The 57,169-nt window shown below is 70.8% G+C and carries 53 protein-coding genes (1 of these 53 cut by a window edge); 33 read left to right on the forward strand and 20 right to left on the reverse strand.

The annotated features are described in order from the left end of the window. Positions 1-140 precede the first annotated feature (140 nt). Positions 141-311, reverse strand: coding sequence for a hypothetical protein (locus tag AB0I04_RS27840; protein WP_360890430.1), 171 nt, complete (start codon positions 309-311; stop codon positions 141-143). A gap of 156 nt (positions 312-467) precedes the next feature. On the opposite strand from AB0I04_RS27840, the gene AB0I04_RS27845 reads away from it, so the two are divergent. Together AB0I04_RS27845 and AB0I04_RS27850 are read left to right on the forward strand one after the other, a co-directional pair. Next, positions 468-1,121 carry a response regulator transcription factor gene (locus AB0I04_RS27845; protein WP_360890433.1) on the forward strand — a complete coding sequence of 218 codons (654 nt, stop codon included), beginning with the start codon at positions 468-470 and terminating at the stop codon, positions 1,119-1,121. A gap of 29 nt (positions 1,122-1,150) precedes the next feature. Next, positions 1,151-2,251, forward strand: a complete 1,101-nt coding sequence (locus AB0I04_RS27850; RefSeq protein WP_360890825.1) for an ATP-binding protein — start codon at positions 1,151-1,153, stop codon at positions 2,249-2,251. Positions 2,252-2,377: 126 nt separating this feature from the next. On the opposite strand, the gene AB0I04_RS27855 is transcribed toward AB0I04_RS27850, so the two are convergent. Together AB0I04_RS27855 and AB0I04_RS27860 are read right to left on the reverse strand one after the other, a co-directional pair. Beyond that, positions 2,378-5,179: an ABC transporter substrate-binding protein gene (locus tag AB0I04_RS27855; protein ID WP_360890436.1), complete on the reverse strand. Its 2,802-nt coding sequence runs from the start codon at positions 5,177-5,179 to the stop codon at positions 2,378-2,380. A gap of 31 nt (positions 5,180-5,210) precedes the next feature. Continuing rightward, the gene (locus AB0I04_RS27860) at positions 5,211-6,797 is read right to left on the reverse strand and encodes a serine/threonine-protein kinase (protein WP_360890439.1); all 1,587 of its coding nucleotides are present in this window, start codon (positions 6,795-6,797) and stop codon (positions 5,211-5,213) included. Between the two features lie 332 nt (positions 6,798-7,129). On the opposite strand from AB0I04_RS27860, the gene AB0I04_RS27865 reads away from it, so the two are divergent. Continuing rightward, positions 7,130-7,426 carry a DUF4193 domain-containing protein gene (locus AB0I04_RS27865; protein WP_360890442.1) on the forward strand — a complete coding sequence of 99 codons (297 nt, stop codon included), beginning with the start codon at positions 7,130-7,132 and terminating at the stop codon, positions 7,424-7,426. Between the two features lie 73 nt (positions 7,427-7,499). Continuing rightward, positions 7,500-8,258, forward strand: a complete 759-nt coding sequence (locus AB0I04_RS27870) for a hypothetical protein (RefSeq protein ID WP_360890828.1) — start codon at positions 7,500-7,502, stop codon at positions 8,256-8,258. 237 nt (positions 8,259-8,495) lie between these two features. Here AB0I04_RS27870 and AB0I04_RS27875 read toward each other — a convergent pair whose 3' ends face one another. Continuing rightward, complete coding sequence (locus AB0I04_RS27875) at positions 8,496-8,807, reverse strand: DUF4235 domain-containing protein (protein ID WP_360890445.1); 312 nt, start codon at positions 8,805-8,807, stop codon at positions 8,496-8,498. Positions 8,808-8,926: 119 nt separating this feature from the next. On the opposite strand from AB0I04_RS27875, the gene valS reads away from it, so the two are divergent. Continuing rightward, positions 8,927-11,452, forward strand: a complete 2,526-nt coding sequence (gene valS / locus AB0I04_RS27880) for a valine--tRNA ligase (protein ID WP_360890448.1) — start codon at positions 8,927-8,929, stop codon at positions 11,450-11,452. Here the strand turns inward: valS and AB0I04_RS27885 are convergent. The 6 genes from AB0I04_RS27885 to AB0I04_RS27910 are packed head-to-tail and all read right to left on the reverse strand — an operon-like array spanning position 11,449 to position 14,521. Then, complete coding sequence (locus AB0I04_RS27885; RefSeq protein WP_360890451.1) at positions 11,449-12,003, reverse strand: hypothetical protein; 555 nt, start codon at positions 12,001-12,003, stop codon at positions 11,449-11,451. The two genes, valS and AB0I04_RS27885, sit on opposite strands and share 4 nt — an antisense overlap. Positions 12,004-12,021: 18 nt before the next feature. After that, positions 12,022-12,201: a hypothetical protein gene (locus AB0I04_RS27890; protein ID WP_360890454.1), complete on the reverse strand. Its 180-nt coding sequence runs from the start codon at positions 12,199-12,201 to the stop codon at positions 12,022-12,024. Further along, positions 12,185-12,739, reverse strand: coding sequence for a hypothetical protein (locus tag AB0I04_RS27895; protein ID WP_360890457.1), 555 nt, complete (start codon positions 12,737-12,739; stop codon positions 12,185-12,187). The genes AB0I04_RS27890 and AB0I04_RS27895 overlap by 17 nt, the downstream gene beginning before the upstream one ends. Before the next feature lie 17 nt (positions 12,740-12,756). Next, positions 12,757-13,302, reverse strand: a complete 546-nt coding sequence (locus tag AB0I04_RS27900; protein WP_360890460.1) for a hypothetical protein — start codon at positions 13,300-13,302, stop codon at positions 12,757-12,759. Next, the gene (locus AB0I04_RS27905) at positions 13,299-13,925 is read right to left on the reverse strand and encodes a MauE/DoxX family redox-associated membrane protein (RefSeq protein WP_360890463.1); all 627 of its coding nucleotides are present in this window, start codon (positions 13,923-13,925) and stop codon (positions 13,299-13,301) included. Before AB0I04_RS27905 ends, AB0I04_RS27900 begins: the two co-directional genes overlap by 4 nt. Next, on the reverse strand, positions 13,925-14,521 hold the full coding sequence (locus tag AB0I04_RS27910) for a hypothetical protein (RefSeq protein WP_360890466.1): 597 nt from the start codon (positions 14,519-14,521) through the stop codon (positions 13,925-13,927). The genes AB0I04_RS27905 and AB0I04_RS27910 overlap by 1 nt, the downstream gene beginning before the upstream one ends. 315 nt (positions 14,522-14,836) lie before the next feature. Here AB0I04_RS27910 and AB0I04_RS27915 point away from each other — a divergent pair, with 315 nt between their 5' ends. The 17 genes from AB0I04_RS27915 (at position 14,837) to AB0I04_RS27995 (ending at position 34,268) form a co-directional block, all read left to right on the forward strand. Next, the gene (locus tag AB0I04_RS27915; RefSeq protein ID WP_360890469.1) at positions 14,837-16,174 is read left to right on the forward strand and encodes an AI-2E family transporter; all 1,338 of its coding nucleotides are present in this window, start codon (positions 14,837-14,839) and stop codon (positions 16,172-16,174) included. Between the two features lie 143 nt (positions 16,175-16,317). Then, entirely contained in the window at positions 16,318-16,806 is a 489-nt protein-coding gene (gene dut, locus AB0I04_RS27920) for a dUTP diphosphatase (RefSeq protein WP_360890831.1), read from the forward strand. 3 nt (positions 16,807-16,809) lie between these two features. Further along, positions 16,810-17,634: a DUF3710 domain-containing protein gene (locus tag AB0I04_RS27925; protein ID WP_360890472.1), complete on the forward strand. Its 825-nt coding sequence runs from the start codon at positions 16,810-16,812 to the stop codon at positions 17,632-17,634. A 370-nt stretch (positions 17,635-18,004) separates the two neighbouring features. Continuing rightward, positions 18,005-18,355, forward strand: coding sequence for a Uma2 family endonuclease (locus tag AB0I04_RS27930; RefSeq protein ID WP_360890475.1), 351 nt, complete (start codon positions 18,005-18,007; stop codon positions 18,353-18,355). A 45-nt stretch (positions 18,356-18,400) separates the two neighbouring features. Then, a complete protein-coding gene (locus tag AB0I04_RS27935; protein ID WP_360890478.1) occupies positions 18,401-18,856 on the forward strand; it encodes a VOC family protein in 456 nt (151 codons plus the stop codon). Positions 18,857-19,168: 312 nt separating this feature from the next. Further along, positions 19,169-20,665 (forward strand): hypothetical protein, encoded by a 1,497-nt coding sequence (locus AB0I04_RS27940; protein WP_360890481.1) that lies wholly within the window; start codon positions 19,169-19,171, stop codon positions 20,663-20,665. Then, entirely contained in the window at positions 20,575-22,236 is a 1,662-nt protein-coding gene (locus AB0I04_RS27945) for a dihydroxy-acid dehydratase (protein ID WP_360890834.1), read from the forward strand. The genes AB0I04_RS27940 and AB0I04_RS27945 overlap by 91 nt, the downstream gene beginning before the upstream one ends. 344 nt (positions 22,237-22,580) lie before the next feature. Then, positions 22,581-22,985 (forward strand): hypothetical protein, encoded by a 405-nt coding sequence (locus AB0I04_RS27950; protein ID WP_360890484.1) that lies wholly within the window; start codon positions 22,581-22,583, stop codon positions 22,983-22,985. 153 nt (positions 22,986-23,138) lie between these two features. Continuing rightward, positions 23,139-23,228 carry a potassium-transporting ATPase subunit F gene (locus tag AB0I04_RS27955; protein ID WP_360890487.1) on the forward strand — a complete coding sequence of 30 codons (90 nt, stop codon included), beginning with the start codon at positions 23,139-23,141 and terminating at the stop codon, positions 23,226-23,228. Next, the gene (gene kdpA / locus AB0I04_RS27960; protein ID WP_360890490.1) at positions 23,228-24,889 is read left to right on the forward strand and encodes a potassium-transporting ATPase subunit KdpA; all 1,662 of its coding nucleotides are present in this window, start codon (positions 23,228-23,230) and stop codon (positions 24,887-24,889) included. The genes AB0I04_RS27955 and kdpA overlap by 1 nt, the downstream gene beginning before the upstream one ends. 26 nt (positions 24,890-24,915) lie before the next feature. Next, positions 24,916-27,105, forward strand: coding sequence for a potassium-transporting ATPase subunit KdpB (gene kdpB, locus AB0I04_RS27965; protein ID WP_360890837.1), 2,190 nt, complete (start codon positions 24,916-24,918; stop codon positions 27,103-27,105). Between the two features lies 1 nt (position 27,106). Next, entirely contained in the window at positions 27,107-28,030 is a 924-nt protein-coding gene (locus tag AB0I04_RS27970; protein WP_360890493.1) for a potassium-transporting ATPase subunit C, read from the forward strand. 74 nt (positions 28,031-28,104) lie between these two features. After that, a complete protein-coding gene (locus AB0I04_RS27975) occupies positions 28,105-30,711 on the forward strand; it encodes an ATP-binding protein (RefSeq protein WP_360890496.1) in 2,607 nt (868 codons plus the stop codon). Beyond that, positions 30,708-31,373, forward strand: a complete 666-nt coding sequence (locus tag AB0I04_RS27980) for a response regulator (RefSeq protein WP_360890499.1) — start codon at positions 30,708-30,710, stop codon at positions 31,371-31,373. The genes AB0I04_RS27975 and AB0I04_RS27980 overlap by 4 nt, the downstream gene beginning before the upstream one ends. A gap of 10 nt (positions 31,374-31,383) precedes the next feature. Beyond that, positions 31,384-33,219, forward strand: a complete 1,836-nt coding sequence (locus AB0I04_RS27985; RefSeq protein ID WP_360890502.1) for an APC family permease — start codon at positions 31,384-31,386, stop codon at positions 33,217-33,219. A 48-nt stretch (positions 33,220-33,267) separates the two neighbouring features. After that, on the forward strand, positions 33,268-33,609 hold the full coding sequence (locus AB0I04_RS27990) for a hypothetical protein (protein ID WP_360890509.1): 342 nt from the start codon (positions 33,268-33,270) through the stop codon (positions 33,607-33,609). After that, positions 33,552-34,268 (forward strand): hypothetical protein, encoded by a 717-nt coding sequence (locus AB0I04_RS27995; RefSeq protein WP_360890512.1) that lies wholly within the window; start codon positions 33,552-33,554, stop codon positions 34,266-34,268. The genes AB0I04_RS27990 and AB0I04_RS27995 overlap by 58 nt, the downstream gene beginning before the upstream one ends. Here the strand turns inward: AB0I04_RS27995 and AB0I04_RS28000 are convergent. Both AB0I04_RS28000 and AB0I04_RS28005 read right to left on the reverse strand, forming a co-directional pair. Further along, entirely contained in the window at positions 34,252-35,058 is an 807-nt protein-coding gene (locus AB0I04_RS28000) for a MerR family transcriptional regulator (protein ID WP_360890515.1), read from the reverse strand. The genes AB0I04_RS27995 and AB0I04_RS28000 overlap by 17 nt on opposite strands. Before the next feature lie 23 nt (positions 35,059-35,081). Further along, positions 35,082-35,918 (reverse strand): alpha/beta hydrolase, encoded by an 837-nt coding sequence (locus AB0I04_RS28005; RefSeq protein WP_360890518.1) that lies wholly within the window; start codon positions 35,916-35,918, stop codon positions 35,082-35,084. 176 nt (positions 35,919-36,094) lie between these two features. Between AB0I04_RS28005 and AB0I04_RS28010 the strand changes: the two genes are divergently transcribed. The 5 genes from AB0I04_RS28010 to AB0I04_RS28030 all read left to right on the forward strand — a co-directional run bounded on the left by AB0I04_RS28010 (position 36,095) and on the right by AB0I04_RS28030 (position 39,341). Then, entirely contained in the window at positions 36,095-36,418 is a 324-nt protein-coding gene (locus AB0I04_RS28010; protein WP_360890521.1) for an SAV_915 family protein, read from the forward strand. Then, complete coding sequence (locus AB0I04_RS28015) at positions 36,415-36,675, forward strand: Lrp/AsnC ligand binding domain-containing protein (RefSeq protein WP_360890524.1); 261 nt, start codon at positions 36,415-36,417, stop codon at positions 36,673-36,675. Before AB0I04_RS28010 ends, AB0I04_RS28015 begins: the two co-directional genes overlap by 4 nt. A gap of 12 nt (positions 36,676-36,687) precedes the next feature. Then, on the forward strand, positions 36,688-38,013 hold the full coding sequence (gene lysA, locus AB0I04_RS28020; protein WP_360890527.1) for a diaminopimelate decarboxylase: 1,326 nt from the start codon (positions 36,688-36,690) through the stop codon (positions 38,011-38,013). Positions 38,014-38,257: 244 nt separating this feature from the next. After that, positions 38,258-38,710, forward strand: coding sequence for a YbaB/EbfC family nucleoid-associated protein (locus AB0I04_RS28025; protein ID WP_360890530.1), 453 nt, complete (start codon positions 38,258-38,260; stop codon positions 38,708-38,710). A gap of 34 nt (positions 38,711-38,744) precedes the next feature. Beyond that, entirely contained in the window at positions 38,745-39,341 is a 597-nt protein-coding gene (locus AB0I04_RS28030) for a hypothetical protein (protein WP_360890533.1), read from the forward strand. Between the two features lie 23 nt (positions 39,342-39,364). Here the strand turns inward: AB0I04_RS28030 and AB0I04_RS28035 are convergent, their stop codons facing one another. The 4 genes from AB0I04_RS28035 to AB0I04_RS28050 all read right to left on the reverse strand — a co-directional run bounded on the left by AB0I04_RS28035 (position 39,365) and on the right by AB0I04_RS28050 (position 43,506). After that, positions 39,365-40,243 carry a hypothetical protein gene (locus tag AB0I04_RS28035; protein ID WP_360890536.1) on the reverse strand — a complete coding sequence of 293 codons (879 nt, stop codon included), beginning with the start codon at positions 40,241-40,243 and terminating at the stop codon, positions 39,365-39,367. 22 nt (positions 40,244-40,265) lie between these two features. Next, positions 40,266-40,556: a hypothetical protein gene (locus AB0I04_RS28040; protein ID WP_360890539.1), complete on the reverse strand. Its 291-nt coding sequence runs from the start codon at positions 40,554-40,556 to the stop codon at positions 40,266-40,268. Between the two features lie 141 nt (positions 40,557-40,697). After that, positions 40,698-42,185 carry a hypothetical protein gene (locus tag AB0I04_RS28045; protein WP_360890542.1) on the reverse strand — a complete coding sequence of 496 codons (1,488 nt, stop codon included), beginning with the start codon at positions 42,183-42,185 and terminating at the stop codon, positions 40,698-40,700. Positions 42,186-42,348: 163 nt separating this feature from the next. Then, on the reverse strand, positions 42,349-43,506 hold the full coding sequence (locus AB0I04_RS28050) for a putative sulfate exporter family transporter (protein ID WP_360890544.1): 1,158 nt from the start codon (positions 43,504-43,506) through the stop codon (positions 42,349-42,351). Between the two features lie 71 nt (positions 43,507-43,577). On the opposite strand from AB0I04_RS28050, the gene AB0I04_RS28055 reads away from it, so the two are divergent. The 4 genes from AB0I04_RS28055 (at position 43,578) to AB0I04_RS28070 (ending at position 48,473) form a co-directional block, all read left to right on the forward strand. After that, on the forward strand, positions 43,578-44,468 hold the full coding sequence (locus tag AB0I04_RS28055) for a LysR substrate-binding domain-containing protein (RefSeq protein ID WP_360890547.1): 891 nt from the start codon (positions 43,578-43,580) through the stop codon (positions 44,466-44,468). Between the two features lie 161 nt (positions 44,469-44,629). After that, positions 44,630-47,161: a sensor histidine kinase KdpD gene (locus AB0I04_RS28060; RefSeq protein ID WP_360890550.1), complete on the forward strand. Its 2,532-nt coding sequence runs from the start codon at positions 44,630-44,632 to the stop codon at positions 47,159-47,161. Beyond that, positions 47,158-47,832: a response regulator gene (locus AB0I04_RS28065; RefSeq protein ID WP_360890553.1), complete on the forward strand. Its 675-nt coding sequence runs from the start codon at positions 47,158-47,160 to the stop codon at positions 47,830-47,832. Before AB0I04_RS28060 ends, AB0I04_RS28065 begins: the two co-directional genes overlap by 4 nt. A 71-nt stretch (positions 47,833-47,903) precedes the next feature. Beyond that, positions 47,904-48,473, forward strand: a complete 570-nt coding sequence (locus AB0I04_RS28070) for a hypothetical protein (RefSeq protein ID WP_360890556.1) — start codon at positions 47,904-47,906, stop codon at positions 48,471-48,473. Here AB0I04_RS28070 and AB0I04_RS28075 read toward each other — a convergent pair. Then, positions 48,410-50,359, reverse strand: a complete 1,950-nt coding sequence (locus AB0I04_RS28075; RefSeq protein ID WP_360890559.1) for a tetratricopeptide repeat protein — start codon at positions 50,357-50,359, stop codon at positions 48,410-48,412. The two genes, AB0I04_RS28070 and AB0I04_RS28075, sit on opposite strands and share 64 nt — an antisense overlap. A gap of 146 nt (positions 50,360-50,505) precedes the next feature. Further along, a complete protein-coding gene (gene fxsA / locus AB0I04_RS28080; protein ID WP_360890562.1) occupies positions 50,506-50,691 on the reverse strand; it encodes an FxSxx-COOH cyclophane-containing RiPP peptide in 186 nt (61 codons plus the stop codon). Between the two features lie 358 nt (positions 50,692-51,049). Here fxsA and fxsT point away from each other — a divergent pair, with 358 nt between their 5' ends. Continuing rightward, the gene (fxsT, locus tag AB0I04_RS28085; RefSeq protein ID WP_360890565.1) at positions 51,050-53,581 is read left to right on the forward strand and encodes an FxSxx-COOH system tetratricopeptide repeat protein; all 2,532 of its coding nucleotides are present in this window, start codon (positions 51,050-51,052) and stop codon (positions 53,579-53,581) included. A gap of 28 nt (positions 53,582-53,609) precedes the next feature. Here the strand turns inward: fxsT and AB0I04_RS28090 are convergent, their stop codons facing one another. Beyond that, positions 53,610-54,929 (reverse strand): HEXXH motif domain-containing protein, encoded by a 1,320-nt coding sequence (locus AB0I04_RS28090; protein ID WP_360890568.1) that lies wholly within the window; start codon positions 54,927-54,929, stop codon positions 53,610-53,612. Between the two features lie 4 nt (positions 54,930-54,933). After that, positions 54,934-56,172, reverse strand: a complete 1,239-nt coding sequence (locus AB0I04_RS28095) for an FxsB family cyclophane-forming radical SAM/SPASM peptide maturase (protein WP_360890571.1) — start codon at positions 56,170-56,172, stop codon at positions 54,934-54,936. A 347-nt stretch (positions 56,173-56,519) separates the two neighbouring features. Between AB0I04_RS28095 and AB0I04_RS28100 the strand changes: the two genes are divergently transcribed. Beyond that, a protein-coding gene (locus AB0I04_RS28100; protein ID WP_360890574.1) for an APC family permease crosses the window boundary here: on the forward strand, positions 56,520-57,169 show its 5' portion. It continues 1,339 nt past the right edge of the window; only the first 650 of its 1,989 coding nucleotides appear in the window; it begins with the start codon at positions 56,520-56,522; the stop codon falls past the right edge of the window.

Consider the following 57,169-nt stretch of genomic DNA (forward strand, 5'->3'; position numbering starts at 1 on the left):
AGGGAAGACGGCGCGTGGGGCGCCGCGAACCGCGCTCGCGGAGCGAGCGCCATCGGGCAGAGCGCGCGGGGGCCTCGCACCTGACAGGTGCGAGGCCCCCGGACGTCTCTGGGCGGGCTCGGGGCCCACCGACCGTGTTGTCAGCCGCAGCGCGGCAGGTCGATCCCGTGATCGGCGGCCGTACGGCGCAGGTCGTCGATCTCTGCCTCCTGCACATCGATCAGGAGATCGTCGCCTGCGTCGCGGGCGGTCCGAAGCGAATCGTACGCATCGGACATGCGCTGCTGGATCGTGGCCTTCAACTCGCCCACGCGGTCTCCTTTCGATAGGTGGTCTGCCACCCCTACCCAGGTCTCCGCTCCTGGTAAACCTGCGAATATCCTGGACACCCTTATCAGGGACTTACGCGCGGCGTGGCATAACTGAATCGCCGGTCCAGCGCGTGGCCTTCCAGGGGGTTGAAGCGGGTGAGAGTCCTGGTCGTCGAGGATGAGCGCGTGCTCGCCGACACCATCGCCACGGGATTGCGGCGCGAGGCGATGGCGGTCGACGTCGCGTACGACGGCGCCAGCGCGCTGGAGCGGACCAGCGTCAACGACTACGACGTGGTCGTGCTGGACCGCGATCTACCGCGGGTCCACGGCGACGAGGTTTGCCGGAGCCTCGTCGCCGAAGGGGCCACGGTGCGTGTCCTGATGCTGACCGCGGCGGGCGAGCTGGACGACAAGGTCGAGGGACTGTCGATCGGGGCCGACGACTATCTCGCGAAGCCGTTCGCCTTCGCCGAGTTGATCGCCCGGATCCGGGCGCTGGGCCGACGTTCCGCGCCGCCGCTGCCGCCCGTGCTCGAGCGCGCCGGCGTGCGGCTCGACCCGGCCCGCCGTGAGGTCACCCGGGACGATCGGCCGGTCGACCTGACGCCCAAGGAGTTCGCGGTGCTCGAGGTGCTCATGCGAGGGCAGGGCACCGTCGTCAGCGCCGAGCAGCTCCTCGAGAAGGCCTGGGACGAGAACATCGATCCGTTCACCAACGTGGTGCGGGTGACCATGATGACGCTTCGCAAGAAACTCGGTGAGCCGCAGGTCATCGAGACCGTTCCCGGCGCGGGGTACCGCCTTTGATCCCCTCGCCGGGCTCCCTGCCGCGCCGCATGACGGTGCGGCTGCGGCTCACCCTGCTGTACGGCGGGCTGTTCTTCGCGGCGGGGTTGCTGCTGCTGACGGTGGCCTACGTCCTGGTCACCAACATTCTGGAGAGCCTGCCGTTCACCGTGGCGCCGACCGAGCCGGGTACCGGGCTGACGCAGCAGCAGGCCGAGGCCTTCGCCCGGGCCTTCATCAAGGGGGTCCAGCACCGGCTCATCACCCAGTCGGCGTTCGCGCTGCTGGGCGTGGGGCTCATCGCCCTGGCGCTCGGCTGGTTCGTCGCCGACCGGGCGCTCGCGCCGCTGCAGAAGGTCACGGCGACCGCTCGCAAGCTGTCGGAGAGCACCCTGCACCAGCGCATCGCCTTGCAGGGCCCGGACGATGAGATCAAGGAGCTGGCCGACACGTTCGACGCCATGCTCGACCGTCTCAGCCAGGCGTTCGACACGCAGCGGCGGTTCGTCAGCAACGCGTCGCACGAGCTGCGCACGCCGCTCGCCATCAACCGGACCCTGCTCGAGGTCGCGGTCACCGACCCCGAGGCGTCGGAGGACATGAAGACGGTCGGCAAGACCCTCCTGGCCAACAACGCCCGGCACGAGCGGCTGATCGAGGGACTGCTCCTGCTGGCGCGCAGCGAGCGGGAGCTGACCACCCGCACGCCGGTCGACCTGGGCGAGGTCGCCTCGACCGTGCTGAAGACGTCGGTCCGGGGCGACCGGCCCGACATCGAGGTGAAGTCGGAGCTGACCGACGCGCCCACCATCGGCGATCCGGTCCTGCTCGAGCACCTGGTGTCGAACCTCGTGGACAACGCGATCCGCCACAACGTCGACGACGGCATGGTGGTCGTCCGCACGGGGGTCCTGGAGGGGTGGCCCACCTGCCAGGTGGAGAACACCGGTCCGGTGGTGCCGGCGTACGACGTGCAGAGCCTGTTCGAGCCGTTCCGCCGGCTCAACACCGACCGGATCGAGTCGTCCAAGGGCGCGGGGCTGGGCCTGTCCATCGTGCGCTCGGTGGTCTCCGCGCACGGCGGGACGGTCATCGCCACGCCGCGCGAGGACGGCGGCCTCATCGTGACCGTCCGCCTCCCGCACGCCTGACCGCCGCGCCGCACGATCATCGTGCCCGTCCGTCTCCCGCACGCCTGATCGCCGCGCCGCACGATCATCATGACCGTCCGCCGCCCACGCGCCTGACCGCCCGTACGCGGGCCTCAGGGACGGTCCTTACTTATGGGCCGTCGCGGTGAGCACCGGGAACCCGGTGTAGTCGAGGTCCATGCCGACGAAGGACGTGGTGTCGGCGACCCGGTACTGCGTGTGCGAGTACAGCGGGATGATGGCCATGTCGTCGAGCGCGACCTTCTCGGCCGCCTGGAGCCGCTGGGTCCGCTGGGTCGGGTCGTTGGTGGCGCGGGCGGTGTTCAGGGCCGAGTCGAACGCCTGACTGCTGTACCGGGCGTAGTTGGTGCCCGAGATGGAGCCGTCGTTCTTGCGCTGGATGTTGTCACTGGACAGCAGCGCGTCGAGGACGCTCTCGGCCGAGGGGTAGTCGGCGGCCCAGGAGAGCCGGTACAGGCCCGCGGCGCTCTTGCCGGACATGTCCGGGTAGAACCCGGCGGAGTTCAGCCTCTTCACCTGCACGTCCCACCCGAGCACCTGCTTCAGCTGGTTCTGCACGAGCGTCACCAGCTGCGTGTAGGTGGCCAGGTCGGTGGAGGTGAAGGTGATCTTCGAGCCCGGAGGGAGACCCGCCTGCTGCGCCAGCTGCTTGGCCTTGGTGGGGTCGTAGGTGCAGGCGGTGCAGCCGTTGACGTAGGCGCCGGGGACCGCGGGCGGCACCAGGGACGTCGCGGGTTCGTAGCCCTGGTTGAGGGCGGTGGCCAGGGCCTTCCGGTCGAGGGCGTAGGAGACGGCGAGCCGCGCCTCCTTCTTGCTCATCGGGCCCTTGTCCGTGATCGGCGTGAGGTACGTCATCGTGCTGGAGGCGGCGGTGACGAGCTTGTGGTCCGAGGAGTGCAGAGAGCGCGCCGTGTTGATCGTCGCGCCCTCGACCTCGACCCAGTCGTACTGTCCGCGGCCGAAGTCCGTGAGCGGCTGGTTGAGGTCGGAGACGAAGGTGGCGTCGACCTGGTCGAGTTTCGGCTTGGCGAAGGCGTAGGAGTCGTTCCGTACGAGGCTCAGCCGGGTGTTCGGGGTGTACTGGCTCACCTTGAACGGGCCGTTGCCGATCGGCTGGTTGTTGAACGTGGTGTTCTTCGGATCCCCGGCGGACGCCGGGACCGGCGCGAACGGGGGAGAGGCCACCCGCATGGCGAAGTCGCAGTCGGCCTTGGTCAGGGTCACCCGGAGGGCGTTCGTCCCCTCCTGCACGACGCCGGACATGGAGGTGCTCTTGCCCGCCGCCACGTCCGAGTAGCCCTGGATCACCGTCATCAGGTAGCCCATGCCCTGGCCGCGCGCGGCGCGGTTCCAGCCGCGGACGAAGGCGGCGGCGTCGACGGGCGAACCGTCGCTGAAGGTCGTGCCCTGCTTGATCGTGAAGTGCCACTGCGTACAGCCGGAGTTGGGCGTCATCTCCGTGGCCAGAGCCTTCGCGACCGAGCCGTTCGGCTGGATCGTGGTCAGGCCGGTGAAGAGGTTCTCGGCCGCGAACACGTCCGAGGTGAGCACGGCGTTCGACGGATCGATGGCCGCCGGGGCGAACATCGCCATCCGGAAGCTGCCGCCCACCCGGCCGGTCGGGCTCGGCGTCGGCTTCTGGTGGTGCTGGTTGAGGAGCTCGGTCGTCGCCACGGCGCCCGTCGCGATGAGCAGCACCGCGCCCGCGGCGATGGCGGCCACGATGCCGGGCCGGGTCCGCCGCCGCCCGGCGGGCACCGTCTGCTGCGGGTACGGCAGGGACGCCGGGTCCGTCCGGTAGGGGTCGTACGGCGTCGGTGGGCCGTACGGGCCGGGCGGAGGCGTGTCCACCCCCGGAACACGGCCGTACGGCGGCGTGTCGCCTCCGTAGGGGTTCGACGGCAGATCGTTCCGGTAGGCCTCGGGCGGTGGCGTGTCGCCCCCGTACGGGTTCGAGGGCAGGTCGTTCCGATAGGGCCCGGGCGGCGGAGTGTCGCCGGCCGGGGCGTACGGGCCCGGGGGAGCGCCCTCGGCCGCCACCTGGGCGCCCTCCTGCAGGATCGTCGTGGGCGCGGGCGTCCCGGCGCCCGGCAGGACGACGCCTTCGTGGCTGAGCAGGCGCAGCAGGATCTGCTGGGCGGTGGGCCGCCGGTTCGGGTCCTTCCACAGGCACGCCGTGACGATCTCCCGCAGCGGCCCCATGAGCATCCCGAGGTACGGCTCCTGGTTCAGGATCCGGTGCATCACGGCGGGGATGGAGTCCTGACCGAACGCCGGAGAGCCGGTGGCGGCGAACACGATCGTGCAGCCCCACGCGAACACGTCCGTCGCCGGGCCGACGACGTGCCCGGAGATCTGTTCGGGCGACATGTACGACGGCGTGCCCACCGCCGTGCTCGACAGCGTGCCGGTGGCGTCGAGGGCCCGGGCGATACCGAAGTCGATCACCCGTGGCCCGTCCGCGGCGATCAGCACGTTGGACGGCTTGAAATCACGGTGGACGATGCCGGCCTCGTGGATGGCGGCGAGCGCGGTGACCGTGCCGATGGCCAGGCGCTGCAGGGCCTCGCCCGTGCGCGGCCCCTCGCGGTCGACGACCTGGCGCAGCGACGGGCCGTCGATGAACTCGCTCACGAGGTAGGGCGTGTCGCCCTCGACGTCGGCGTCGAGGATGCGCGCCGTGCAGAACGGTGCGACCCGCTTGGCGCTGGCCAGCTCACCGGCGAACCGGGCCCGTACCTTCGCGTCCCCGCTGAACTGCGCGTGCAGGAGCTTCACCGCGACCTGCCCGCCGTCGGGCGCCTCGCCGAGATAGACGACCCCCTGGCCGCCCTCGCCGAGGCGGCCGGTGAGGGCGTACGACCCCACGCGCTGTGGGTCGTTCGCCCGAAGGGGGCTTCCGGGCATGGGCGTCCTCCCTGGGACTGGTCAGGAGCCGTTATTCCTTGGTGAGGGTGCCGGAGGCGAGCGTGGCGCCACCGGCGGTCTGGCTCATCTGCCACGTCATCGACGAGCCGCTGAGGGTCAGGGTCACGTACGACGGGGACAGGCACTGGCTCGACCCGTACGACGTCAGCGTCTGCGAGAACGTCACCTGCTTCTTGTCGTCCGAGATCTGGGCGCTGTTCAGCTCACCCGAGCACGTGTCGTACCTGACGTTGCCCTCCTTGAGGATCTGGTAGAGCGTCAGGTCGATGCCGCGCGACTGGTCGGTGCCGAACGCCAGGTTGCTGGTGGGCGCCGCCCGGCCGGACCAACTGCCCTCGAAGCCCTCCGGCAGGCGGTCGCTCTGGGTCTTGTGGAGCAGACCCGCGCCGATGGCGATCGGCAGGCCGACCACCAGGATGAGCGCCACGACACAGCCGAGGCCGATGAAGATCGGGGCATTGGTGTTCTTCTTCTGCGGCGGGGGCGGGACGTACCGCGCGCCCTGCGGATGCGTCGGCCGCCCCTGGTTCTGCCACGGCGGCGGGGTCTGCGGGCCCGGCCGCATCATCGGGTTCGGCGTCGCCGGGCCCGGATGCATCATCGGGTTCGGCGTGTTCGGGCCCGGCGGCATCATCGGCGGCGGCGTGGAGGGCCCGGGATGCATCGGCGGCATCGCGGGCGGCGGGGTGATGATCTGCGGGGGAGGGGGCAGCTGCGCGGCGATCTGGGTGCCCTTGTCGAGCAGGTCCTGCCGGTCGGCGGCCGGGCCCGGCGTCGCGCCGACCTGGCCCAGCAGGCGCAGCAGGAGCTGGTGCGCGGCCGGGCGGCGGCGAGCGTTCTTGTCCAGGGCGGCGCCGACCAGCTCGCGCATGATCCCCTGCAGCCGGGACAGGTCCGGCTCCTGGTTGAGGATCCGGTTGATGATCACCGGGAGCGTCTCCGCCTCGAACGGCGACCGCCCCGTCGCGGCGAAGACCATCGTCGCGCCCCACGCGAAGATGTCCACCGACGGGGTCAGCGGCTCACCGGTGAGCTGCTCCGGGGCGAGGTATCCGGGCGTGCCGACGACCATGCCGGTCGCGGTGACCGAGCTCTGCTGGGAGTCGACGGACCGGGCGATGCCGAAGTCGACCACGCGTGGGCCGTCGGAGGCCAGCAGCACGTTGTTCGGCTTGAAATCACGGTGGACGATGCCGGCCTCGTGGATGGCCGCGAGCGCCGTCGCGGTGCCGATCGCCAGGCGCTCGAGCGCGGCCCCCTCGAAGGGCCCCTCCTGGAGCACCACGTCGTACAGCGGCGGCCCGTCGATGAACTCGCTGATGATGTACGGCGGTCTGCCGGTCAGGTCGTAGTCCAGGACCTGCGCCGTGCAGAACGGCGAGACCTTCTGCGCCGCCTCCGCCTCGCGTGCGAACCGCGTCCGGGCGGAGGTATCGGAGTTCATCTGCTCGTGCAGCAGCTTGATCGCCACGGAGTCACCCGACGGCGACCGGCCGAGAAAGACCGCGCCCTGGCCGCCCTCCCCGAGCCTCCCGACGACCTGGTACCGCCCCAGCGTGGTCGGATCGCCCGGCTCGAGTGGAGCGGCATTCGGCATGTGTGACCCCATCAGAAACCCTTATCCTGTGCACCCGCCAGGTCCGTACAGGCGGGAAACCATATCGCGTTACCTGTGACGTTCGTCGTCAACATCCGGTTCAGGGCAAACACCATCACCGCTTCACCGGTGAGCAGTGTGATTTATGCCACATCGGACAACTCGGATGAGTGGTGAGGGGACTCACGGTGTGAAGCGACGCGCCTTGCGTGTTCGGGGTGAAAAGCCGTGACAGAATTTCCCGCCCGGATCGGGCACAAGATGGGCCTCCCGAGCGTTAGACCCGCGCGACGGGGCGCATAACTAAGGACCGAGGGGGATGGAGACAGAAGATGGCCACCGACTACGACAGCCCACGTAAGACTGATGACGATCTCAACGAGGACAGCCTGCAGGAGCTGCAGGCCCGCCGGGCGGACAAGAGCACGGGCGTCATCGACGAGGACCTGGACGCCGGCGAGGTGACCGAGCTGCCGGGCGCGGACCTGTCGAACGAGGAGCTCAGCCTCCGCGTTCTGCCGCGCCAGGCGGACGAGTTCACCTGCGCCCGCTGCTTCCTCGTGCACCACCGCAGTCAACTGGCGGAGGAGAGGAACGGCCAGTTGATCTGCCGCGAGTGCGCCGCCTGACGCCGGGTCGTCACCCGTGTCCGAGGGAGAGCTCGCCCGATGGAATGACGGTGACGACCGGCTCGGCCAGGAAATGGCGGAGCTGGTCGGCCGGCTGTCCGACGACGATGTCGACCGCGAGACCCGCGGCCGCCTGCTCGGTCGGCTCGCCCGCCTACTGGCGGCGAGCGCGCGCCGGGCAGGGGCCGCGGGCGTCGCGCGGGGACGCTGGCTCACCGATGTGGTCGCGGACATTGCGCCCCGCATTCCCGTCCGTGACCTGGAGACCTTGCGCGCCCACCACAACGATTTGACGGGGGAGGCGCTGGCCGACTCCCTGGTGCGCGCCGCACAGCGCGCCACGACCGGGGTCGGCGCGGCCGGTGGCGCGCTTGCCGCCGTTGAATTCGCCGCGCCGCCGCTCCTGCTGTCCGCGCCCGCCCAGATCCTCGCCGAGACCGTCGTCGTCGCGACGATCGAGGTCAAGCTGATCGCCGAGCTGCACGAGGTGTACGGCGTACAGGTCCCCGGCAGCGGCACGGCGCGCGGCGCCGTGTTCCTCCAGCTGTGGGCCCAGCAGCGCGGCTTCGACCCGCTCAAGCCCGGCAGCGTCACCGCCGCGCTCGGCGTGGCCGCCAAGACCGGCGTACGTAAGCGCCTCATGCGTACGCTCGGCCGGCACCTCACAACGATGGGCCCCTTGCTGACCGGCGCCGTCGCCGGCGGTGCCCTCAACCGCACGGCCACCAAACGGCTGTCCGACAGCGTCCGCAAGGACCTGCGCCGCACCATCGGCGACCCTTATCCCCGGCCGCCGATCGACGAGCCTCCAACCGACGAGCCTCCGGCCTGAGGGTCGGGCCGCGAAGGCGATGGCGGGCGCCCCTTCGGCCCGCCACCTGGCCGAGAAGGTCAAGGCCGCCGCCGGATGCGCCGACGCCGTCGACTACTACGCGTACGGCCTGACACCCTTCCACGTGCTAGAACGCTTTCAGGCGCCCCCGGGAGAGCCCGTGGGGCGCCGGACGGCACCTCGTCGGCCGGGAGGCGATGCCCCCGGCCTCGATCAGAGGGCGACGCGTGTGCCTCGTCAGGAGGTGGCGCTCTTGGCCTCGTCGACCGCCGAGCGCAGGGCGGACGGCAGCTCGCCCGTGCTCTTGTGCCAGCGGTGGGCCGCCGCGCGCGTGGCCAGCAGCCGTGCGACCTCCATGCCGACGCCCATGACGACGGCCCAGCCGATCGCCTCCGTCAGCGCGACCTCCGGAGACTCCGGGTTGGCCGGGGGCTCCTTGCCGGTGGCTCGCTTCCACCCGACCGTGATGGCCTTGCGGGCCACGAACCCGGCCCCGAAGGCCGCCGCGCCGGCGACCAGCCGCCAGCCCAGCTCTCCCTTGTCCGGCATGCGTTCTCCCTTTCCAGCGTTACCCGTGTGATTTCCGGGCCGTACGTTGTTCAGACCCTCTCACAGGCGATCACCTGACATGGATCGACTCCGCCGTCGTGCCCAATACCATTGGCGCCATGACAGCGCAGCCACGCCCGCCGGAGAAGCCCACCCTCGACGGTCTCGAGGAGAAATGGGCCGTACTCTGGGCCGAGCGCGGCACTTACCGTTTCGACCGGTCGAAGGCGCGTTCGGAGATCTACTCGATCGACACGCCGCCGCCGACGGTCAGCGGCTCCCTGCACGTCGGTCACGTCTTCTCCTACACCCACACCGACACGATCGCCCGCTTTCAGCGCATGCGCGGCCGCGAGGTGTTCTACCCCATCGGCTGGGACGACAACGGCCTGCCCACCGAACGCCGCGTGCAGAACTACTTCGGTGTCCGTTGTGACCCGTCTCTGCCCTACGACCCGGATTTCGAACCGCCGGAGAAGCCCGGGCGGCAGATTCCCGTCTCGCGGCGCAACTTCGTCGAGCTGTGCGACCGGCTGACCGAGATCGACGAGAAGGCCTTCGAGGACGTCTGGCGCCGTGTCGGGCTGTCGGTCGACTGGTCCCTGCTCTACACGACGATCGGCGCGCCGGCCCGCGCCGCCGCGCAGCGGGCGTTCCTGCGCAACCTGGCGCGCGGCGAGGCGTACGTCTCGGAGGCCCCGACCCTGTGGGACGTCACGTTCCGCACGGCCGTGGCCCAGGCCGAGCTGGAGGACCGCGAGCAGCCCGGCGCCTTCCACCGGATCCGCTTTCACGGTTCCGGCGCGCGCCCGATCTACATCGAGACCACCCGGCCGGAGCTGCTGCCCGCCTGTGTCGCGCTCGTCGCCCACCCGGACGACGAGCGCTATCGCGAACTGTTCGGCACGACCGCGCGGACCCCGCTGTTCGGCGTCGAGGTGCCGATCGTCGCGCACCACCTCGCCGAGCCCGACAAGGGGTCCGGCATCGCGATGATCTGTACGTTCGGCGACCTCACCGACGTGATCTGGTGGCGCGAGCTCGATCTCCCGACGCGGGCCATCATCGACTGGAACGGCCGGATCCTGCCCGACGCGCCCGCCGGCGTCGCCCCGGAGCCGTACACCGAGCTGGCCGGGCTGACCGCGCAGGCCGCCCGCGAGCGCGTCGTGGAGCTGCTGCGCGAGTCCGGCGACCTCGACGGCGAGCCACGGCCGATCACCCGCCCGGTGAAGTTCTACGAGAAGGGCAGCAAGCCGCTCGAGATCGTCACCACGCGCCAGTGGTACATCCGCAACGGCGGGCGCGACGCGGAGTTGCGCGAGCGGTTGCTCGCCCGCGGCGCCGAGCTGTCCTGGCACCCCGCGTACATGAAGGCGCGGTACGACAACTGGGTCGAGGGGCTGGCCGGCGACTGGCTGATCTCCCGGCAGCGGTTCTTCGGCGTGCCGATCCCGGTCTGGTACCCCCTCGACGACGAGGGGGAGCCGATCCACGACCGGCCGATCACGCCCGCGGAGGACGCCCTTCCGGTCGACCCGTCCTCCGACACCCCGCCGGGCTTCACCGAGGACCAGCGGGGCAAGCCGCAGGGCTTCGTCGCCGATCCCGACGTCATGGACACCTGGGCCACGTCGTCCCTCACCCCGCAGATCGCCGGCGGCTGGGAGCTCGACCCGGACCTCTTCGCCCGGGTGTTCCCGTTCGACCTGCGGCCGCAGGCGCACGACATCATCCGCACCTGGTTGTTCTCCACCGTCGTGCGGTCCCACCTGGAGCACGGCTCCCTGCCGTGGACCGACACCGCGCTGTCCGGGTGGATCCTCGACCCGGACCGCAAGAAGATGTCCAAGTCCAAGGGCAACGTCGTCACGCCGATGGACCTGCTGGTCCAGCACGGCTCCGACGCGGTGCGCTACTGGGCGGCCAGCGGCCGGCTCGGCACGGACACCGCGTTCGACGTCGGCCAGCTCAAGGTCGGCCGCCGGCTCGCCATCAAGATCCTCAATGCCTCGAAGTTCGTGCTCGGCCTCGGCGACGTGCCGTCCGGCGCGGCGGTGACCGAGCCGCTGGACCTGTCGATGCTGGCGACGCTGGCGGAGACCGTCCGCGAGGCCACGGCCTCGTTCGAGGCGTACGACTACACCCGCGCCCTCGAGCGCACCGAGCGGTTCTTCTGGGACCTGTGCGACGACTACCTCGAACTGGTCAAGGCACGGGCGTACGGCGCGTCGGACGGCGAGCCGGACCAGGGGGCGATCTCGGCGCGGGCGGCGCTGCGCGAGGCGCTGTCGGTCGTGCTGCGGCTGTTCGCGCCGGTCCTGCCCTACGTCACCGAAGAGGTCTGGTCGTGGTGGCAGGACGGCTCGGTGCACCGCGCGGCGTGGCCCTCCGCCGACGTGCTGCCCGCCGGCGGCGACGCGACGGTGCTCGCGGCCACCTCCGACGTCCTCCGGCAGGTCCGCAAGGCCAAGTCGACGGCGAAGGTCTCAATGCGCGCCGACGTCGAGCGGGCCGCGGTCCGCGGCGCGGACGTCGGGCACCTGGCAGTGGCCGACCTGCGGGCGGCCGGGCGCATCGCCGACCTCGCGCTGGAGACGGCGCCCCAGGAGGGCTTCACCGTCGACGTGAGCCTGGCGTCCTAGAAGAAGAGCAGTACCAGGGCGACCAGGACCACGACGCCGATCGCGTTGGTCAGGATCGGCATCCGGGTGATCCGGCGGTCGTCCCACTCGTCGTTCCGGCTGGCGTAGCGGGCGGTCGCGGTGACCGCCCGCCCCACGCCGAAGCCCGTGCCCGTGAGGATCGTCGCGAGCGGTCCCTGGTGCGCGAGTACGAGCGCCAGCGCGACGACGTACGGCGCGCTCGCGGAGACGTACGTGCGCACCCCGGTGCCCAGTTCGAAGCCGAACTGCAGGGAGCCCAGCCTGATCCGGCGCTGCAGGACCTCCCGGGGGATCTGCCGGGCGTTCTGCGGAAGCGGAACACGGATCCAGCCCGCCTCACGCGCGACGCCCGCCACCGCGATCGCCATGATCGTTGCGATCCGGACGGCCCGGGGGAGCGGCTCCGCGAAGCCGGACAGCAGCCACAGCACGGTCGCGCTGAGCGTGCCCCCGATGAGGAGACCGAGGGAGAAGACGGCGAGGACCTCGCCCTGCCGTACGTGGGCCCGCCAACCTGGCGAGAACAGCACGAAATCGCTGTTGCGCGTTCAAACGGAGCCGGACAGGGAGTATCCGGCCAGCGCGCCGACCGACGCCCAGCTCAGCACCGTGTGCTGCGCGGCCGCCGCCGCGACGGCCAAGAGGGCCAGCGCGGCGAACGGCAGCAGCGGCTCGGTCAGCCCCCGGCGCAGGCGGCCGGCGGGCCGGGTCTCAGCTGTTGCAGGCAAGGGCCCACCGGCAGACCGACTTGTACCAGTGCCCGGCGGCGCTCTTCTTCCAGCCGTCGTGGCAGCGCCAGGTGACGGACTTCTTGCAGTTGCCGCACTTGTGGGCGTACGCCCAGATCCAGCCGTCGTACTTGCCCGCATAGCACTGGTTGGGCCGCAGCTTGAACTTGCCCGGATCGGAGACGCTGGAGCGGTGGAACCCCCTGTACGTGCCGCTCGTCCGGCACGCGCTGGCCACCACGACGCTCGGCCCGCAGCCGGGCGAGCAGTCGAACGGCCCGGCATAGGCCGGGCACTTGCCATAGATGTCGTAGTAGCCGCTGGCCTTGAGGGTGTAACCGTCGGCGAGCGCCTTGCGCGCCGGGGTGAACACCCCGAGCGCGGACAGGCCGACGGTCGTGCCGGCGGCCAGCGCGCCGCCCAGCATGGACCGGCGCGCCATGCCCTCGGCCGTCGCGTGCGGCACCCGCCGGACGGCCCGTAGGGCGCCTTCGGGCCGTGGCCCGCTCAGCGTGGGAATCTCGTCGAGTTCGAGCATCGGGCATCCTCCCCGTTTCATCTCACCCGGGTCGCCGCGTCCTCTTCGGCGAGCGACGGCGTCGGCTCATCGAGGTCGGCGACGCGGCCGCCGGCCTGCACGATCAGCGCGTGCAGCGTACGGACCGAGCCGACCGGCTCGGCGGTGCGGATCCGCCCGTCCGCGCCGACGAGCACGGCGTACGGCGTCGCGGGGACCTGGTACTCCTGGAACAGGTCGCCCTGGCCGGCGAAGATCAGCATGTTGTCCGGCGGCGCGGCGTCCAGTGCGCCGTCGGTGAACAGCGCGCGGATCGGCGGAGCGCCGGTCAGGCCGAGCGTCTCCTCGAAGATGTCCTGGCAGGCCGGGCACTGGTCGCCGAGGAACAGCAGCAGGGTCGGGCGGCCCGGCTCCGGCGCGAGCCGGTCGATACCCGGCGCGGGCATCCCCGTGGTCGGGCCGACGTCGGGGGTCCGCGGTCCGCTGGTCAGGTGGTGCACCTGACGGACCAGGCCGGCCACCACCAGGGCGAGCAGAACGAGGGCCGCCCAGGTCACCAGGAGCGCGGTGGTCTCGAAGCTCATCCGGCGGGGCTCCTCTCGGGATCGGACAGGGCCGGTGGCAGCGACCACAGCAGGGCCGCGAACACGACGGACGACAGGCCCACGATCGTGACGTGGACACCGTGGGAGGCGACGGCCGAGCCCGCACCGGCCGACGCCGTCACGGACGCCAGCGCGAGGGCTGCGGCCCGCCCCGCCACCCAGCCGCTCATCGGGGTGTCGTCGGCCGCGCAGCCGCACGGCACGGTACCTATGGTCGCTCGATCCTCCTCACTCGCTGCGCGGGCGGCCTCGTCCCTCGGCCGACCGCTCCGCTCGCTGCGTCGTCCTCGCTCGACTGGCCGCGTACGCAGGATGTACAACCCGTAGATCGCGTACGCCGCGAACAGCAGGCCGCTGCCGGTCGCCCCGAGCTCCAGCGCCCGGGGCCGTCCGGCCAGCAGCGCGTAGCCGGTGACCGCTCCCAGCATGCCCTCCAGGGCGCCGACCGCGATGGCCGCCGGCCACACCAGCGGGCCCGGCACGGTGCGGTGCGCCGTCAGTGCCGCGGGCAGGACGCGCGGATGCAGCAGGTGCCCGGCGAACCCCGCCAGCAGGATGAGCGCGACCGTCCCGGCCGACACGCCGGCCAGCATCTCGGTCATCAGGCGACAGTCTCGACGCGCAGACCGCCGAGACGGTTCGCCACCTTCACGGTCTGCTCGGCCTCGTGCGGCAGCACGGTGACCATGGCGGACGGGGTGGCGAGCAGGAAGTACGTCGTGTCGTCGTCGAGCGTGTCCCGGAACAGCTCACCGCTCGGCACGCGAGCGCCGGACCACGCCGGGAGCCGCCGCGCCGTCGTCTTGGTGAGCGCGGTGATCTCCAGCAGGCCGAGCCCCGGGATCTCCTTGGCCACGTCGGCCGGCTCGGCGATGCCCGCCCGTTTCGGATTACGGGAGGCGACGGTGATGCCATCATCGTGCTCGGTGATCCGCAGAAGCTGGAAAAGACGCACGGCGTCGGCGGCCCGGGCACTGTACATCGGAATGAACATTGAGAAATTGCGGCCCTGCCATATCACGGCGAGGAGATGGTCTTCGAGACCGACGCGCTCGTCATAATGAGTCACGCGCGTGGTCCGGAGGGTGCCGCCCTGAACGGAGAATTCATCGTCGAAGTGCCGGATGCCGAGATCTTGGGTCCACGAGGCCGCCGCGTCGTGGTCGCCGGAGGTCAGCTCGTAGATCCTCCCGTCCACGGCGAACCGCGATACCGACGTGAAAGGAAGGGTAAGATCCAGATCGCCCGAAATCTGAAATCGGTAACCGTCCAATGCTCTATGCACCACGCCGTGCGCCATGACGCAAACCTTCCCCGTTCGACCGGCCCGCCTTAACGAAGGTCGTGACGGAAAACAAACTAAGCTCATTCCGGCCCGTTGGCGAGATACCGGAGCCGGGATGCCCGAATGTGGCCAAGCCCTCGCGCTTGCGAACGCACCGGGTCATGAAGACGTCGTGCAGGTGACGAGTCGAGGACTACCGTCCGGGTAGGGCGTCGTCGGAGGAGAACAGTGAGCGATCGGGATTCGGGAATGCCAGGGGTGCTGGCGACCGCCGCGTCGTTCTGCTGGCGGCTGATCGTCGTCGGGGTCGTGGTGTACGCGGTCGTGCGCATCCTCGACATGCTGCGGCTGGTCGTGCTGCCGTGCGCGATCGCCATCCTGCTGTGCGCCCTGCTGTACCCGGTGACCGGCCGGCTGCGGCGGTGGATGCCGTCACTCGCCGCGACCTGGCTCACGATGCTGCTGGCGTTCAGCGTGCTCGGCGGCGTGGGCACCTTCGTCGGCATCCAGGCCAACGACCAGTTCCCGCACCTGGTCAACCGGATCCAGCGGACGGCCACCGACGTCCAGCACTGGCTGGTCACCGGGCCGCTGCACCTGAAGAACTCCCAGCTCCAGGCCGGCGTCGACCAGCTGCTCGGCCAGATCCAGCAGCAGCGCGGCAAGCTGCTGAGCACGGCCTTCACCGGCGCCACCGTCGCGGGAGAACTTCTGGCGTCGATCGTCTTCCTGTTCTTCGTCACGTTCTTCCTGCTGAAGGACGGCCCCGGGATCTGGCGGTGGCTGATCAGCGGCATGGGACGCCACCGCGAACGCGTCGACCGGGCCGGGCGCGCGGCGTGGGAGACGCTGTCGCAGTACGTCCACGGCACGGTGATCGTCGCCCTCATCCACGCGATCGTCATCGCCGTCACTCTGGTGATCATGGGTGTGCCGCTCGTCGCGCCGCTCGCCGTGATCGTGTTCTTCGGAAGCTTCATCCCGATCGTCGGCATCCTGGTCGCCGGGGCGGTGGCCGTGCTCGTCGTCTTCAGCTTCAAGGGCTTCGTCGCCGCGCTGATCTTCCTCGGCATCCTGATCCTCGAACAACAGCTCGAGGGCCACGTCCTCCAGCCGCTCGTCGTCGGCCGGTGGGTGCGCTTCCATCCGCTGGCCATCATCATCGCCATCTCGGTCGGCGCGGTCGTCGGCGGCATCCCCGGCGCCGCCATCGCCGTGCCCACGGCGGCGGTGATCTACCGGGCATGGCCGGCGCTCCGCGGCTCGGACGAGCCCGTCCCGGCCGACGAGCCCGCCCGCCCCCCGCTCCTGACCAGCCGCCGGAAGGACACCACACCGGACAGCGCGTCCTCCGGCAGCACGCCGGCGGGATCCGGGTCGGTGGCGCCGGATGGCGGAGCGGCGAGGGACGAGCCGCCGGCAGGGTCGGCGGCGCCGGATGGCGGAGCGGTCGGCGGCGATCCGTCCGCGGGGTCCGGATCGGCGGCGCGGGGCGGCGGAGCCTCGGAGGACCATCCGCCGGCAGAGCGGACGCCGGACGACGACCGGCCGGACACCGCGCAGTAGGACAGCGGGGCTTCGAGACGGGCCCTAGCCGCCTCCGGGCCGTGCTCACCGGTGTGAGGCCGTGCAGGCGGTAGTGTCACGCCCTGTGACGCGCGCCGAGGCGTGCGCCGCCATCAGATCGTGACGAGGTGGAGCACTTGACTGTGGACGTTCTCATCCAGCGGCTGGATCCCGGCCTGCCCGCGCCGTCGTACGCCCACCCCGGTGACGCGGGCGCAGATCTGGTCACCACCGTGGACGTCGAGCTGCCGCCGGGGGCCCGCGCGATGGTGCCGACCGGGGTCGCGATCGCCCTTCCCGACGGCTACGCGGCCTTCGTGCACCCGCGCTCCGGTCTGGCGGCTAGATTGGGACTGACGATCGTCAATGCGCCCGGCACCGTCGACGCGGGCTACCGGGGAGAGATCAAGGTCACCCTGCTGAACACCGACACCGAGCACACCGTGCGGCTCACGCGCGGCGACCGCATCGCGCAGCTGGTCATCCAGCGCGTCGAGCGGGCCGTCTTCCATGAGGTCCAGGCGCTGCCCGGATCCGCCCGCGGAGACGGTGGTTTCGGGTCCACGGGCGGGTACGCAGGAGCCGTGGAGGGCCGCGCGGACGCGGCCGTACAGCACAGCGAAGGAGCGTGAGTCGTGTTTCGACGCCGTCGTCGGGACGAGGAGCCCGAGAAGAACCTCGAGCCGACCGACGAGGAGACCGTCGCGGCCGAGGAGTCCGAGGAGTCCGGATCCGAGGAGGAGCAGGAGGAGCGCGCGGCAGTGTCCCACGGCGGCCCCTGGGACGCCGAGGCGGACGGGATCCCCGAGGTGGAGCGTGTCGACTTCGGCGCGATCCAGGTGCCCATCGGGGAGAACATCGAGATCCAGCTGAACATCGACGGGGTGGAGGAGGACGCCGAGGGCAACCCCGTCGGCGGCCAGTTCGTCGCCGTCACCGTCGTCTACGGTGAGAGCGGCCTGCAGATCCAGCCGTTCGCCGCGCCGAAGAAGAGCGGGATCTGGGACGAGCTGCGCCAGGAGATCGCCGAGGAGATCAAGCAGGCCCAGGGCGAGACCCAGGAGGCCGAGGGGCCGTTCGGCACCGAGCTGCACGCCATGGTCCCGGTCGCCATCCCGGAGGAGATGCTCGACCAGGTGCCGCCGGAGATCGCCGAGCAGGGCTTCGGCTGGCAGCCGGTGCGGTTCCTGGGCGTGGACGGTCCTCGCTGGTTCCTGCGCGGCGTCCTCCAGGGTGCCGCCCTGCAGGACGAGGAGCAGGCCCGGCTCATGGAGGAGATCTTCTCCAACGTCGTGGTCGTACGCGGTGACTCCCCGATGCCGCCCCGCGAGCTGCTCGAGCTGACCCTGCCCGCCGAGGCGCAGCAGGCGATGGCCGAGCAGGCCGGCGAGGAGGAGGGGGACGAAAGGTCCCCGTTCAACCCTTTTGAGCGCGGCCCGGAGATCACCGAGGTCCGCTGACCGACCCCGAATCCCGCCCCTGGCACGAGACCAGGGGCGGGATTTCGCGTTTTCCGTACTGTAAACGCCTCAATGCATAGAGTGACATCTCGTGATGTGCATGGAGGTGATTCGCTGATGTCGGAGGCGTCTGCCGAGCGGCCCGCTCACTACCGGACGAGCTGGACGATCGAAGAGCTACTCGCCCTGCCGGAGAACGGCATGCGCCAAGAACTCGTCGGCGGGAGACGCGTGGAATCCCCCAACCCTCCGAACCCACGCCAGTGGGCCGCCAAGCAGCTGACGCTCATTCTCGACGACGCAGTGCCTCGCGAGTATGAGGCGGTCCCCGCGACGGATCTGCGGATCGGGCCGGACCTGCTCGTCCCGGATGTGCTCGTGGCGACGTCGGAAGCGCTCTGCGCCCCGGGACAGCCGGCACGTCGAGCCCGAGGACATCCTTCTGATCACGGAGATCCTCGATTCGGGCGATACCGGCTTCGAGCGGGCGTGGAAGCCGCAACGCTACGCCGATGGCGGCGTTCCGTACTACATGGAGCTGGAGCTTTCCCGTCTTCCACGCGTCAGGGTCTACGAACTGCGCGGCAGGGCGTACGCCGAGACGGCCGATGCCCAGGCGGGGGAGACGCTCAAGTTGCCGGAGCCGTTCGCACTGGGCTTCGATCCGGCTTGGCTGGTCGGGGTGCAGCGGGGCGTGGACCGGGAACGGGCAGGTTCGTAGCCTGAGGGGGACGCTCACGTTCGCCACGGTGCTCGGGAGGACTCCATGGGGACGGCTCTGACGCAGGCTCGCTGGACCCATGTCGCGCTGCCGACCGGGGACCTCGACAAGGCGATCGAGTTCTATACGACGCTGACGCCCCTCGTGGTGGTCGAGCGTTTCAAGGACGATGCCGGGGAGAGCGCGTGGCTGTCCAACGACAAGCAGGTCGAGACGCCGTTCGTGCTCGTGCTCGTGTCGTTCAACGCGGACAAGGGCGGCAGATTGGGACTGCTGGCCCCGTTCGCGCACCTGGGCGTCGAGGTGCCCCGGCGGGAGGACGTCGACGAGTTCGCCGAGCGTGCCCGTGAGCTCGGCTGCCTGCACTGGGAGCCGCGCGACATGCCCGGCCCGGTCGGCTACGTCTGCGCCCTCAAGGACCCCGACGGCAACGTCGTGGAGATCTCCCACAACCAGAAGGTCTTCGAGACTGTACGACGGCTGTGGGGCGACGACGCCTGACCGGGGACGATCCCCGCCGGCACCTGTGGCCGTGGCCGTCAGGGCACGGCCGGCTCGTCCCTGACCAACCCCAGGGCGTCGGCCACGCCCGTCAGCTTCGCCGGATTGATCAGCCCGTAGATGTCCCGTACAAGGCCGCTCTCGGGCTCAGCTCGACGACAACGACGGCGTACAGCCGGTCGCCGTCGACCAGCGCCACCGCGGGCTCGCCGTTGATGGTCAGATGGCGGATGCCTCCCTCTATCTAACCCTCCGGATCTAAGTGATTACTTTGAGTTGGCGTCATGGTGATGGTGTCACTAGCCTTCGAACATGCGTTCCCTGTCGCATCCCCTGCCGCCCCTACCCGGTGGCCATGCCCGCGAGTTCGCGGCGCCGTTCGTGGCCTCTGGTCCGTCGGGTGTTGCGATCCGTGCCCGTCTGAAGCATCTGAGCGCCGACGATGAGATGGTGTTGCGAGCGGTGGGGGCGCATCTGGGGGCGTTAGCGTCGCGTGATCTCAAAGCCCGGTGCGCGGACGGCCTGGAACATGACAGTGACACGTGGGCGGCGCGTAAGCGCGCCTTGACGTCGGTGTCGTCGTCGCGGTGGGCCGGGTCGATCACGAAGGCGACACATGATCAGTGGGCGCTAGCACGTCGTAACCAACTCGCCCACATCAAGTCTCTTGAGGCCGGTATCGCCACGATCCGGCATCGGCTGTCCCTGCCGGTCGGGCAACCCGGGTCCAAACACGCTCCGGGTGGGTACCGGTCGGCGGACGAGTGGCACGCCAAGTCCCGCCGCCTGGCGACGCTGAGCGCCCGGCATGCCGCCGCGGTGGCCGACTGGCAGGCCGGGCAGGTCCGCGTTGTGCGCGGCGGCAAACGCCTGCTCAACAATCGTCACCATCTCGATGAGGCCGGGCTGACCAAGGAGCAGTGGCGGGCGCGATGGGAGGCGGCGCGCTGGCTTTTGGCGGCCGATGGGGAGAGCGGGAAACGCTTCGGAAACGAGACCATCCGCATCACCCCCGACGGCCAGGTCTGCATCAAACTCCCCGCACCGCTCGCGTACTACGCGAACGCTCCCCACGGCCGGTACATCCTCACCTGCGCGGTGGCGTTCGCGCACCGGGGGAGCGAATGGGCGGACCGGATCGGAACCGATCGAGCGGTGGCCTACCGCATCCACCATGAGCCGGAGCGGGGCCGGTGGTACGTCACCGCGTCCTGGCAACGCCCCACCGTCACGACCATCCCGCTGGAGGCCGCCCTCGCCAAGGGGGTGGTGGGGGTGGACACCAACAACGACCACCTCGCCGCCTGGCGCCTGGATGTCCACGGCAACCCGATCGGCGCACCCCGCCGCTTCTCCTATGACCTGTCCGGGTCGGCCGATCATCGTGACGCGCAGATCCGGCACGCCCTCACCCGCCTGCTGCACTGGGCCAAGCGCTGCGGCGTCGCCGCGATCGCGATCGAACGACACCGGACCATGCGGCGAACGCAGGCGACCAGCACGCCCAACACCGTTCGGGACGTGCCAGTGACCAGGAACCCACTCCTGCGCACTGAAAATGAACGGTGGGGCTGCCGCTGGCATCCGCCGAGTGAGATGGCCTACAGCGGTGTGGGCGGGACGTGTGATTCCATTCACTGGAGTCTCGTTCGGAGGGATGGAACATGTCTGTGCTGCGCAGCGCCCAGTGGTATTCCGGCCATGACCGCAACGCCTACATCCACCGGGCCTGGATGCGACGCGGCCTGCCGGGCCATGCCTTCGACGGACGCCCGCAGATCGCCATCGCCAACACCGCCTCGGACCTGACACCCTGCAACAGCCACCTCGACGAGGTGGCCGAGAGCGTCAAGCAGGGGGTGTGGGAGGCCGGGGGCGTCCCGCTGAACCTGCCCGTCGTCTCGCTCGGGGAGACGCAGCTGCGGCCGACCGCGATGCTGTGGCGGAACATGGCCGCGATGGCGACCGAGGAGATGTTGCGCGGCAACCCCGTCGACGGCGTGGTCCTGCTCGGCGGGTGCGACAAGACGATCCCGGCCCTGCTGATGGCGGCGGCGTCGGTCGGCCTGCCCGCAGTGGTCGTGCCGGGTGGGCCGATGCTGTCCGGCACGTTTCGCGGGGTGCCGCTGGGTTGTGGCACCGACGTCTGGCGGCTCAGCGAGGAGGTACGCGCAGGGGAGCTGTCCGAGCGGGACTTCCTGGAGTCGGAGTCCTGCATGATCCGCAGCCGGGGCCACTGCAACACGATGGGCACCGCGTCCACGATGGGCCTGCTCGCCGAGGCGCTCGGCACCACGCTGCCCGGCACGGCGGGCCTGCCCGCCCCGGACAGCCGCCTGCTCGCCCGGTCGCACGAGACCGGCCGGCTGGCCGTCGAGATGGTCCGCGAGGGGCGCCGGCCCGGCGACGTGCTGTCGGCCGGATCGTTCCACAACGCGATCGTCGCGCTCGCCGCCCTCGGCGGGTCCACCAACGCGGTCGTCCACCTGCTGGCGATCGCCGGCCGGCTCGGCGTCCCGCTCACCCTGGACGACTTCGACCGGATCGGCGCGGAGGTGCCGCTGCTCGTCGACCTTCAGCCCGCCGGCCGGTTCTTGATGGAGGACTTCCACCGCGCGGGCGGGCTGCACGCCGTCCTCCGCCAGGTCCAGGACCTCCTCGACCCGGCCGCGCTCACCGTCACCGGCCGCCCACTCGTCGACCACCTCGACGACGCCGGCATCTGGGACCCGGAGGTCATCCGCACCAGGGAGGCGCCGTTGCAGGCCGCCGCCGGGATCGCCGTCCTGCGCGGCAACCTCGCGCCCGACGGCGCCATCATCAAGCCCGCGGCGGCCTCTCCGCACCTGATGCGCCACCGCGGGCGTGCCGTGGTGTTCGACTCGATCGAGGACCTGCACGCCCGCCTCGACGACCCGGACCTGGACGTCGACGCCGACTCCGTTCTCGTGCTGCGCGGCTGCGGCCCGAAGGGCTACCCCGGCATGCCGGAGGTCTCGAACATGCCGTTGCCCGAGAAGCTGCTCAAGCAGGGCGTCCGCGACATGGTCCGCGTCTGCGACGGCCGCATGAGCGGCACGGCGTACGGCACGGTCGTCCTGCACGTCGCGCCCGAGGCGGCGGCGGGCGGCCCGCTGGACCGGGTCCGGACCGGCGACCCGATCGTCCTGGACGTCGAGAACCGCCGGATCGACGTCGACATCCCGCAGGAGGAGCTCGACCGGCGGGAACCCTCGAAGGCCCTGCTGGACGGGGTGGCCCGGCCGCGCCGGGGCTGGGAGCGGCTGTACGTCGACACCGTGATGGGCGCGGACACCGGCGCCGACCTGGACTTCCTCGTCGGCTCCTCGGGCGACGCCGTCGCCCGCGACTCGCACTGACCGGTCCCCGTCCCGACCGGCCGACCCGTCACCGGACGCGCGTGACGCGTTTCCGGCTCATTGCTCATCCCGCGCTCGGATGGCGTCGGTTGGGGCACGTTCCCGAGTCCAATACCGGTGTGTCCCAGCGGAGGGACATCGGTCTCGCCGGTCGGCTCATTGGGGTAGTGCCCAACGGCGGGAGCCGGGGGGTCGTTAGAGATGCGTTAAGGCGCGGAGGGGGCGCGCTAAGGCTCTGTCAATGAGGGCCGAAACCCCTCAAACGAGGCGTTTACTCCTGCCGTAAGCCCCCTGACACAGGGGGATCGGCGGGGCATGCCGCCGGCATGCCCGAGGAGGATGCGATGACGCGCCTGGAGATCTCCGCCTGGTCACTGGCCGGCGGGAGCGCCTGCGTCTTCGCGCTGGCCGTCGTGCTGGCCGGACTGCCGTGGCAGGCCGCGTGCGCGGCGGTCGCCGTGGTCGTCGCGGCCTGGGCGTGGCGCAGCCGGATCGTCGTCGGCGCCGTGATCGGCGCGATCGCATGGATGTGCGTCACCGGCTTCGACGTCCACCGGCTCGGACACATCGAGGTCGCCGGGAGTGGCGACCTCGTCCGGGCCGCGGTGCTCGTCTTCACCGGAGTCCTGGCGGCCACCGTCCACACGGTGGTCGACGCCAGACGTCGCTATCGGCGAGCCGACCCGGTCTGGGTCGACTTCCACGAATCCGACTTTGAGCGGCCGGGCCGTGGGGGACCGACGGTCTGATCGAGTCCGCGCCCCCGGCGGCGCTCGGCGAGACGGGGTCATCCCCGTAGATCGAATTGAGGAACCGAAACAAATGGCTGACCTGGTGTACATCCTGCTGACAGTGGCGATCTTCGCCCTGTTCGGCCTGGTCGTGAAGGCGGTCGAGCGGCTTTGAGTCTGGAGAACGTGGTCGGACTGATCCTGGCCGTGCTCCTGATCGTCTTCCTCGCGGCCGCCCTACTGTTCCCGGAGCGTTTCTGATGAGTATGACGGTCGCGGGGGTCCTGTTCACGGGATCCCTCGTGCTCGCTCTGGCCCTGGCCTACCGGCCGCTGGGCGACTACATGTACCGGGTCTACACCGGTACGAAGCACTCGCGGGTCGAACGCGTCGTCTACCGGCTGATCGGGGCCCATCCGGACGCCGAGCAGACGTGGAGCTCCTACGCCCGGAGCGTGCTGGCGTTCTCGGCGGTGTCCGTGCTGTTCCTCTACGCCCTGCAGCGGCTGCAGAGCCACCTGCTGCTGAGCCTGGGCTTCAAGCCGGTGATGACGCACCAGGCGTGGAACACCGCGATCAGCTTCGTCACCAACACCAACTGGCAGTCGTACTCGGGTGAGTCGACCATGGGCCACCTGGTGCAGATGGCCGGCCTGGCCGTGCAGAACTTCGTGTCGGCGGCCGTGGGCATCGCCGTGGCGATCGCCCTCGTCCGCGGCTTCGCCCGCAAGAAGACCGAGCACCTCGGCAACTTCTGGGTGGACCTGGTCCGCGGCACCCTGCGGATCCTGCTGCCCTTCGCCTTCATCGGCGCGATCGTCCTGATCATCGGCGGGGTGGTCCAGAACTTCCACGACCCCCACGCGATCCAGACGCTCGCGGGTGCCAAGCAGTCGATCACCGGAGGCCCGGTCGCGAGCCAGGAGGTCATCAAGGAGTTCGGCACCAACGGCGGCGGCTTCTACAACGCGAACTCGTCGCACCCGTTCGAGAACCCGACGGTGTGGACCAACTGGCTGGAGATCTTCCTCCTGCTGGTGATCAGCTTCAGCCTGCCCCGGACGTTCGGCCGGATGGTCGGCAACAACAAGCAGGGCTACGCGATCGTCTCCGTCATGGCCACCCTGGCCATCATCAGCGTGACGCTGCTGTCCGCCTTCCAGCTCGCCCACCATGGAACGGTCCCGACGGCGATCGGGTCGTCGATGGAAGGCGTCGAGACGCGGTTCGGCGTGGCGAACTCCGCGACGTTCGCGGACGCGACGACCCTGACCTCGACCGGCGCGGTCGACTCCTTCCACGACAGCTACACGAGCCTCGGCGGCATGATGACGATGTTCAACATGATGCTCGGCGAGGTCGCGCCCGGCGGGACGGGCTCCGGCCTGTACGGCATGCTGATCCTCGCGGTGGTCACGGTGTTCGTCGCCGGGCTGATGGTCGGCCGCACCCCCGAGTACCTCGGCAAGAAGATCAGCAGCCGTGAGATCAAGTTCGCGGCGACCTACTTCCTGATCACCCCGATCTGCGTGCTCGTCGGTACCGCGTTCGCGATGGCGCTGCCCGGTGAGCGGGCGGGCATGGCCAACAGCGGCCCGCACGGACTGGGCGAGGTGCTGTACGCCTTCACCTCGGCGTCCAACAACAACGGGTCGGCGTTCGCCGGGATCACCGTCAACACGACCTGGTACGACACCGCGCTGGGCCTCGCGATGGTCTTCGGGCGCTTCCTGCCGATGATCTTCGTGCTGGGGCTGGCCGGATCTCTCGCCCGCCAGGGGCACACCCCCGCGTCGGAGGGCACCCTGCCCACCCACCGTCCGCAGTTCGTCGGCATGGTCGCCGGCGTGACGGTGGTCCTCGTCGCTCTGACGTTCCTCCCGGCGCTCGCGCTCGGGCCGTTGGCCGAAGGAATCCACTGATGTCTGCACAGGTCACTGAAGCTCCGATGAAGGCGCCGGAGCCGCCGAAGCCCTCGGGCGGGCGTGTCCAGGGCGGTCTCCTGGATCCCAAGCAGCTGCTCACGTCGCTGCCGGACGCCGCCAAGAAGCTGGATCCGCGCACGATGTGGCGGAACCCGGTCATGTTCATCGTCGAGATCGGCGCCGTATGGTCGACGATCCTGGCGGTCGCCGAACCGAGCTGGTTCGCCTGGCTTATCGTGGCCTGGCTCTGGCTGACCGTGATCTTCGCCAACCTGGCCGAGGCGGTCGCCGAGGGCCGGGGCAAGGCCCAGGCCGACACGCTGCGCAAGGCCAAGACCGACACGATGGCCCGCCGCCTGATCGACTGGACGCCCGGGAGCGCGATCCGGGAGGAGTCGGTGCCCGCGCCGCAGCTCCAGCAGGGCGACCACGTGGTCGTCGAGGCCGGCGGCGTCATTCCCGGCGACGGGGACGTCGTCGAGGGCATCGCCAGCGTCGACGAGTCGGCCATCACCGGCGAGTCGGCGCCGGTCATCCGCGAGTCCGGTGGTGACCGGTCCGCGGTCACCGGCGGCACCAAGGTGCTGTCCGACCAGATCATCGTCAAGATCACCCAGAAGCCCGGCGAGAGCTTCATCGACAAGATGATCGCGCTGGTCGAGGGCGCCAACCGGCAGAAGACGCCGAATGAGATCGCGCTCAACATCCTGCTGGCCTCGCTGACGATCATTTTCGTGATGGCGGTCGCGACGCTGCAGCCGCTGGCGATCTTCTCCAAGGCGAACCAGCCGGGTGTGCCGGACTCGCTCGCGCTGAACATGCACGGCGTCACCGGCATCGTCATGGTCTCGCTGCTGGTCTGCCTCATCCCGACGACGATCGGCGCGCTGCTGAGCGCGATCGGCATCGCCGGCATGGACCGGCTCGTCCAGCGCAACGTCCTCGCGATGAGCGGCCGTGCCGTCGAGGCGGCCGGCGACGTCAACACCCTGCTGCTCGACAAGACCGGCACCATCACGCTGGGCAACCGGCAGGCCGCCGAGTTCACCCCGGTGGACGGTGTGAGCGAGCAGACGCTCGCCGACGCCGCCCAGCTGTCCAGCCTCGCCGACGAGACGCCGGAGGGCCGCTCGATCGTCGTGTTCGCCAAGACGACGTACGGCCTGCGGGAGCGCACGCCGGGCGAACTGTCGCACGCGACCTGGATCGAGTTCACCGCCCAGACCCGGATGTCCGGGGTCGACCTGGACGGCGACGGCACGCCGGGCCTGGGGGCGGTGGGGCGTAGCCACGGGGGTGAGACGCGCAGGATGCTGCGCAAGGGCGCCGCGACAGCGGTGATGAAGTGGGTGCGCGACAACGGTGGTCACCCGACGGACGAGGTCGGCCACATCGTGGACGGGATCTCGGCCAGCGGCGGCACGCCCCTCGTGGTCGGTGAGGTCGTCCGTGACAACGGCGCGACGACGGCTCACGTGCTCGGCGTCATCCACCTGAAGGACGTCGTCAAGGAGGGCATGCGCGAGCGCTTCGACGAGATGCGCCGCATGGGCATCCGCACCGTCATGATCACGGGCGACAACCCGCTGACGGCCAAGGCCATCGCGGACGAGGCCGGCGTGGACGACTTCCTCGCCGAGGCCAAGCCCGAGGACAAGATGGCCTTGATCAAGAGGGAGCAGGAGGGCGGCAAGCTCGTCGCGATGACCGGCGACGGCACCAACGACGCGCCCGCGCTCGCCCAGGCCGACGTCGGCGTCGCCATGAACACCGGTACGTCGGCCGCCAAAGAGGCCGGCAACATGGTCGACCTCGATTCCAACCCGACGAAGCTCATCGAGATCGTCGAGATCGGCAAGCAACTGCTGATCACCCGGGGCGCGCTGACGACCTTCTCGATCGCCAACGACATCGCCAAGTACTTCGCGATCATCCCCGCGATGTTCGCGGCGGTGTACCCCGGACTCGACAAGCTCAACATCATGCGGCTGCACAGCCCGCAGTCGGCGATCCTCTCGGCCGTCATCTTCAACGCGATCATCATCATCGCGTTGATCCCGCTCGCCCTGCGCGGCGTGAAGTACCGCCCGAGCAGCGCGTCCAAGCTGCTGTCCCGCAACCTGTACGTCTACGGGCTCGGCGGCATCATCGCGCCGTTCATCGGCATCAAGCTCATCGATCTACTCATCATGTTCCTTCCGGGGATGTCCTGACATGCGCCTGCCCACCTGGATTCGCCAGCATCTCGCCGCGGTCCGCGCCCTGCTCGTCCTGACGGTGATCACTGGGGTGATCTATCCGCTCGCGGTCTGGGCCGTCGCCCTCATCCCCGGCCTGCACGACCGGGCCGAAGGCTCGATGATCAAGGGCGCGGACGGCAAGGTCGTCGGCAGCCGGCTCATCGGCCAGGCCTTCACCGACAAGGACGGGAACCCGCTCAAGCAGTACGTCCAGAGCCGCCCGTCCAACGCCGGAACGGGCTACGACCCGACCTCCACGGCCGCGAGCAACCTGGGCCCGGAGGACATCGTCGACACCCTCCCGAAGAACCCGGCCAAGAAGGCGGACGAGATCACCGCCAAGACCGCCCGGGACAGCCTGCTCACCCAGGTGTGCTCCCGCAGCAGGGCGGTCGGCGAGCTCGAGGGCGTCAGTGGCGCCCGCCCGTTCTGCACCCCGGGCGGCGTCGGCGCGGTCCTGTCGGTCATCGGCCCCCGCGACCGCTCGGGCCACGTGACCCGGCCCACCCGCGTCGTCAGCGTCAACGAGCAGTGCGGCGTGGTGACCAAGCCGTTCCTCGCCACGTACAAGGGCGTCGCCGTCGAGTGCGCCAAGGCCGGAGCGGACTACTCCGCGGGCGAGATCGTGCCGATCCGCGGCACCGCCCCCGCCACCCCGCAGGTGCCCGCGGACGCGGTCACCGCCAGCGGCAGCGGCCTGGACCCGCACATCTCTCCCGCCTATGCGCGGCTGCAGGCCGCCCGGGTCGCGAAGGCCCGAGGCATCACCGAGGCGCAGGTCCTGTCCGCGATCAAGGACAACGAGGACGGCCGGACGCTCGGCTTCATCGGCGAGCCCCGCGTCAACGTCCTGCAGCTCAACGTCGAGCTCGACAAGAAGTACCCGTTCCGTGGATGACGGCGGGCATCCGGTGTGCCGTGCGTGGGAGCGCACGGCACGCCGTTCCCCCGCAGACGAGGAGGTGAGGCGAGATGACCCGGGGGCGCTTGCGCGTCTATCTCGGCGCCGCGCCGGGTGTCGGTAAGACCTACGCCATGCTGTCCGAGGGGCACCGGCGCCACGACCGGGGCACCGACGTGGTCGTCGGCTACGTCGAATGCCATGGCCGGCCCCGCACCATAGAACTGCTGGAGGGTCTGGAGGCCGTTCCCCGCAAGACCATGGCGTACCGGGAAACGACGTTCACCGAGCTCGACACCGATGCCGTCATCGCCCGCGCGCCCAGGGTCGCGCTGATCGACGAGCTCGCGCACACGAACATCCCGGGATCCCGAAACGAGAAGCGCTGGCAGGACATCGAGGAGATCCTCGAGGCCGGCATCGACGTGATCACCACGGTCAACATCCAGCACCTCGACTCGGTCAACGACGTCGTCGAGCAGATCACCGGCATCCCCCAGCGGGAGACCGTGCCCGACGAGGTCGTCCGGCGCGCCGACCAGGTCGAACTGGTCGACATGGCGCCCGAGGCGCTACGCCGCCGGATGGCGCACGGCAACGTCTACCAGCCGGAGAAGATCGACGCCGCGCTGGCCAACTACTTCCGCGTCGGCAACCTCACCGCGCTGCGCGAACTGGCCCTGCTGTGGCTGGCCGACAAGGTCGACGACCAGCTCGACCGGTACCGCGCCGACCACGACATCCACACGACGTGGGAGGCGCGGGAGCGCGTCGTCGTCGCGCTCACCGGAGGCCCTGAGGGCGACACCCTCGTCCGGCGGGCGGCCCGCATCGCCGACCGGGCCAAGGGCGCCGACCTGTTCGCCGTCCACGTCACCACCGGCGACGGGCTGACCGGCGCGAGCCCCGCCAACCTGGCCCGCCAGCGCGCGCTCGTCGAGAGCCTGGGCGGCACGTACCACCAGGTCGTCGGCGACGACATCCCGAACGCCCTGCTCGACTTCGCCCGCGGTGTCAACGCCACCCAGCTCGTCCTTGGTGCCTCCAGGCGCGGCCGGTTCGCCCAGCTGTTCTCCCGCGGCGTCGGCGTCACCACCACGGCGCTGTCCGGGCCGATCGACGTCCATCTGGTCACCCACGAGGAGGTGAACAAGCCCCGGCTGCGCACCCGCCGCGCCGGTGGCATCACCCGGCGCCGTCAGGCCGCCGGCTTCATCGTGGCCGCCGCCGGCCTGCCCCTTCTCACACTGCTTCTGGCGAGCCTGCGCGGCCAGCTCTCCCTGCCCAGCGACATCCTGCTCTTCCTCGTCGCCGTGGTCGGCGTCGCCCTCGCCGGCGGCATCTACCCCGCGCTGTTCGCCGCCGTCCTCGGCTCGCTGCTGCTCAACTACTACTTCACCCCGCCGCTCTACAAGTTCACGATCAACCAGCACGAGAACGTCCTCGCGCTCGTCGCCTACGTCCTCGTAGGAATCGCGGTCAGCGTCGTGGTGGAGATCGCGGCCCGGCGGACCCGCGAGGCGGCCCGCGCGAGCGCGGACGCCGAACTGCTGTCCGACCTGACCGGCAGTGTCCTGCGTGGCTGGGACGCCGACGGACGCCACCACGGCGCGCTGAACGACCTGCTGGAACGCCTCCGGGTCACCTTCGCCCTCACGTCGGTGACGCTGCTGGAACGCCGCCCGGAGGCGCCGCTGACCCCCCATCGCCAGCGCGACCCGGACTGCTGGCGGATCATCGCCACCGTCGGCGGCGAACCGACCTGTACCCCCGACGACGGCGACGCCGACATCCCGGTCGACGACGACCTGGCACTCGTCCTGCGCGGCCGGACTCCGTCGGCCGCCGACCGGCGCGTGCTCGAGGCGTTCGCCGCCCAGGCGGCCGTCGCGCTGCGTCAGCGGCGCCTCAGCGAGGAGGCCGAGCAGGCCCGCCCGCTGGCCGAGGCCGACCGGCTCCGGACCGCGCTGCTCACGGCGGTCAGCCACGACCTGCGGTCCCCGCTGGCCTCCGCCAAGGCCGCGGTGGAGAGCCTGCGCGCCGACGACGTCTCCTGGTCCGACGAGGAACGCGACGAGCTGCTCGACACCGCCGACGAGTCCCTCGTACGGCTCGACCGTCTCGTCGCCAACCTCCTCGACATGAGCCGCCTGCAGGCCGGAGCCCTCGGCGTGTCCGCCCAGCCCGTCGCCGTCCAGGAGATCGTCCCGTACGCCGTCGACGAGCTCGACGCCCCTGACGTACGGCTTCAGATCCCCGACGACCTGACCGAGGCGCTGGCCGACCCGGTCCTGCTGGAGCGGGTCCTGGTCAACCTCATCTCCAACGCGGTGCACCACAGCCCACCCGACGAGCCGGTGCTCATCACGGCCAGCGCCCACGCCGGCCACCTCGAACTCCGGGTCATCGACCGAGGACCCGGGATCCCGCCGGCCGACCGCGACCGCGTCTTCCAGCCCTTCCAGCGGCTCGGCGACCGGGACAACGGCACCGGCGTCGGTCTCGGCCTGGCCCTGTCCCGCGGGCTGGTGGAGGCGATGGACGGCACCGTGACCCCCGAAGAGACGCCCGGAGGAGGCCTCACCATGATCGTCACACTGCCCGTCGCCCCTCCCGACCTGGCCGATCCGGCACTCACCTCGCACGTCGACGCGCTACGGGAAAGGCGGAGCCGGTGACACGCGTCCTCGTCGTCGACGACGAACCACAGATCGCCCGCGCGCTCACGCTCAACCTGCGTGCGCGCCAGTACGAGGTGGCGACCGCCGCCGACGGCAGCGAGGCGCTGAGACGGGCCACCGACTGGCATCCCGACGTCGTGGTCCTGGACCTGGGGCTGCCGGACCTGGACGGCGTCGACGTCATTCACGGGCTGCGCGGCTGGAGCAAGATGCCGATCATCGTGCTGTCCGGGCGCAGCGGCGCCGAGGACAAGATCACGGCATTGGACGCCGGAGCCGACGACTACGTCACCAAGCCCTTCGGAATGGACGAACTCCTCGCCCGCATCCGCGCCGTCAGCCGCCGTACGGGCTCCGCGGAACCGGTGCCGACCGTCCAGATCGGCGACCACCTCGTCGATCTGGCCGCCAAGACGATCACGCCCGACGTCCATCTCACGCCCACCCAGTGGCGGCTGGTGGAGATCCTGCTGCGCAACCCGGGCAAGCTGATCAGCCAGCGCTGGCTCCTGACCGAGGTCTGGGGACCCTCGTACGAGCGCAAGACGAACTACCTGCGCCAGTACATGGCCCAGCTGCGCCGCAAGCTGGAATCCGATCCGGCGCATCCGCGGCACCTGCTCACCGAGCCCGGAATGGGCTACCGCTTCCAGCCTTAAGGGTTCTGCCATGTCACTGCTGTCCGAGCGCAAGCGGTCTCCCCGGCCCGGGTCTCCGGACGAGGCCGACCGGCATCGGTTGTCGGTCGTCGGCGGGCTCGCCGCGCTGTCACTGGACGCCATGGCGTCGGTCGCGTACGGCCCGGAGGCCATCGTCATCGTCCTGGCCGTCGCGGGCGGCACCGGCCTCGGCTACACCGTCCCCGTCACCCTGGCCATCGCCGGGCTGCTGGGCGTGCTCACCCTGTCCTACCGGCAGGTGATCGCGGCCTTCCCGGAGGGCGGCGGGGCGTACGGGGTGTCCAAGACCTACCTCGGGCGCAGGTCATCGCTGGTGGCCGCTGCCTCCCTGGTCGTCGACTACGTGTTGAACGTGGCGGTGTCGATCGCCGCGGGCGTCGCGGCCCTCACCTCGGCGGTGCCCGCGCTGCTGCCGTACACGGTGTGGCTGTGCCTGGCGGTCCTGGCGCTCGTTACCGCGATCAACCTGCGGGGCATCGCGCACAGCGCCCGTCTGTTCATTGCGCCCACCGCGCTCTTCGTCCTCTCCATCGTCGCGGTGATCGTCGTCGGGATCTTCCGGGACCACCCCGTGTCGGTCGAGCACGCCACCGCGCAGGCGCACACGCTGCAGACCGTCGGGGTGCTGTTGCTGCTGCGGGCCTTCGCCAACGGATGCGCGGCGCTGACGGGCGTCGAGGCCATCGCCAACGCGGTGCCCACCTTCCGCACCCCCCGGGTAAAACGGGCCCAGCGCGCCGAGGTCGCGCTCGGTGCGATCCTCGGCCTGATGCTGATCGGCATCGCCGCGCTCATCGTGCGGTTCCACATCCGCCCGGTCCACGGCGTCACGATCCTGTCCCAGGTCACCGCCGGCTCGCTCGGGCACGGGATCGGGTACTACGTCGTCCAGTTCTCCACGGTGGTGCTCCTCGCCCTCGCCGCCAACACCTCGTTCGGCGGCATGCCCGTCCTCGCCCAGCTCCTGGCCAAGGACAACAACCTGCCGCACCTGTTCGCCCTGCGGGCCGAGCGGCAGGTCCATCGCTACGGCATCGCCTTCCTGACCGCCACCGCCGCCCTGCTGCTCATCGGCACCGGCGGCGACATGAACACGCTGGTGCCGCTGTTCGCCATCGGCGTCTTCGTCGGCTTCACCCTGTCGCAGGCGGGCATGGTCCGGCACTGGTGGACCGAGCAACCCGCCGGGTGGCGCCCGCGTGCCGCGCTGAACGGCTTCGGCGCCCTGCTCACCGCGCTCGCCGCGATCATCGTGACCGCCACCAAGTTCAGCGAGGGCGGCTGGCTGATCGTCGTCACGATGCCGCTGATGGTCGCGCTCATGGCGGCCATCCACCGCGCCTACGACCGCATCGGGGAACGGCTCGAGATGAGCCGGGTCCCCGCGCGTCCGCGTCCCCGTCGCGCCCTCGTGATCGTCCCCATCGGAGCGGTCAACCGGCTCACCCAAGAGGCGATGTCGGCCGCGCTGTCCATCGGCGACCGGGTCGTCGCCGTGCGCGTCACGCACCCCGACGAGCCCGAAGACACCAAGAACTTCATCGAGGCGTGGGAACGCTGGGCCCCGGACGTCAACCTGACCCTGGTCAACGACGACCACCGTCGCCTCGTCGAACCGATCGTCGAGTACGTCCGCGGCGTCGACGAGCCGCACGTGTTCGTCCTGATCCCCGAGGTCGAACCGGCGCACGCCTGGCAGCGGATCCTGCAGAACCAGCGCGGGGCCGTGCTCGCGCACGCGCTGCGCCGCGACACCGACGCGGTCGTCTGCCGGCTGCGCTTCCGCCTCACCCCGATCGGAGATTCCCGAAACGCCATGCCCTGACCGGCGATCGCGACTCGCTTCGGAGTGGACGGTGGAAAGGCATCTCTCGTGCTCGACGGTGTGCTGCTCGTGGCCGGCTTCGCCCTGCTGGTGGCCGGTGCGCTCGTGTTCACCAACGCGGTGGAATGGGCGGGGATACGCCTCGACCTCGGTCATGGAGCGGTCGGCAGTGTGCTGGCGGCCGTGGCGACGGCCATGCCCGAATCCCTCGTACCGATCGTCGCGATCGTCCGAGGCGAGCAGGGCGGCCCGATCGCGATCGGCGCGATCATCGGCGCGCCGTTCCTGCTCGGCACCCTGGCGATGGCGCTGTGCGGCGCGGCGCGGCCGCGATGTTCTACCGGGTCCGGCGGAACGGGACCGGCCTGCGGCTGGACCGGCAGGCGATGAGCCGGGACCTGCTCGTCTTCCTCGGCACGCTGTCGATCGCCATCGTGATCGGCAACGTCCGCTCCCGCCCACTGCACGTCATCGGCGCGGTGCTGCTGGTCGCCGTGTACGGGGCGTACCTGGCCACGACGATCGCCCGGGCCAGGCGGCATGGCGGCGAGGAGGAGCTGCCCGGCCCGTTGTACTTCAGCCTCGACAAGGACGCTGCGCCACGGGCATACCAGATCATCGCGCAGACGATCGCAGGCGTCGCCCTGCTGGTCGGCGGCGCGGAGCTGTTCGTCACCGTGATCGAGCGCCTCGCCCACGCCCTCGGCGTCAACCCCCTGGTCCTGACGCTCCTGGTCGCCCCACTGGCGACCGAACTCCCGGAGAAGATCAACAGCGTGCTGTGGATCCGGCAGGGCAAGGACACCCTCGCCTTGGGCAACATCACCGGCGCCATGGTCTTCCAGTCGATGCTGCCCGTCGCGGTCGGGATGGCGTTCACCGACTGGCACCTGACTGCCCCCGCCCGGTTCGCCGCGTTCGCCGCGCTCGGTGGTGCGATCCTCGCCGTGATCGCCGTACGTCGTACCGGCCGGTTCTCCGGCCCCTTCATCGGCTGCTGGGCCGGGCTGTACGCCGGGACGGTCGCCTCGATCATCGTGCTGACCTGAGGCTGCTCGAACCGGCGCGTGTCGGGTCCGCGCGCTCGAGCTTGGTCCAGCCGGTCCAGCCTCGCTCCTTCAGCAACTCGATCAGTCGACGGGCCGGCGGCAAGGCGTCGAACGCCAGTGTGTCCATCAGCGTGACCAACGGTGGCTCGATGTCGGTGTCGTCGACGTAGTCCTCGCCCTGCTCGTCGGCCAGCTGCGCGATGTAGGCGGCCAGCTCGTCGGCCAGCTCGACCAGACGTGAGTCGTCGTCGGCCTGGTCGAGAGCCCGGCCCAGGGTGAGGTAGAAGCCGATGAGCTGGGGATCGGCGAGCTGCTCCCGTTTGCGTGCCATCCACTCCGGGACTCGCTCGGGTGAGCGCGCGGCCAGCGGGATCCAGCCGTCGCGCTCGACCTGGACGATCCGCTCGTCGACGCCGAGTGCCCGAAGTCGGTCGAGGAACTCGACCACCTCCGGTGGCAACACCAGGTTGTCCCCGGCGGCGAGCCGAGCGATCCGCTCCCGGTGCCGCTGCCGCTCCCGGATTTCCGCATGGAGCCGTTCGTCGATGTCGGCGACCGCCGCGGCGAACTCCTCCTCGTCTGCCTGCAGCAGCTCCCGCACACGCGCCAGTGGCACGCCTGCCTCGGCGAGGGTCCGGATCTTGATCAGCTCGACCACGGCGGCGGCATCGTACCTCCGGTAGCCGGAGCGGTCCCGCTCCGGCTCCGGCAGCAGCCCCTTGGAGTGATAGTGCCGCACCGCGCGCACCGTGACTCTGGCGTACGACGCCAGCTCGCCGATGGTCAGCATCGGACCACTCTCCCAGGAGCTGTTCAAGAAGTGGCCTGGCCGGCCGGGCCTTGTGGTCTCCGGATGATCTGGGCGATCTCCGGGGCGTGCGTGAAGACCAGCCGGTGATCGGCGTCGAGCCAGGACGTGGAGACGTGCGGCTGCTCGCGGACGAGCCGCTCGACGCCGGCACGCCAGTTCTGGTTGTACCGCGTCGTACGCCGATCGCCGCTGTCGCCGGCCATCGAGGTCGACATGATCATGCTGATGGGCCGGTCGATCTTCCGGTACCGGTCGAGGATCCCGGACCGAACAACATCGATCTCGACATTCAGGTCGAGGATCTCCTGGGCGGTGAGCAACACCTGACACGCGGTGCCCCGCAGGGCCTCATGCCGGGTCGCCAGGTCCTCCCACATCGCGCGGAACTCCGGCAGGTCGGCCTCGGTGATGAACGGTTCGGGCACCGGGTTCGCCCCGTCGATGAGTACGAGTTCGGCGACGGTGCCGGGATGCTCGGTGGCATAGTGCACGGCCAGGTCCGCGCCCAGCGAGTAGCCCACGAGCACGGGCGGTGAGGGCAGGCCGAGGCGTGCCGGCTCCGCCAGCACGGCGGTGAGATCGCCGAGGAACGCCTCGAAGGAGTACCGGTCGGCGGCCGAGGCGAGGCCATGGCCCCGCAGGTCGAAGGTCACCACGTCGTGGTCGCGCCGCAGCAGCTCCGTCAGCTCGCGCAGGTCGGCCTGTGTCGAGTTCAGTCCAGGGCACAGGACCAGCGGTCGTCCCCGGCCGCCGCGGGACACCGGGATCGTGACGCCGTCGTGGTGGACCGTGAAGTGCCGCATCGTCCTGTCGCCGCTCTCATCGGCTTTCGTGGTCATGCCAACGATGCTGAGAGGTTGCCCCTGCGTCAGGGTCAACCGTCGCGGGATTCGGACATTAAGGCGACGTTAGGGATGACATCCCCCATGTGCGGATCCCGTAGCGGGACCTCACATCGCCTCTTCCTGGGCCTACCGTGAGGTCGTCGGCTGCTTGTGAAAGAAAGCACAAGGTTATGGAAGAGTTCAATGAGTCCCCTGATCCGCTCTTCGTCCCGGTCCGCCGTTCCTCGGCGGGCACGTTGACGCCGTTGACCGCGCGGCTTCCCGCCGGCCCGCGTGTCGGGGTGGCCTTCACCGGTCTGGCGGCCCTGCGAGCGGCTTCCGGGCCGGCGCAGGAATGGATCCGGCTGAGCGAGCACGCTCTGCGCGGTCTCCTGTCCCCGCTGGGGATCGATCGGATCCAGCTCGACCCGATGCTGGTCGCCGCCGACGTCAACCGGCCGACGCCGGTGCGGAACGTCCCCAGGCCGGCGACGGCGCAGGCGGTGGACCGATGACCGCCGGGCTGCAGGCCGTGGCGGTGATCGCCATCGTCCGGGTCCGCATGGCGGACCAGGTGCCGCCGGAGTCGTTCGAGACCTGGCTGCGCGACCGGCCGGCCGTACGGGGCGTCTGGTCGCTCAGCGGCGACTGCGACTACGAGATCCGCCTCACCACGGCGAGTCTCGACGAGCTCAACGCGGAACTGCGCGCCCTGCGCCACCGGGGCGCCGAACAGACCAGCACCTGCCTGCTGCTGCGCGAGATCCTTTAGGAGGGGAATCCGATGGTTCTGACCCGGGAACGGAGCACGCTCGACCACGCGATCTGGCCGGCGACGGCACGGGCCACCCCGGACGGCGACGTCATGGTCGGCGGCGTGCGGCTGAGCGACATCGCCGAGCGATACGGCAGCCCGGTCCACGTCATGGACGAACTCGACGTACGGCAACGCTGCCGGGACTTCCGCCACGCGTTCCCGGACGCCGAGATCGCCTACGCCGGCAAGGCCTTCCTGTGCCGCGCCATGGCCCGGTGGATCGCCGAGGAAGGGCTCGCGCTCGACGTCTGCTCGGCCGGCGAACTCGCCGTGGCGCGATCGGCGCGGTTCCCGGCGGAGCGGATCCTCATGCACGGCAACGGCAAGACCCCGGAGGACCTGCGAGCCGCCCTGTCGTACGGCGTGAGCCGCATCGTCGTCGACTGTCCCTCCGAGATCACCCGGCTGGCCGCCCTCACCGGCCGGGACGGGCCCGCCCAGCAGGTGCTGATCCGTGTGACCCCTGGTGTGGACGGGAAGACCCACCCGGCCGTGGCGACCGGCGGCGAGGAGCAGAAATTCGGCTTCTCCCTGGCGTCCGGCGCCGCCGCCGAAGCCGTGCGCCGGGTCCTCGCCCAGCCCGCACTCGCCCTGACCGGCCTGCACTGCCACATCGGATCGCAGATCACCGGCATCACCGCCTACCAGCAGGCCGCCCGCCGGATGGCGAGCCTGCTCGCGGCCGCACGGGACGAACACGGCGTGGTGCTGCCCCACCTCGATCTGGGCGGCGGCTTCGCCGTACCGTACCTGCAGGGCGAACACGGCCTCGACCCGCGCACCCTGGCCGAACCCCTGATCACCGCGCTCCGGTCGGCCTGCGACTCCCACCGGCTCCCCCTGCCACGGGTCACCCTCGAACCGGGCCGTGCCATCAGCGCCCGCGCGGGCGTCACCCTCTACCGGGTTCTCGGGGTCAAGCACACCGCGGCCGGCCGTGTCTTCGTCACCGTCAACGGCGGCATGAGCGACAACCCGCGGCCGAGCCTGTACGGCGCCCGCTACTCGATACGGCTGGTCGGCCGGCGCGCCGCTCCAGGGCACCGATTCGTCACCGTCGCCGGACGGCACTGCGAGGCGGGCGACGTGCTCGTCGAGGACGCGGAGCTCCCGGCGGACCTGCGCCCGGGAGACCTGCTCGCCAGCGCCTCCACGGGCGCCTACCACCACTCCATGGCCTCCAACTACAACCTGGTTCCCAGGCCACCCGTCGTCGGCGTGCGGGCCGGAGAGAGCCGCCTGCTGATCCGCCGCGAGACCGAGACGGACCTCCTCGTCCGCGACGTCGGCTGAGCGCGAGGCACCGGCCGACAGGGCGCCGACGGCTTCACATCACCATTGATGTTAGGAATCTGTCAAGAATTTAGTTGCAAACGTCATGGCCGCGTACCAGCGCCTTTTGCGGCAACCGAACGGCTCATAGTCTTTGTCGTCCACCCTGGATTTCCGGTGGCAACGGACGGCGCACGACAGGCGCGCGAAAGGTAACAGCCGTACTCTCCGTGCAGCCGCTCGACGAACGTGGACAGGAGGCGTCGTGGAACTGCCCGACGTGGGCAAGGTGTTCGGCCTGGACATTGCCGGCCTGGCCGACCAGGCTCAGGATCAGGCGTCGAAAGCGGCTGAACTGCAGCGCCGGATTTCCGGTCTGGTCGGACACGCCGAGACCGCCGACGGCAGGATACGACTTTCGTTCTCTCCCGACGAAGGGCTGTCGGAGCTGCGCATCGACCCGCGCGCGATGAGGCTCGGTTCGGAAGAACTGGCCGAGACCATCCGGGAGCTCACGCGGCAGGCCATGCGCGACCTCGCGGGGCGAAAGCAGGAAGCGGCCCGTGAGCTGTTCGGTATCGACTTCGAGCCCGAGGCGGCCAAGCCGGATCCGGAGGCGATGCGGCGGGCGCTGCACGGAGTGTCCGCGGTCGTCGAGTCCACCGGACAGGAGATGCTGACCCTCGTGGAACGGCTGCGCCGCGGCGTCGAGCGCTGAGCCGTCCCACATCGACCCGGCCCCGGGAGGCTCGGTGAGTGAGCTGCTGGCGAGCGCTGTCGTCGACGTGAACGGATCCAACCGTGCCTCGGAGCTGGAGGGGACCCTGTTCGACGGAAACGGCACGGTGCTGGCCACCGTCGACGAGCCGGGGCTGTCGCGATGGCAACGGGTGTACCGCGCCGGCTACACGTTCGCCAATCGGAAGCAGGGGGTGCGGCCGCTGGGACATCGGCTGGAGGTTCGGGGGGCGGCCGGCGAGCCGCTGTTCTCGATCGCCGATGCCCGCCGGATCGGTCCGTCCCGGCGGCGGATCCGCGTCCTCGGACCGGACGGCTCGCCGGTGGGAGCGGCCGAGCAGGCGTGGCGTAACCCCATCCGGGGTCGCTTCCGGCTGGTCGACGCGCATCGAGGCGCGCTCGGCGAGCTACGGCCATTGGGACGGTTGGCGCTGCGGTACTCCGTCGTCGACTCCGGTGGCGTCGAAGTCGCGCAGATCAGCCGGATCCCGGTCACCACGCCGCAGGGCGGCGGCGCGCCCAGCCGATGCCATGTCACGTTCGGCGATGTGTCCGACCCGCTGCGCGTCGTCGTCCTTGGATGCGCCATCGCCCTACAGCTGATGGTGTGAATCAGCGCTCTCAGGCGTAGGTGTCATCGATTCCATCGACCGTCGTCATAGTCGCCAAGTCGATCGCGGAGATTGTCGCTGATGTTTCCGGAGGTCAACGACAGGTCTCCGCCCCACGTCGTCGCATTTCCCCATGCTCCCGCCGTTCGCGGGAACGTGCGGGGCGTGAAGCCGAATTTCTCGAAGGGCCACTTGGCGCCGTTCATGAGCGACTTGTTGAGGTCGCGCTCCAGGCGGGAGAGAGTCCCCGACAGGAGGTTGTCGACACTGTCGAGGGCGCCGTGCAGGAGGTCGCCCAGCACCTTGTCGTTGCCGTTGAACAGCTGTCCGCCGACGTCCACGGCCATGCCCGCGCCGACGACGCCGGCGAGCCCCTTGGCGATGCGCTCTTCGAGCGTGTCGAGCCGGTCCAGGTAGGTGAAGCACGTCACGGCGGCCTGGGACGCGGTCGCCTCGGCGGCGGCGACGGTGAACAGGCCGGCCATCGCCAGGAGAACGTACGCCATGTTCCAGAGCATGACGGCCGCGATGATCACCATGAGCGTGATGAGGATGAAGAGCATCGCCGCGAGGATGAACATGGCCACTGCCACGACCGTCGCCATGGCCATCTCGAATGCGATCTGCGCCTCGTAGTCTTCCATCTTGCGCTCGAAGGCGGCTCGGTCGTCGCCCTTCCATTCCTCGGGCGTGAGTCCGGCGACCGTGCTGCGCACGGTGTTCCTGGCATCGCTGAGGTCATCGCGTATGCCCCACCACTTCTTCGCGCTGTCGAGTATCGCCTCCGGATCGCACTGGTCCTCGAACATCTCGGCCACCAGCGGCCATGCCGCGGGAATGACGAAGGCCGCGGCCGTGACGGCGCTCAGTGCGCTCCCGGCGGCCAGTGAACTCGTACTCACCGGCGATTCCCCCGTTCTCCCGTCATATTGATCTGATGGTGCTCTTGTCCTCGGCGGCGGCCCAGGCGGCACCCGACAGGCAGAGCCTCTGGTGGATCTGCGCGAGGTGGTTCCTCTTCGTTTTGAGCTCCTCTTCCATGAACTCGACCGCCTCCACATAGGCCACCGCGAACTCGTAGCAGGTCGAGGTGAACAGGCCCTGCTCGGTAGCCCGCACCACCGGGATATCGCTCGACGCATGCTCGAAATAGGTGCCGACGTTGAATTCCAGGTCCCGGCCGAGCCGACAAAGCCGTTCCGGCTCAGCGGCCACGTCGTACCCACTCCCCGAATTCGGATCCGGACTCACGGTGCAACCCCCTGATTCACCCCGAAATGTGACGAGGTAAACGATATTGCAATTGCGGGTCCCGGAGCGCGGCGTGTGGCGCTAAGGATCCGTGAAATTAATGCATCACCGGTATTCGGCGAGACGCGGGCGTACGCCGGCGAACGCGATGCCCGCCACGCCGAGCGCGACGGCCCAGGGGATGAGGCTCCAGCCGCTCAGGTCCTTCTCTCCGGCACGGATCGACGTGGCGAAGTGGGACCGGTTGAGGTCGATCAGCGCGGTCAGGTTCTTGTCGTACTGGTCGAAGTCGTAGTTGGAGTTTCCGGGCGTGTATGCCGTGTTGAACCGGATCGCGTCGTGGAGCCTGCCCCGGCCGGCCAGCGCCCGCATCGTCGAGTCGTCCTGCTGGTAGGTGAGGAACGCGGACAGCGTCCGCTCGGCGAGGTCTCGTTCACCGGGGAAGGTGATGTTGCGGAACTCGGTCCCCAGGTATCCACCCCATCCGATGTCCGTGTGATCGGCGCCGTAGGCGTTCCACGCCTGGCGCAGCGCGGTCGGGTAGCCGGCCGGCGTGGTCACCGACGGCAGCGCCGCGAGTTGCTGGGTCTTGGCCAGGAACGCCTGTTCGTATTCCGGCCGGCGCGAGGGGTCGACCAGGTAACGGCTCTCGTCGGCGTTGGCGTCGTACCCGACCGCGCGCGCCTGCGAGAGCGCCAGAACGGAGTCGAAGGCGTCCTTCTTCGCCGCCCGCAGATGCCCGGCCGCGCCGGTGAGCGTGGTCACCCCCGCGACCAGCGTCATTCCGGTGACCAGCGTGGCGAGCAGCAGGAACGGATTGAACCGTCGCCGGAAACGACGGGTGAGCATGATCTGCAGCCCGATCAGCACGCCGATCAGGGCGGCGCCGGTCAGTGCGGTCAAGACCGCGGTCCGCACCGCTTGCGCGTGCTTCGCCTGGTAGGAGTGTTCCAGCGCGCCGGAGTTAGCCTCTGTCAGGCCGGCCGCGGCGGGCAGCAGTTGGTTCTTGAGTAGATCGGTGGCCTGCCGGTACAGCCCCAACGCGGTCGGCGACGGCCGGCCCGCCACGTGGTGGACGTCGCCGTCCACGAGGATGGCCTGGGCGGTCAGGGCCTCGTACCTGCCGAGGGCGTCCAGCACCGTGCGGATCGCCCGCTGCGCCGCGGGATCTCCGGCGCCGACGGCCGCGGCCTGCTGGAGGTCCGCGTCGGCCTGCCGGCGACGCTGCTCGTAGATGCCCAGCGCCTTGTCCCGGCCGACGCCGAGGTTCCGCTCGTCGCCGACCAGCAGCACGTTGGCGACCTGGGCGTCCATGTCGTTCAGCGCGAAGTAGGCGTCCGACGTCGCGACCACCTGCGGACCGGAGCGATGCCCGATGTCCCGCAGCCCGCCGCGTACCCCGGTGATCCCCTGCGTGACCACGGCGGCCAGGACCATGGCGAGGACCGCCACGGTGATGGTCAGCGCCCAGATCCGCTGCGGTGTCGTCGCCCGGGACCGTCGGCGCACGGCCGGGTCGGGGCTTGATTCCCGGGCCTTGATCAGTGCCGGACCGCCCGACGTCACCACGCTCATCGCCTCATCGCCCGTCATGCCTGTGATGCGGATATGAAGCGATCTTCATGCCGGGCGTTCCCGGCCCGTCTCGTCCTAACGCGCCGGTACCGTCGGCGACGGATTTCTTAACGCTCCCTTAGCGCGCCGGCCAGCGGTCGCAGTCGGCGCCGGTGCTCCCGGGACTTCGGCCGATATCCCGTTATCTGGAGGTGAGCAGGACGCCCGCGTAGGAGATGCCGGCGATCAGCGCCCAGGACGTCAGTCCGAGCAGGAGGGCGCGGCGGCCGGTCCGCGCGAGCTCCCGCAGGCGTACGGCGCTGCCGAGACCGAACAGGGCGGCCGCGAACAGCACGTCGCGGGCGACGGTCGCGGCGGACAGGGCGCCGTGCGGGACGGTCACCGTCGAGCGGAGCGCCATCGTGGCCAGGAACCCGATCACGAACAGCGGGAGCACCGCGGGCCGGCCTCGCCCGTCGGCGCGGGCGCCCCGGCGGGTGCGCAGCGCGACCCCGGCGGCGATCGGCGCGAGCATGACCACCCGGACCAGTTTGACCGCGACCGCCGGGACGAGCGCCGCCGAACCCGCGATGGCCGCCGTGGCGACGACCTGGCCGACGTCGTGCACGCTGGCGCCGATCCAGCGGCCCGCGTCGTACGGCGACAGGCCCAGCAGGCGGGCGATGGGCGGCAGGACGGCGATGGCCAGGCTGCCGCACAGCGTGACGAGGCCGACGGCGGTGGCGGTCTCGCGTTCCGCTTCGGGATCGCCGGGACGGGTGCCGAGCGCGCCGTCCACCGCCGCGACGGCCGACGCGCCGCAGATCGAGAAGCCGGCCGCCACGAGGAGGGAGAGGCGTTCGGACAGACCCAGCCGGCGGCCCATCCACCGCGTGCCGGTGAATGTCACCACGAGCACCGTCACCACCATGACGATCGTCTGCGCGCCCAGGGCGAGGATGTCCCCGAACGACACCTGCAGCCCCAGCAGCACCACTCCCAGGCGCATGAACCTGGTCGCGGCGAAGCGCAGGCCCGGTCGCGTCGCCGTGGGCAGCAGCCCGAGGTTGGCGGCGAGCACGCCGAGGATGAGCGCCGCGGTGAGCATCGGCACCGCCCCGGCCACCCGGTGCACGCCGTACGCCGCCGCCACGGCGAGGGCACTGGCCGCGATGCCCGGCGCCAGCGTCCGCCCACGCCGAAGCAGGGGCGATCCGGCGGCCGGCGCGTGCGGCGGCGTGGCGCCGCCGACCGGCTCGGCCCGCCGGTCGGGGGACGCTCCGACCGGCTCCGCCCGCCCGTCGGGGGACGCTCCGCTCGGCCACCCGGCTGTGGGATGGTGCGGCGTGGAGATCGACATGACTTCCAGCATCGGCCCTGGACGGCCCCCGCAGTAGCAGCCATTTCCCTGTCACGTCATAGAGTTCCCCTATGACCACACGGCTGCCCGACCTGGAAGCGCTGGAACTGCTGGTGGCCGTCGCCGAGACCGGCAGCCTGGGCCAGGCCGCCGCCCGGCAGGGCATCAGCCAGCCCTCGGCCAGCGCCCGGATGCGCACGCTGGAGCGGCGGCTGGGCGTGCGGCTCCTCGTGCGCTCGACCAGCGGCTCCCGGCTGACCTCGGCCGGGGCGGTGGTCACCGACTGGGCGCGCGCCGTCCTCGTCCAGGCGAACGCGCTCGTCGAGGGCGTCGCCGCGTTGCGCTCCCGCCAGGAGGACCGCCTCCGGGTGTCGGCCAGCCTCACGATCGCCGAGCACCTCGTCCCCGGCTGGCTCGTGGCGCTGCGCGAGGCCGCACCGGGCGTCCACGTCGAGCTGAACGTCGCCAACAGCACCCACGTGATCGAGCGCCTGCGGGCGGACGAGGCGGACCTGGGCTTCATCGAGGGGCGCGGCGCACCGCGCGACCTGCACAGCCGCGCCGTCGGCCGGGACCGTCTCGTGATCGTCGTCGTGCCGGGGCACCCGTGGGCGCGCAAGCGCCGGCCGTTGCGTCCGGTCGAGTTGGCGAGCACGCCGCTGCTCCTGCGGGAGGCCGGGTCGGGTACCCGTGAGACGTTCGAGGCCGCGCTGGCGTCGTACGGGGGGCCGGCCGAGCCCGCCCTCGAACTCGGCGCGACCGCCCCGCTGCGCGCCGCCGCCATGGCCGGCACGGCGCCGGCCGTGCTCAGCGCCCTGGTCGTCGCGGATGAGGTCGCGGCGGGACGGCTCGTCGAGGTGCCCAGCGAGCTGCGGCTCGACCGGGTGCTGCGGGCGGTGTGGCCGCGCGGCCGCGAACTTCCCGAGCCCGCCGTCCACCTCCTGCGCGTCGCCCGCTCGTGAGCCGCACGCCGTGGCGGGCGTTAGAACGGCGTTAAGGCGGTGCCGGGCGCTGCCACGGGGCCGTCAAGGGCGCCGGAAATAGGCGTTTTCAGGTGTTGACTGCCTGCGGACCGGGCCGTCCGTCTCGAATACCGTCATCGGGGACACAATTCAGGAAGGGGGTGAATCAGATAACGACGCGAGGCAGGCTCAAGATCTACTTCGGTGCCGCGCCGGGGGTCGGCAAGACGTACGCCATGCTCGACGAGGCCCAGCGGCGGGTGGAGCGCGGTGTCGATCTCGTCGTGGGCTACGTCGAGACGTACGGCCGGGCGCGTACCACGGCGCTGCTCGACGGCCTGGAGACGGTGCCGGTCCGCGAGGTGGCCCACCGCGACCGGGTCTTCACCGAGATGGACGTCGACGCGATCCTCGCCCGCCGCCCCGCAGTGGTGCTGGTCGACGAACTCGCGCACACCAACATCCCCAGATCCCGCAACGACAAGCGGTGGCAGGACGTCGAGGAACTCCTCGACACGGGCATCGACGTCGTCACCACCGTCAACGTCCAGCACCTGGAGTCCCTGGCCGACGTCGTCGAGCGCATCACGGGGGTACGGCCCCGGGAGACCGTGCCCGACGAAGTCGCCCGGCGCGCCGACCAGATCGAGCTGGTCGACATGGCGCCGGAGTCGCTGCGCCGTCGCCTCGCCCACGGCAACGTCTACGAGCCGGACAAGATCGACGCGGCGCTGTCCAACTACTTCCGCATCGGCAACCTGACCGCGCTGCGCGAGCTGGCCCTGCTCTGGGTCGCCGACCGCGTCGACGACGCGCTCGCCCGCTATCGGGACGAGAAGGGCATCACCGAGACCTGGGAGGCGCGGGAACGGATCGTCGTCGCGCTGACCGGCGGTCCCGAGGGCGACACGCTCATCCGCCGCGCCGCCCGAATCGCCGCCCGGGCCGGCCGGGCCGACCTGGTCGCCGTGCACGTCGCCAGAGGAGAGGGCCTCGCCGACGGGTCGCCGGAGGCGCTCGCCCGCCAGCGCGCGCTCGTGGAGAGCCTGGGCGGCTCCTACCACCAGGTCACCGGTGGCAACGTGCCCAAGGCCCTCATGGAGTTCGCCAACGCCGTGAACGCCACGCAGATCGTGCTCGGGTCGAGCCGGCGGAGCCGCTGGCAGTACGCCTTCGGGCCGGGCGTCGGCGCGACCGTCGCCCGCCTGTCCGGCGACGTGGACGTGCACATCGTCACCCACGACTACGCCGGCAAGGGCAGGGGACGGGCGTCCGTCCCGCCCACTTCGCTGGGCCGCGGACGCCGAACGGCCGGCTGGTTCCTCGCGCTGTTCGGCCCGCCGGCGCTGACCGCGCTGCTGTCGGCGGGCGGGCGGCACTTCGAGCTCCCCACGGAGCTGCTGTTCTTCCTCGCGCTGGCCGTCGGCGTGGCGCTCGTCGGCGGGCTGTGGCCCGCGATCGTCGCCGCCGTCGCCGGGTTCCTGCTCGTCAACTGGTTCTTCACGCCCCCGCTGCACACCCTCACCGTGGCCGAGCTCGAGAACGCCATGGCTCTCCTGGTGTTCGTGACCGTGGCCGTCGCCGTCTCCACCGTCGTGGATCTCGCGGCGCGGCGCAGCTCCCAGGCGGCGCAGGCGCGCGCGGAGGCGACCACGCTCAGCATGCTCGCGACGAGCGTGCTGCGCGGCGAGGACGCCCTGCCCGAGCTGCTCGAGCGCGTTAGGGAGACGTTCGGGCTGTCTACGGTGACGCTGCTCGAACGCTCCGGCGACGACTGGGCACCCGTCGCGTCGGCCGGCCCGGGGACCTGCGCGCGGCCCGGCGACGGGGACGTCACCGTCCAGGTCAGCGACACCCTGACACTCGCGCTGGACGGCCGGGTGCTGCCGGCCGCCGACCGCCGCGTCCTGGCCGCCTTCGCCTACCAGGCTGCGGCCGCCCTCGACCGCCAGCGGCTGGCCGAGGAGGCCAAGGAGGCCCGGCGGCTCGCCGAGGGCAACCGGATCCGTACCGCGCTCCTCGCCGCCGTCTCCCACGATCTGCGGACACCCCTGGCCTCGATCAAGGCGAGCGTCAGCAGCCTCCGCTCACCGGACGTGCGGTGGGACCCCGAGGACGAGGCCGAGCTCCTGGCCACGATCGAGGAGTCGGCCGACCGCCTCGACGGCCTCGTCGCCAACCTGCTCGACATGAGCCGCCTGCAGACCGGCGTCGTCAACCCGCTCGCCCGCACCGTCTCCCTCGACGAGGTGATCCAGCCGGCGCTGGCGAACGTCCCGGGCGACCAGGTCAAGGTCGAGGTGCCGGACAACCTGCCGGCCGTCGTCGCCGACCCAGGGCTCCTGGAGCGCTCTTTGGCCAACGTCATCGAGAACGCCGTACGGCACGGCGGTCCCGAGCCGGTCCGCGTCACCGCGAGTGAGCACGGCGGCATGGTCGAGCTGCGGATCGCCGACCGCGGGCCGGGCGTCCCGGACTCCGCCAAACTCCGGATGTTCGAGCCGTTCCAGCGGCTCGGCGACCGGCCGCGCGGCAGCGGGGTCGGTCTGGGCCTCGCGGTGGCGCGAGGCTTCGCCGAGGCCGTCGGCGGCGACCTCCGCGCCGAGGACACCCCCGGCGGCGGACTGACCATGGTGTTCTCACTGCCGACCGGGACGAGCGGTACGGTGCGGGCAGGCAAGGGGGAAACGTGACACGAGTACTCGTCGTCGACGACGAGCCGCAGATCGTCCGCGCGCTGCGCATCAACCTGCGGGCCCGCGGCTACGAGGTCGACGCCGCCCCCGACGGCCGCACCGCCCTCGACCTGGCGGCGCGTCGCCATCCCGACGTCATAGTCCTCGACCTGGGCCTGCCCGACATGGAGGGCGCCGAGGTGATCAAGGGCCTGCGCGGCTGGACGAGCGTGCCGATCATCGTGCTGTCCGCTCGGCACGCCTCCGAGGAGAAGGTCGAGACGCTCGACGTCGGCGCCGACGACTACGTGACCAAGCCGTTCGGCATGGACGAGCTGCTGGCCCGGCTCCGCGCCGCCGTACGGCGGGCCGCCCCGCCCGAAGAGGACGCCGTGATCGTCACCGACGACTTCACCGTCGACCTGGCGGCCAAGAAGGTCGTCCGCGATGCCGCCGACGTACGCCTCACCCCGACCGAGTGGCACGTCCTCGAGGTGCTCGTGCGCAACGCCGGGCGGCTCGTCAGCCAGCAGCAACTGCTCCGCGAGGTCTGGGGCCCGTCGTACGCGAACGAGACCGGCTACCTGCGCGTCTACCTCGCCCAGCTGCGCCGCAAGCTGGAGAAGGACCCGTCCCGACCCCGCCACCTGATCACCGAACCGGGCATGGGCTACCGCTTCGAACGCTGACCATGGGAAGGAACGGCGGCTGTGTGGCATAAGGGGTCATGGGCGGACCGGTGAGGTGTCAGACTGCGGTCATGCCCGACGGTTCCTTGGCAGCGTTGATCACGGCCGGAGGAACGATCGCCGGTGTCGCGGTCACGCTGTGGGGCACGGTCCGGCGGGAGTCCGTCCAGGCCGAGCGCGAGCGCGGAAGGCTGGCTCTGGAGGCCCGGCAGACCGCGTACGGCGAGCTGCTCGGCCCGGCGATGCAGCTGCGTGTCGAGCTCGAGCTGGCCGGCCAGCGATCATGGCGTGACCTGGACGTCAAGCTCGCCGCCGTCGACGAGCACGCGCGCATGGTGGGCCAGCGAGCCTCCCACGTGGCGGTGCTCGCTCCCGACCTGGCCGACGCCGCCCGTGCGCTCGCCGCCGCCGCCACGGCCCTGGTGGCCTTCGCCGCCCGGAACGCCGAGTTGAAGTACGATCCCGGGCCCGAGACGAGGTTCCTGATCGGAGAGATCAGGGCGCCGATCGACTTCAGTGCCTTCGACGCGAGGCTGGAGGAGATGTATCAGGCGGTCGAGGCCGACCTCGGCGACCGTCACCCGTCCGGGCGCGGGTCGTCCGGCCGGTGGGCGTGGATACGGCGGGCGTCCCGCCGCTGACGCGGCGGCAGGTCCGGGTCGCGGGCGGTCTCCGCGCGCCGGGCGAGGTCCGCCGCCGCGTCGTCGTCGCCGCGCAGCCTCGCGACCCGCGCGGCGTACAGCAGCACCGGGCCGCTGCCGGAGGCCTCGTCCAGCGCGACCGTGATCTCCCGCTGTGCCTCGTCGAACCGCCCGAGCGTGGCCAGCGCGAGCGCCCGGGCCGCCCGGGTGACCGGCCGGAGCCGCCGCACGCGGTCGAGATCGCGCAGGGCCCCTTCGGCGTCGCCGAGGTCGGCCAGGAACTCGCCTCGCGTGCGCAGGATCTCCGGCGCGTCGCCTTCGGCCGACAGGACGCCGTCCAGGACGGTGATCGCCGCACGCGTCTGCCCGAGCTCCCAGAGCGCCCGGGACAGCTCGGCCTGCACGGTGAGGTCGGTGGGGAGGCGTTCGGCGGCGGCGTGCAGCTCTTCCAGGGCCTCCGTTCGACGGCCGTCCGCGAGCCGGAGCTGGCCGATGGCCGCGAGCAGCCGGCCGACGGCCACGCGGTCCTGCCGGGCCTCGAACAGGGAGGCCGCCGTCTGGTAGTGCGTCTCCGCCTCCTTGCGCAGGCCTCGCCCGTGCGCGACGTTGCCGAGCAGGGACTCGGCCTCCGCGCGCAACCGCAGATCGGACGCGGGCCCGAGGCGTACGGCGGTGACCGCCTGGCGCTCGGCCCGCGCGAACTCGCCGCTCGCCAGGGCACGCTCGGCCGCGCGCAGCCGCTCGGCCGGCCCCGCCGTGCTGGGACGGGTCTCGATCATCCGGCCGAGGGGCCCGATCAGCCGCGGATGCTGGAGTTCGTAGGTGAGCCCTCCGCCCGAGCGCTTCGACTTGATCAGGTGGAGGTCCTCGAGCGCGCGCAGCACGGGCGGGGGCATCCGCACCTCCGGGGAGGGCTCCCGGCCGGTGTCGGCAATGGCGCGCTGCATCCAGGATCTGAGTCTGCCGACCGGCACCTCGTACTGCTCGGCGACGTCGGCGAGAGCCCGCGCGACGTAGCCGGTCAGCGCGGGATGGCCGTCAGTGTGCGCCCGGACCACGTCGGCCGTGATCGCGCCGCCCTGCGGGGGCAGCGATCGCCACAGCCGCTCGCAGACGACCTGCGCGAAGGTGGGCTCGACGACCGGAGTGCCGGCACGCAGGTAGTCGACGAGCAACTCGGCGGCTCCGGGGGCGAACGACCGCGCCGTCCCCCTGAGCGGCCCGCGGACGGCGTCCAGCGCCGCGTCGGAGTCCAGAGGAGCCAGGTGGAGCCGTGCCACGTCGCCGCCGCCGATGATCCGCTCATAGGGCCCGAGGTCGGGGAGGGATCCGTCGCGAACGGACAGCAGCAGCCGCACCTCGCGGTGCTCGTCGAGCGCCTCCGCCAGCTCCTCCGCGAAGGCCCGCCGGGCCTGCTCCTGAGCCTGTGGCGGCCCGATGACGAGCTCCTCGGCCTGGTCGATGACGGTCAGCAGGGGCAGCCGGCGGCCGAGGACGTCGGCGCGGTGGGTCTGCCGGGTCAGGAACTCGGCGACCGACCATCCCGCGAGACGACTGGCCGGCTGGGCGGGTGCCCAGGACGACAGGAGCGCCAGGGTATAGGGGTTGTGATCGGGCAAGGCCGCCGCCGGGAAGACCGAACCGTAGGACAGGCACCCGGTCGGAAGGACCTCGACCTCGTTGGAGGGCAGCAGGGGCCGCGCCCCGGCCTCGATGAGGGAGGTCCGGCCGGACCCGGACGGGCCGTGCAGGACGGTGAGCCGATGGCCGCGCCATAGCTCGGCCAGCCGGTGGGACGCCTCTTCGCGGCCGAAGAACCCGCGAGCGTCGGCCGTGCTGAACGGGCGCGGCCCGATGTAGGGGAGACCGTTCGCCCGGGGCGTCATCGTATTGATCATCACGAGGCCCGGCCGATCAGAGATGAAGGCGGTCTCATGGAGATCACCTGCCGTCACCGAAGGTCACGTGACACGTCACCCGGCGAGGCTGCCTCGGCCTCCGGCGGCCGGAGGGCGCTCGTGGCGGACACGCCTCAGTCCTGGAATCCGGAGACGGCCTCGCTGTTTCGCGACTGGGTGTCGACCAGGTGCCGGAGCGCCTCGGCCAGGCACGACCCGTCGGCGGTGTCCAGATCGCCGAGGTCGAACCCGGTGAGGTCGATCAAACCCTCGTCGGGAGCTGCCGGATCGTCATTCGGCGTCGTCCTGTCGTCGCGCATGCGGCGCTCCCTGGCCCGTCCTTGCAGTCGCACCGTGAGGCATTCCCCACCGGCACAGCGGTAATCCGGCCGGGCGGGGTCATGTCTCTTCCTGTCTGTTAACTCATACACCCCCGGACGCGGGCCTGTCGATCGGTTCCAATGGGACGGGGCCATGACCATTCGTGATTTTGGGATGCCCGATAAAGGCATGTAAGTGACTAATCGTGCGCCGCGTAGGTAACGTACGTTATGGGGGCGTTCATTGCTTAACTGGACATCCATCTCCGAGTTCGCGGCATTGGCGCTGTGCACCCCGGGTAATGAGTGTTTAGATGAAGCCCGTATTCGAAGTGCATAGTGGCGGCGGAGGCGGCACGTGGAATCCGAGACGTTGGGCAGCGGGCGCACGACGGGACGCGTGCCTCAGGTGTGGGGCAGGATCCCGCCGCGCAACAAGAACTTCACCGGCCGCCAGGGGATGCTCGACAACCTGCACAAAGGCCTGACGAACCGCGTCACCGCCGTCATCCCGCAGGCGCTGCACGGCATGGGCGGCGTCGGCAAGACCCAGGTGGTCATCGAGTACGCCCACCGCTTCCGATCCGAGTACGACCTGGTCTGGTGGATCTCCGCCGACCAGCCCGACCTGGTCCCCTCCTCCCTGGCCGGTCTCGCGCCCCGGCTCGGCCTGGAGTCGGCGCAGGCGGCGGGGATCGAGGACTCCGCGGCGGCGGTGCTGGACGCCCTGCGCCGGGGCGATCCCTACGACCGTTGGTTGTTGATCTTCGACAACGCCGGCGACCCGGAGGGCATCCTGCGGCTCGTCCCCGCGGAGGGGCCCGGGCACGTGCTCATCACCTCCCGCAACCAGGAGTGGGAGAGCGTCGTCGACACCGTCGCGATCGACGTGTTCAGCCGGAGTGAGAGCGTCGAGTTCCTGAACCGCCGGGCGCCTCGGTCGATGAGCGAGACCGACGCCCAGCTGCTCGCCGAGAGCCTGGGCGACCTTCCCCTCGCCCTGGAGCAGGCGGGCGCGCTCCAGACGGTCACCGGGATGGCCCCCGACGAATACCTCGACCTGCTCAACAAGCAGCCCACCGAGTTGCTCAACCAGATTCGCGCGTCGGAGTATCCCGCCTCGATGACGGCGGCCTGGCAGCTGTCGGTGAGCAAGCTCGAGCAGCAGCTGCCCGAGGCGATGCAGCTCCTGCGAGCGTGCGCCTTCTTCGGGCCGGAGCCCATCCCGCTGGACGTCTTCCGCCGCAACACCTTCGCCGGTGAGTCGAAACTGAGCCCGGTGCTCGGCAACGCCATCCGCCGCTCCCAGGCGATCCGGATGCTCGGCCGATACGCCCTCGTCAGGATCGACTCCGAAAGCCGTACCATCCAGGTGCACCGGCTGATCCAGGCGCTCCTCCGTGAGTCTCTGTCCGCCGCCGAGCAGGCGGAGCTCCGGGAGGAAGTGCAGCAGCTTCTGGCCGGGGCCGCACCGGCCGACCCCGACAACGAGGCCGCGTGGCCGCGCTACGCGGAGCTGGTCCCGCACGTGCGGCCGGCGCGCGTCGCCGAGTCGGCCGATCCGCGGGTGCGCGTGTTCGCCAGCGACATCGTGCGCTATCTCACCACCTCGGGCGACCTGGCCACCGCCAAGGGCTTCGTGGAGGAGCTGCTCGAGACCTGGCATGCCGATGAGAACCCTGACGCGCCCGACGTCCTGCTGGCCAAGCGCCGGCTCAGCACGATCCTCCGTGAGCTCGGCGAATACGCCGAGGCCTACGAACTGGTCAAGGACACCCTGGAACGGGCGCAGCGCGTGCTGGACCCCGAGGACCATGTCACCCTCAACCTCATCAACGGATTCGGCGCCGTGCTCCGGGCGCGCGGGGAGTTCGCCGAGGCACTGCGCCATGACCAAACGTCGCTGGACCTGCACCGGTCCGCCTACGGCGAGCGCGACGGTCGCACCCTTCAAACGGTGAACAACCTCGCGCTCGACTACGCCTTGGTCAGCGACTACCGAACGGCGCGCGACCTGCACGAGCAGGCGTTCAACGCGCAGAGCGAGGCGACCACCGGCGTCAGCAAGTCGAACGTCCTGTCGTCGTGGGTCAACCTCAGCCGGGCGGTCCGGTTGTGCGGCGAATACACCGAGGCCCGTTTCCTGGGTGAGGACGCCTACGACTTCGGGCGTCAGGAGCTCAGCGCGGACAATCGCGGCACGCTGGGGGCCGGCCGGGATCTGTCGATCGCGATGCGGCGGTCCGGAGCGTACGACGAGGCCCTCGACCTCGCGCGGGACATCTTCACCAAATGCACCCGGCTTCTGGGCGCCGACCGTCCCGACACACTCGCCGCGGCGGTCGCCCTGTCGAACATCCTGCGGACGGTCGGGCGGATCGAAGAGGCCTTCCAGCTGGCCGAGGAGACCGTGAATCGGTACCCGAAGCTGTACGGGGACCAGCACCCGTATTACTTCGCCTGCCTCGGCAACCTTGCGTTGCTGCATCGCGTCCGCGACGACGCGGAACAGGCGCGTGAGCTGAACGAGAAGGCCCTCGCCGGTCTGCATGCCAGGCTGGGCAAGGACCATCACTATCCGCTGACGGTCGCCATCAATCTCGCCAGTGACCGCAACGCTCTGGGGGAGTACGAGAGCGCGCGTGAACTCGGCGCCGACAGCCTCGCCCGGCTGAGGTCCCTGCTCGGCGAAGGCCACCCCGTGACGCTGGGCTGTGCGGCCAACCTCATGCTCGATCTGCGCGCGGTCCACGCCGAGGACGAGGCCGAGACGCTCGCGGCGGCCACGATCCTCAGCTACAACCGGACGCTCGGCCCCGAGCACCCTGACACGCGGGTCGCCGCGACCGGCGGCCGGCTCGACTTCGACTTCGACGTACCGCCGATCTGAGCGTCGACGGCCGGGCGCTCCGGTCGGCTCAGGAGCGGGCGTGGTTGCGCTGGAGCCAGTGCGTCCGGTGCCGTTCCGAGTCCCGGTGTGCCCACCGGAGCGCCGGGGCGGGCACGTGCTCGGTCGCCCAGTCCTCCAGCGTGCGCCGCATCCCGGCCGCGAACATGGTGCCCTCGTCGGTCAGTGCTCCGCTGGCCAGCAGCGTCGTGGTCACCCGCAGCGCCGCGCTCCGCCAGCGCGCGAACTCCGCGTGCGCTCGTATCGCCGTCGCACCCTGCTCGTGTTGACGCTGCCGTCGCCAGAAGCCACTGACCCCCAGATGTGCGTACGCTCCGTGTAGCAGGCCCTCGACGGGCCGCGGATCCTCCCGCCACGGGGCGTAGTAGCGCCGTCCGGTGTCCGGCCGGACCAGGGGAACGGTGTCCAGCACGGTCATGAGCTTGGCGTGCTGTATCTCGTGGGCGAGGGCCACCGCGAAGCCGAGGGCGTCGACGGGACGGGAGCTGCCGACCGCGCCGAAGGCCTGCCGGGACGTCGCGCTGAGCTGGTCCCGCGGCGGGGCGGCGAGCGGTACGACGGCCCGGAGGATGGTCTGGAGCTCCGAAGCGGCCGTCCAGTGATGATGCGCCACGAGCTCCCACGCCCGCTCGAACAGCGATCGCCACACGGCGACCGCGCCGGCGTCGATCCGGTGGTCCACCTGGGCCCCCGGCAGCCGCCAGGGGTCGAGATCGTCGATCACGGCGCGGATGGTGATTCCGTGCGCGGAGGCGGTCAGCGGCCGCAGGCCGTGCCAGCCCGGTGCGTCCGTGTGCGGATCGGCCGGGACCGTCACCCGGACGCCGGGCGCGGTCAGCTCGGCGCCGGCGCCGGACGACCTGACCAGGACGTCGTCGCCGGGGACGTCCGCCCGGCCCAGCGACGGCAGCATCACCGCGCCGTTCGCCGCGGGCACGCGGACGGCGCCGCGCGCGCCCGCCCTGATCATTACCGCGGCCGCGATCGTGGCGAGTCCGGCGGGATCGGCGGGCGGGTCGTCGGGGCCGGCGGTGCCGCGGAGCGCGCGCACCGCCCCGAGCGCCCAGGCACCGACCGCCGGGTGGCTCAGTACCGTCTCGGCCTCGGCCGGATGGCGCCGCTGGAGGTCGGCCAGGAGGAGGTATGCCTGCCGTGTCCGATCGGCCGCGACGTGCCCCGTCCGGCGGGCGGTGTCCATCACCCCCCATAGCAGGAGCAGCCGTGTGCTGTGCTGGGTGTCGGCCAGTCGGCGCGCCACCGGCGCGCCGCCCGATCCGCGCGCGAGCTTCTCCAGATCGTGTCCGGAGACCCGATGACGCGCCAACCGCATCGGCTCAGCCCTGTCGGGCGGCACGGGCGGTCAGGTCGGCTCGGACGCGGTCGCGGACGTGCTCGATCAGCCGGAACATGTCCGGGCAGTAGACCGACGGGTTGGCGAACCCGTTGCCGGCGCGGTACCGGTGGACGTAGAGGCCGCCTCCGCAGACGCGCCGCAGCGCACAGGACCGGCAGGCCGGCGCCAGCGCGTCGAGTCCGCTCTGCCGGGCCGCGACGGACGGCAGGAGGAGCGCCGTGTCGAACGGATCACGTTCCACGTGCAGGCCGGTGGCCGGAGCGCCGGGGAACGCCGACTTGAGCGCGGAGACCTGTTCCAGCGCGCCGTCGGTCTCGACGACGATCGTCGCGACCGGGGAGAGGCCGACGTTCTCCGTCCTGCTGGCCCCGCCGAGCAGCAGCTGCATGATCTCGGCGAAGGTCCGCACCCGCGTCTCCTGGCGCGGGGCGTCGTACCACCGGTCGAAGACGGCGATGAGCCAGTCCGCGTACGGAGTGTCGGGGGAGCCGGGTGTCCGGCCCGGCGGGGGCGCGCTCCAGTTGCCGTGCGGCAGCAGGAAGTCGACCTGGGGCGGATTCCAGGCCAGCAGCGCCTCGTACGTGCGGACGGGAGGGTTGTGCAGGTCGATGGTGCTCAGCAGCCCGGCGAACAGGTGCCGGAAGGCGTCCCCGGTGAGCAGGGCGAGGCCGGCCCGTACGGCGGCGTGACTCCCGCGTCCGTCGGGCCGGCGGCGGTGCCGGTCGTGCGCCGCCTCGTCCCCGTCCAGGCTCACGGCCACGGTGACGTCCAACTCGTCGAAGATCCGGAGGAACGCGGTGTTCAGCCGGACGGCGTTGGTCTGGACGCGCACGTCCACGCTGGTACCGGAGCCGACCGCCGTACGGACGGCCCGCACGGCGTACGCCAGCCGCTCGGCGCCGGCGAGGAGGGGCTCACCGCCGTGGAGGACGAGCTTGACCCGGTCCAGCCCGTGGGCGTGGACGTGCTCGGCGATGCGCCGCGCCGTCTGGTCGAGGACCGTGCGGGACATCCGGCGCGGGCGGGACCGCCAGCTCTGGTCGGCCATCTCGTACATGTAGCAGTAGTCGCAGGCCAGATCGCAGCGGCTATGGATCTTGAGGACGAACTCCCGGAACGGGGTGGGCCGCCATCCTCCGGCGCGCAGGGCGGCGACGTCGAGGTCGGCCGGCCACTCTCCATCGGATCGCGTGACGCCCTGGCCGAGGTTCACCGTCACGCTTCATCCCCCGTGCGAGTCGGGCGCGGTTCTGGGCAGGTATCTGCCCTTGATACCTGTATACACCGACAACGATCATCACAATGTGTCATATGGCACGTGAGGAGGCGGCCGCACATCGGTTGCACGCCGCATGGGGATTCTGCGGGATGCGGGGCGGTCTCACGCCGAGATCATTCGGGCATGGTCATGCGCAGACGTCCGCCGGCCCGGTGCGGCAGTAGCCGATCGCATCGAGCTTCCAGCGTCGGCAGGGCGTTAAGGACGCGTTAAGAAGGAGGTCGGGGGCGTTAGGGCGGCGTTAGGGAACGCCGATTGACCTGACCCCGGCCGGTTTGCTGGCAATCGTGAAGCAAGCCGTCTTGCAGATGCCCAAGCGCTTCCTCGTCGGCCGGCCGCTCCGGACCGGGCAGATGGGGGAGACGCTGCTGCCTAAGAAGCTGGCCCTCCCCGTCTTCTGCAGCGATCCTCTCTCCTCCGTCGCGTACGCGACGGAGGAGATCCTCCTCGCGCTCAGCCTCGGCGGCTTGGCGATGTTCTACCTGTCCTGGTGGGTGGGTGCGGGGGTCGTCTTCCTGCTCCTGGTGGTCACCGCGTCCTACCGGCAGACCTGTCACGCCTACCCCAACGGCGGCGGCGCGTACGCCGTCAGCCGGGCCAACCTCGGTGAGAGCGCCTCTCTGGTCGCGGCGAGCGCCCTGTTGATCGACTACGTCATGACCGTCGCCGTCTCCGTCGCGGCGGGCGTCGCCAACATCGTCTCCGCCTTCCCCTCGCTCGGCCCGCATGCCGTCGGCATCTCGCTGGTGTTGATCGTCGTGCTCGCGCTGATGAACCTGCGCGGGGTCAAAGAGTCGGGCACCGCGTTCGCGATCCCCACGTACGGCTTCGTGGTGTGCGTCTTCCTCATGCTGATCGTCGGCCTCGTCCGCATCCTGTTCGGGAGCGCGCCGACCGCCGAGTCGGCCGCCCTGGGGGTGCACGCGACGCACAACAC

The sequence above is a fragment of the Actinoallomurus sp. NPDC050550 genome, from assembly GCF_040655075.1.
Classification (GTDB): Bacteria; Actinomycetota; Actinomycetes; order Streptosporangiales; family Streptosporangiaceae; genus Actinoallomurus.

Excerpts from the sequence above, each read along its gene's own strand:
- AB0I04_RS27850 (WP_360890825.1), top strand. The coding sequence starts at position 1,151 with ATGACGGTGCGGCTGCGGCTCACCCTGCTGTACGGCGGGCTGTTCTTC.
- AB0I04_RS27855 (WP_360890436.1), bottom strand. The coding sequence starts at position 5,179 with ATGCCCGGAAGCCCCCTTCGGGCGAACGACCCACAGCGCGTGGGGTCG.
- AB0I04_RS27860 (WP_360890439.1), bottom strand. The coding sequence starts at position 6,797 with ATGCCGAATGCCGCTCCACTCGAGCCGGGCGATCCGACCACGCTGGGG.
- AB0I04_RS27865 (WP_360890442.1), top strand. The coding sequence starts at position 7,130 with ATGGCCACCGACTACGACAGCCCACGTAAGACTGATGACGATCTCAAC.
- AB0I04_RS27870 (WP_360890828.1), top strand. The coding sequence starts at position 7,500 with ATGGCGGAGCTGGTCGGCCGGCTGTCCGACGACGATGTCGACCGCGAG.
- AB0I04_RS27875 (WP_360890445.1), bottom strand. The coding sequence starts at position 8,807 with ATGCCGGACAAGGGAGAGCTGGGCTGGCGGCTGGTCGCCGGCGCGGCG.
- valS (WP_360890448.1), top strand. The coding sequence starts at position 8,927 with ATGACAGCGCAGCCACGCCCGCCGGAGAAGCCCACCCTCGACGGTCTC.
- AB0I04_RS27895 (WP_360890457.1), bottom strand. The coding sequence starts at position 12,739 with ATGCTCGAACTCGACGAGATTCCCACGCTGAGCGGGCCACGGCCCGAA.
- AB0I04_RS27900 (WP_360890460.1), bottom strand. The coding sequence starts at position 13,302 with ATGAGCTTCGAGACCACCGCGCTCCTGGTGACCTGGGCGGCCCTCGTT.
- AB0I04_RS27905 (WP_360890463.1), bottom strand. The coding sequence starts at position 13,925 with ATGACCGAGATGCTGGCCGGCGTGTCGGCCGGGACGGTCGCGCTCATC.
- AB0I04_RS27930 (WP_360890475.1), top strand. The coding sequence starts at position 18,005 with ATGTGCTCGTGGCGACGTCGGAAGCGCTCTGCGCCCCGGGACAGCCGG.
- AB0I04_RS27935 (WP_360890478.1), top strand. The coding sequence starts at position 18,401 with ATGGGGACGGCTCTGACGCAGGCTCGCTGGACCCATGTCGCGCTGCCG.
- AB0I04_RS27940 (WP_360890481.1), top strand. The coding sequence starts at position 19,169 with ATGCGTTCCCTGTCGCATCCCCTGCCGCCCCTACCCGGTGGCCATGCC.
- AB0I04_RS27950 (WP_360890484.1), top strand. The coding sequence starts at position 22,581 with ATGACGCGCCTGGAGATCTCCGCCTGGTCACTGGCCGGCGGGAGCGCC.
- kdpA (WP_360890490.1), top strand. The coding sequence starts at position 23,228 with ATGAGTATGACGGTCGCGGGGGTCCTGTTCACGGGATCCCTCGTGCTC.
- kdpB (WP_360890837.1), top strand. The coding sequence starts at position 24,916 with ATGAAGGCGCCGGAGCCGCCGAAGCCCTCGGGCGGGCGTGTCCAGGGC.
- AB0I04_RS27970 (WP_360890493.1), top strand. The coding sequence starts at position 27,107 with ATGCGCCTGCCCACCTGGATTCGCCAGCATCTCGCCGCGGTCCGCGCC.
- AB0I04_RS27975 (WP_360890496.1), top strand. The coding sequence starts at position 28,105 with ATGACCCGGGGGCGCTTGCGCGTCTATCTCGGCGCCGCGCCGGGTGTC.
- AB0I04_RS27985 (WP_360890502.1), top strand. The coding sequence starts at position 31,384 with ATGTCACTGCTGTCCGAGCGCAAGCGGTCTCCCCGGCCCGGGTCTCCG.
- AB0I04_RS27995 (WP_360890512.1), top strand. The coding sequence starts at position 33,552 with ATGTTCTACCGGGTCCGGCGGAACGGGACCGGCCTGCGGCTGGACCGG.
- AB0I04_RS28000 (WP_360890515.1), bottom strand. The coding sequence starts at position 35,058 with ATGCTGACCATCGGCGAGCTGGCGTCGTACGCCAGAGTCACGGTGCGC.
- AB0I04_RS28005 (WP_360890518.1), bottom strand. The coding sequence starts at position 35,918 with ATGACCACGAAAGCCGATGAGAGCGGCGACAGGACGATGCGGCACTTC.
- AB0I04_RS28010 (WP_360890521.1), top strand. The coding sequence starts at position 36,095 with ATGGAAGAGTTCAATGAGTCCCCTGATCCGCTCTTCGTCCCGGTCCGC.
- AB0I04_RS28015 (WP_360890524.1), top strand. The coding sequence starts at position 36,415 with ATGACCGCCGGGCTGCAGGCCGTGGCGGTGATCGCCATCGTCCGGGTC.
- lysA (WP_360890527.1), top strand. The coding sequence starts at position 36,688 with ATGGTTCTGACCCGGGAACGGAGCACGCTCGACCACGCGATCTGGCCG.
- AB0I04_RS28045 (WP_360890542.1), bottom strand. The coding sequence starts at position 42,185 with ATGACGGGCGATGAGGCGATGAGCGTGGTGACGTCGGGCGGTCCGGCA.
- AB0I04_RS28050 (WP_360890544.1), bottom strand. The coding sequence starts at position 43,506 with ATGTCGATCTCCACGCCGCACCATCCCACAGCCGGGTGGCCGAGCGGA.
- AB0I04_RS28055 (WP_360890547.1), top strand. The coding sequence starts at position 43,578 with ATGACCACACGGCTGCCCGACCTGGAAGCGCTGGAACTGCTGGTGGCC.
- AB0I04_RS28070 (WP_360890556.1), top strand. The coding sequence starts at position 47,904 with ATGCCCGACGGTTCCTTGGCAGCGTTGATCACGGCCGGAGGAACGATC.
- AB0I04_RS28075 (WP_360890559.1), bottom strand. The coding sequence starts at position 50,359 with ATGACGCCCCGGGCGAACGGTCTCCCCTACATCGGGCCGCGCCCGTTC.
- fxsA (WP_360890562.1), bottom strand. The coding sequence starts at position 50,691 with ATGCGCGACGACAGGACGACGCCGAATGACGATCCGGCAGCTCCCGAC.
- AB0I04_RS28090 (WP_360890568.1), bottom strand. The coding sequence starts at position 54,929 with ATGCGGTTGGCGCGTCATCGGGTCTCCGGACACGATCTGGAGAAGCTC.